This window comes from Pandoraea captiosa (assembly GCF_902459775.1).
Taxonomy (GTDB): domain Bacteria; phylum Pseudomonadota; class Gammaproteobacteria; order Burkholderiales; family Burkholderiaceae; genus Pandoraea; species Pandoraea captiosa.
Window position 1 is genome coordinate 1 of the sequence record NZ_CABPSQ010000016.1, and the last position, 57,671, is coordinate 57,671.

A 57,671-nucleotide genomic window follows, 5' to 3' on the forward strand; every position below is an offset into this window, starting at 1 on the left:
CACGGTGGTGCCGGAGCTGACGGGCGCGCTGTAAGCACGCGCCAGCCGTGTTTCGACGCGGCAACCAGGAAGTGAAGCAGTAGAGTGAAGTCGTGAGGCTGCGGGCGTCGCGCCCGCAGCCGATTCGCATGAGGAGGACGCTGGCGACGACGGACGTCCTCATGCGAATCGGACATTCTCGAATGGCAAACAGGGAAGAGCGATGGACAAAGTCGATTGCGCCGTCATCGGCGCGGGCGTGGTGGGACTGGCTGTGGCGCGCGCGATGGCGCTCGCCGGGCGCGAGGTGGTCGTTCTGGAGTCGGAGCGCGCTATCGGCACGGGGACCAGTTCGCGCAACAGCGAAGTCATCCACGGCGGCATCTACTATCCGCCCGGCTCGCTCAAGGCAAAGCTGTGCGTGGAGGGCAAACATCGGTTGTACGAGTTTTGCCAGACGCATGGCGTCGCGCATCGTCGGTGCGGCAAGCTCATCGTGGCGACCACCGATCATCAGGTCGCCGAACTCGAAGCCATTGCCGCCAATGCACATGCAAGCGGTGTCGACGATCTTCAGTGGCTGAGCGCTGGCGAGGTCGCACAACGTGAACCCGAATTGCACACCTTTGGTGCGCTGCTCTCACCGTCAACGGGCATCGTCGACAGCCACGGTCTGATGCTTGCGTTGCAGGGCGACGCCGAGAACGCGGGGGCGATGTTGGCGTTCGACGCACGTGTGACGGGCGCCCGTGTGGGCGGTGCCAGGGGCATCGAGCTGGATGTCGAGACCGAAGGCGTCACGTCGACCTTGCTCGCCGACACCGTCGTCAACAGCGCTGGACTTCACGCGGTCGATATCGCCCGCAAATTCGAGGGTCTGGCGCCCGAGTCCATTCCGCAGCGGTATTTCGCGAAGGGCAGTTACTTCTCGTGTGCGCAGCGTGCCCCCTTTACCCATCTGATATATCCGGTTCCGGAGCCGGGGGGATTGGGCGTGCATTTGACGCTCGATCTCGGCGGGCAGGCGCGATTCGGTCCCAACGTGCAGTGGGTCGAGGAGATCGACTACACAGTGAATCCTTCAGACGGCGACGGTTTTTATGCGGCGGTGCGACGCTATTGGCCGGCGCTGGCCGACGGCGCGTTGCAGCCTGGCTATGCGGGCATTCGGCCGAAGATCAGCGGGCCGGGCGAGCCGGCGGCGGATTTTCGCATCGACGGGCCTGCGGTGCATGGCGTGGCGGGACTCGTGAATCTGTTCGGCATCGAGTCGCCCGGCCTGACAGCGTCGCTGGCCATTGCGCAAGCGGTGAGCGCAGCGCTTTCCTGACGCGCCACATCGAGCGCGGCGCGAGGCATATGCAGCGATGGACCCGGGCTGCGTAGCGCGCAAGGAGGGCGAATCGCAAGCATCGTACGAATCCTACGAATGGGCGAGATGGACCGCCCGGTCACATCTCGCGTAGACGTGCTGCAAACTGCTATCTGGCTAACCCCGTGATGCCTTCCGGACGGTACCGCGAGCATTGCGCGGTATTCCTGTCGGAGGGAATCTTTGCGTCGGTGAAACCGCTTGAGCCGGTGTGCGGGTCAGCACACCCGACGCTTTAGCGCACAGCGACCGGCGGCTTCCACGACGCCGGATTCGTCCAGAACACACCGCGCAGGCGATCGGTGTCGCCACACGGCGTGCTGCGGGCCGGTTTGCTGATTTGACCTGCACAGGCGCTGATATCGCGGCCCGATTGTTGCAGGCGTTTCAGGATCGTATCGAGCATGCCCGATTCGCGCCATTCATTCAGTTTGCGACGGCAGGTCGGCACGGAGGGGTACTGCATGGGCAGCTTGGACCAGCTCTCGCCAGTGAACAGCACCCACAAGACAGCATTGGTCAGCGTGCGCTGCTCGACTTGAGGGCGGCCGCGTCGTTCCGTACGGACCGGACGGTCGCAAATCAGATCACGCAGGGCGTGCCATTCAACGTCGCTCAGTTCATTAAACATAACACCTCGACCCAAAACAAACGGAGGCGCCGCAGGGGGCGAGTCCGGGTTTCGCGATCGGGCACGTCCGGTGCAATCTGGTGCGTGCGTATCGTCAAAACTCGGCCAAGGCGGCGTCGATCCCCGATGCTGGAAATACAAGCAACAAGCATGCCAGGAGATCGGGTTCTCTTTTGAAGAACGCCGCGCTCGGGTCGAACCACACTGCGAAGGGAGCGTTTGACCAGCAAAAAAACGCCCACTTGGCAGGTGGGCGCAGCTCCTGAGTGGCAATTGGGATAGGCAATCGCAAAAGCGTCAGGAGAAAAGGAATACGTGCCTTTTGGTCTGTCCGGATCGTTTGTTGTTCTCGGCTCAGACCAGGGTGTCTCGCTCCACATGCGCCAGCTTGTCAAGCTTGCAGGCGCAATAATGACAAAAACCTCGGGTCGACGCGCTTCGGAATTACCCCCATTGCGGTGCATGCGCGGTGAGCGGAAATCGGGACGTGAGAATGCGCAAAAGGGCACAAAACGTCGCAAAATCAACGCCCGGCGGTGATGCGTCTGCCCAAGATGAGTGCCGGTCTGCGCCCCGATAGGGCACCAGGGCGCACGAACGGGCGCAACTTGTCGCAACCGCAGCGAGCGAAGCGGCGCAACCGGCTCTCGTCTGGTGAGAAAGTGGCCCGGTCGCCTCATGGTCTTCCGTCATGGTCGTGCGACGGGACCGTAGCCTATAATGTGCGCCTTCCATGAATATCGTCTATCGGCTGCGCGGCACCGCCGCACACCGGTCGGCGCCATTGTGCGCAAACGGCATGAGCAACGACAGCGATAACAAATACTCGGTACCGGGCCTTGAGCGCGGCCTGCGCATTCTCATGACGTTCTCGGCGCGCGAGCCAGTGCTTGCGGGCGCGGATCTGGCGCGACGTCTGGACATTCCCCGTTCGACGGTGTTTCGTCTGCTACAAACGCTGGAAGCCGAAGGGTTTATCGAAAAGGCCGGCGACGATCGTCACTACCGACTCGGTGTGGCAGTCCTGCGGCTCGGCTTCGAGTATCTGAACTCGCTCGAACTGACGGATCTGGGCACGCCGGTCATCGAAAAGCTGCGCGATGCGACCGGCTTTTCGAGCCACATCCTGATTCTCGATCAGCGCGATGCCGTGTTCGTAGCGAAGGCCGCGAGCCGCGAAATGGTGTTCGGAACCGTGCGCGTGGGAACGCGCTTGCCCGCCCACGCGACCGCTGTCGGTCACATTCTGCTAGGCGATTATTCGTTGCCTTCGCTCAAACAGCTCTACCCGGAGCGCAAGCTCGAAGCCTATACGACACATACGCCCACGACCGTCGAGGCGCTGTACCGCGTGGTGCAGGAAGACATCGCCCGTGGTTACAGCATGAGCCAGGCATTCTTCGAGCAGAACATTTCGACGATTGCGGCTCCCGTACGTAATCATCGTGGCCAGATCGTTGCTGTCATCAGCGTGACGATTCCGCAGGCGCGTGTTGAGGCCGATCTGCTCGAAAACGGTATCGTCGAGAAAGTCGTCTCCGCCGCCGATGAACTGTCCCACAAACTCAATTACCGGGCCGAACGGGTTGGGGTTTCGGGCTGATTTGGCGCTTATTTGACCGGACCCCCTCGGTCTTTTCGCCTCGCCGCCATCGCCACCCTCCGGGCAGCATCAACAGCCAGCCCCCTGACTCCGCTCCACTACCTTTAAGTCGCTACGTCAGGGGGCTGGCTGCTGACGCCACTCATATGCCCCCCGTGCTTCTCTTCCAGTGCAGAAGTCGTCGGCTGAAGGGGTACATTTTTCGGCTTACCCCCTCGGTCCTTTCGCCTCGCCGCCATCGCCAGCCTCCGGGCCGCATCAACAGCCAGCCCCCTGACTCCGCTCCACTACCTTTAAGTCGCTACGTCAGGGGGCTGGCTGTTGACGCCACTCATATGCCCTGTGATGCACCCTTATGCACCCTGAATTGGCCCGTGTTTTGCCTTGGTTTCTTCGAACCTTCCGTCAGATTTTTCTGCACACGCGCGTGAGCTTTCTCTTTAGCATCTGCGCAACATCAATAAACGCTGACTTTTTTTCTGCTTGTCTCGCTGAAACCACTTCGCCATAATTGTCTCACCTATTAACTATCGTTTCATAGGTAAGACAAAATCGATGCGACGATCGGCACGTCTTTGTGGGCATCGACGATGTCGACACAGGGTGTAGGACGGCCTTAAAGCATTGGGAAGCAAACAGGAGTGGATGGTGAAGAGACGTAGTATCGGCGCAGCCTGCCTTCTGGCATGCGCTGGCGCGGCACATGCCGCAGGCAATTCGTTGCAGATTTACGGCACGGTCGACGATGGCCTCACTTACGTGAGCAATCAGGGCGGCGGACGTTTGTTCAAGATGGACGCTGGTATCGGTCAGCCGGACCGCTTCGGTCTCAAGGGACGTGAAGACCTCGGTGGTGGTCTCGCCGCAGTGTTTCAACTGGAGCAGGGCTTTAACACCAGTTCCGGGGCGTTGATCAATAGCGGGGTGGAGTGGAACCGTCAGGCCTGGGTCGGGCTGGCGAGCGATCGGCTCGGTACGGTGTCGATCGGCCATCAGACGGACTTCATGCAGGACGTCTCGATTCGCTATTCGAACGGCTTCTGGCAGCACAATCTCTACGCCTATCACCCGGGCAACCTCGACAATCTTGCGAACTCTTCGCAGATCGACAACGCGGTGAAATGGAACAGCGCGAGCTTTCACGGACTGACCGGCGGCCTGATGTACGGCTTCGCAGGCGGCAACGCGCTCGGTCGCACGGTCGGCGGTTACCTGAAGTACGACAACGGACCGCTCTCGCTCGCAGCGACTTACGTAAGTATCAACAAGCGGACTTTCGACTTTTCGTCACGTCTGGGCATTTCGTCGATCTTCGGCCAGTCGGTGCTCTCCGCGACGAATCTGTTCAAGTCGGATGCCGTGAACAACACCGGCGTCGGCGCCTCCTATCGCATTTCGTCGCGCTGGAACGTACATGCGCTGTACACCCGCAGCGAAGTACGCGCGCCCGGTGGTTCGGGCAACATGTTCAACTATGACGTGGGGACGGAGTACCGGGTGACGCAGGCGAATGCGCTCACGCTGGGCTATTCGTATTCGTCGTTCAATCACACCCACTACAACCAGATCGAAGCGGGCGACCTTTACTCGTTCTCGAAGCGCACGCAATTGCAAGCGCAGGTGACGTACATCGGTGCGACCGGTAACAACCACGCCGCGTCGTATCCGATCGGGGCATCCAGCAATCACGATCAGATGCTGGTGCGCGTTGGGATGTATCACAGCTTCTGATGCGACGACGTCATCGGAGATGCCGTCGTGCCGCTCCGATGACGTTGGCGATCGATGGCAGGTTTTCGGGCGCGCGTGCCCGTGCACATTTCGAGATTCAATATGTCAGTTTCTCTGCCCCCGTCGTCCGTGCAGCGCCCGTCGAAGGTGCGCTACTGGATGCTCTTTCTGGTCTTCGTCGGCACGGTCATCAACTATGTGGATCGTGCCAATCTCTCAGTTGCGGCGCCCATGCTCAAGCAGGAGTTCGGACTCGGCCCCGTCGAGTTGGGCTTCATTTTCTCGGCCTATGCGTGGACCTACGTGATCGCCAATATTCCCGGTGGCTGGGTCATCGACCGCTTCGGCACGCGCGCGATCTATGGCGTGGCCATTCTGAGCTGGTCGGTGTTGACGTTCATGCAAGGGTTTACTTCGCGCTTTGCGACCTTGTTCGGCATGCGTCTCGGGGTCGGTGTCGCGGAAGCGCCGACGTTTCCGGTGAACAACCGCGTCGTGTCGATCTGGTTCGCGCAACGCGAACGAGGGGTGGCCACGAGCGTCTACCTCGTCGGGCAGTACATCGGCATGGCTGCGCTCACACCGGTGCTGTTCTGGATCGCCCACACGTGGGGATGGCGCGAGATTTTTTATGCCACAGGGCTGCTGGGCATCGTCTGGGCGGGCGTGTGGTTCGTCGGCTACCGCGATCCGGACAAGTGTTCGTGGGTAAACGCTGCGGAGCTTGAGCACATTCGCAGCGGCGGGGCACTCGTGGAGGTCAAGTCGGCGCAAAAGGCCGAGTCGCAGAAATTCCCGTGGCGCAAGCTGCTGGTGCTGTTTCGCAATCGCCAGATCATCGCGATCTGCGTGGGTAAGTTCGCGTCGCTCTCTTCCCTGTACTTCTTCCTGACGTGGTTTCCGACGTACCTGATCACCGAGCGCCATATGACGGTGCTCAAGGCGGGGGGCATGACGTCGGTGCCGTTCGTGGCGGCGTCGATCGGGGTGGTTTGCGGCGGTCTGCTCTCGGACTGGCTGCTGCGTCGCGGTGTCGCTGTCGGCACGGCGCGTAAAACGCCCATCGTCACGGGCCTGTTGCTGGTGCCGACGATGTCGCTCACCGTGCTCACGGACGCCAACTGGCTCGTGATCGCCATCATGTCGTTTGCCTTTTTCGCGCAAGGCGTGGCGTCGGCATCGTGGTCGCTGGTGGCGGACATCGCCCCCAAGGGCATGGTCGGCATTACCGGAGGCGCGGTGAACTTCGCGGGCAACCTCTCGGGCATCATCACTCCGATTGCGATTGGCTTCATCGTGAAAGCGACAGGCTCGTTCGGCTGGGCGCTCGGCCTGATCAGCCTCTTCGCGATCGCCGGCGTGCTGTGCTATTTGCTGCTGCTCGGCGAAGTGAAACGCATCGAACTCGACGATGATGCGGACGATGCGCAAGACGTGGACGGTGCGCCCGGTACGGTGACGCGCAAGGCACGGACGATTTAAGATCGTGCCAGGTGTCAGGCCTCCACGGCCTGACGCCGGTAGTCGCCCGGGCGCGCGCCTGTCCACTTGCGAAATGCCCGGAAGAAGGCGCTTGGGTCCGCAAATCCCAACGACAGCGCAATCTCCAGCATGGGTTTGGACGTGTGGCACAGGGCGTGAATCGCCAGATCGCGCCGCAACTGATCCTTGATCGACTGGTACGACTGCCCCTCTTCCTCAAGCCGCCGACGCAACGTCGAGGGCGTGGTGTGGAATTCACTCGCCAGCGTTTCGAAGGCAGGCCAACTGTCCGTCGGCAACGCCTTCAGTCGTCGCCGCACCCTGGCCACCATGCCCTTGGTGTTCTTGTATTTGAGGATGATGTTGCCCGGCGCAGCACGCAAAAATTCCTTTACGCTCACCTCGTTCTGCACGACCGGCAAGTCCAGACACGCGGCGTCGAACTCGATGGCTGTGTGCGCAGCGTTGAAGACCAGACGTGCCGAATACATCGTGCGGTATTCGTCGCTATAGACCGGCTCGTCGAACGCGAAGTAGGCCGTGCCGAGTGTGACGCGCCGTGCAATCAGCCAGCACGTCAACGCGTAGAAGAGGATCAGCAGCGTTTCGTGTCCGAATATCCGAGGGGCTCTCGCATCCGCCCGTTCGTGCACTTCCAGGCGGGCAAGCGCACCGTCGCGCACCAGATGCATCTCGAGATCGTCGAGCAACAAGCCGAAGAAACGTGTCGCACGCTGTAACGCCTGCTCCAACGTTCGGCAGGTCACGACGCTGTGACACAACATCGCGAAGCTGCCGACTTTCATGCGACGCGAATCCTGACCGAAGAATTCGTCGTCCAGCGCGAGACTGATCAATCGCCAGAGATGTGCATAGCGATCTGCCGACACACGGCCTTGCGCACGTGTGAGCAACGAGGGGGCGATATCGGCGGCGCGAAGCAATGCCGCCGGATCGCCCCCGAGTCGCTCGACGTGCGCCAATGCGTTGATGACGAAATGTATCGAAATGCTGCCTTTTTCCATGCGTCGCGAATCGGAACCGGCGGAATGCCATAGCGGGGGACGCAGGAATTCTAGCAGTGCGGCCCCTGATGGCGCTTCCGGCGCCGTCCGAAAAGAGGATCGGCGTATTCCGAATTCGCTGGCGAACCGGGGCGTGGCCTCGTTCGCGACGGGAGATGGCGATGCCGGGCAGGCTTACTTCGGTGCCATGCGAAGCGCGCCGTCGAGGCGAATCACTTCGCCGTTAATCATGGTGTTCTCGACGATGTGGCGCACCAGCGCGGCATATTCGGATGGGCGACCCAGGCGCGGTGGGAAGGGCACCGAGGCGCCCAGTGCCGCCTGCACTTCCGGGGTCATGCCTGCCATCATCGGCGTTTCGAAAATCCCCGGCGCGATCGTGACGACCCGCACCCCCACACGCGCGAGTTCGCGGGCTGCCGGCAGCGTCAGGGCGGCCACGCCCCCCTTCGACGCAGCGTAGGCGGCCTGACCGATCTGTCCGTCGAACGCGGCAACCGACGCCGTATTCACGACCACGCCGCGCTCGCCCTCGGCGTCGGCCTCTCCTTCGGCCATGGCCGATGCCGCAATACGCAACACGTTGAACGTGCCGATCAGGTTCACGTTCACGATGCGCGCAAAGCTGTCCAGTTGATGAGGACCTTGTTTGCCAAGAATGCGCTCGCCGATGACGAGTCCCGCGCAATTGACGACGCCGTTCAATGCACCGAAAGCGCTTTTGGCCGTATCGACCAGGCGCTGAACGTCCTCTTCCTTGGTAATGTCAGTGGCGACGAAGCGAGCGGCATCGCCCAGCGCTGCGGCTTGCTTTGCGCCGGCTTCGGCGTTGATGTCACCGAGCACAACCCTGGCGCCCGCGTCGACGAACATGCGGGCCGTTGCCGCACCGAGGCCGGACGATGCGCCGGTAACGAGAAAAATACGATCCTTGATTTGCATGAGATGCGGTTCCTGAGGAGGCAGAGTCGAAGGTGTTGGGCGCGTTGGGTGTGTTTGGTGCGTTCGGTGCGTTCGGCTACGTCGCAAACAGGGCGCTCAGGCGGCCGCGGCAGACGCCTGCGTGGCCTTCGCGATTTCCTGATTGCGCAGAATGAAGCGCTGGAGCTTGCCGCTCGGCGTCTTGGGCAATTCCGCGACGAATTCGATTTCACGCGGGTAGGCATGCGTTGACAAGCGGTGACGGACATGCTCCTGCAATTCACGGGCCAGCGCGTCGGTCGGGGCGAACTGTGCGTGCAGCACCACGAACGCCTTGACCAGTTCCGTGCGTTCCGGATCCGGCTTGCCTACCACCGCCGTTTCGACGACCGCCGGATGTTCGATGAGCGCGCTCTCCACGTCGAACGGGCCAATACGATAGCCCGACGAGGTGATCACGTCGTCGTTGCGACCGACGAAGCTGATGCTGCCGTCCGCATTGCGCTCGACCGTGTCGCCGGACAGGTAGTAGTCGCCCACGAACGCGGGCGTCTCGCGTTCCCAGTAGCCCGTGAACCACATCAGCGGCGATTGCCTGCGATCCAGCGCGAGGACGCCGGGCACGCCCACAGGGCACTCGCGTCCCTCGTCATCGAGCACCACGACGCGGTGCCCGGGCGATGCAAAGCCCGCTGCCCCGGATTGCACCGGATGGGCCAGTGCATGGTGATTGCACACGACCATGCCGAGCTCCGTCTGTCCGTAATGGTCGTGAATGGTCACGTCGAGGTGCTCCGCGAACCAGCGAATGACCTCGGGGTTGAGGGGCTCGCCTGCGCTGGACACTGCGCGCAGTTGGCCCTTGACCGGGGCAGCCGCTTTTTCGCCACCGGCGATCAGTAGTCGGAACGCCGTGGGAGAACCGGCAAGGTTGGTGATGCCGAGCTTGTTGACGATGCGATACGTGCTCTCGACGGTGAAAGGGCCGTCGTAGAACGTGGTGGGCGTACCTGTCGCGAGCGGGCCCGTGACGGCGTAGTAGAGCCCGTACGCCCAGCCGGGATCGGCGATGTTCCAGAAGGTATCGGTCGGGCGCAGATCGACGGCGTCGCGCATATAGCCCACGAACGCGAGAATGGCGCGCAGCGGCACCATGACCGGTTTGGCCGCGCCGGTGGTGCCCGAGGTAAACATCATCATGAAGGGGTCGTCGCCACGACGCATGACCGGCTCGAACGTGGCAGCGTGCTGCTCGACCTCATGCCAGAAGCTGAAGTCGCCGCGTTCCACGCCCTGACCGCGTGCACCGCTGACGGTGACCACCGGCGGGCAGTTCGCAACTTCATGCAGCTTGCTGCGATTCGCGGCGTCCGTGACGACCAGCTTGCTTTGCGCGCTATGCAGCCGGTGTTCGATGGCCTTGGGCCCGAACGCCGTGAAGAGCGGCTGATACACGGCGCCGGCGCGCCATGTGCCAAGAATCGTCACGAGAAGTTCGGGCGTGCGCGGCAACAGGCCGCTGACGCGGTCGCCCGGCTGCACACCCTGTTCGCGCAGGAAGTTGGCGAAGCGGGCGGAAAGCGTTTGCAGTTGCTTGAACGTCCACGTCTGGCTCGTGCCGTCCTTGCCTTCCCAGAAGAGCGCGATGCGCCCGGGAAGGGCGTGCCGGTCGCAACATTCGACGCAGGCGTTCATTGCGTCGAGATCGCCATCGAGCGTGGCGCGTACCGTGGCGTCGAGGTCGAACGCATCATAGGCCTGAGCGTAATCCGCAGTCATGGGTTGTCTCCTGTTGTCGGAAGCCGGCCGGCGGGGGGCGCCGAGGATGCAAGACCCCGGCGCGCATGACCGCCCGCCCGTGGCGCCGTCTCTGGACCGGAAATGGGCGCGACGCTCGTGGGCGTTGGTGAAGTCGATCCTAATGGGTTGCGCTCACGGCAGGCAATGGCTAAACGGGTCAGAGTGCGTGAGGGATTTATCCACTCCGCAATCAGGGGGATTGCGCGGCGCAGCAAAGATCGCGGGGCACGGCAGCGCACGACGCCTCGGCAGATGGCCACGCTGCAAGGGTTTTTCCTGATCGGAATACGGAAGATTCCGATGGCAATTCCGCTCAGCCAATTTGCCGTTTTTGGCTATGGTGCCAAGGCCGCGGGATGCCTACACTGGCTCCATCGACAAGGCGCAGGCGTCGACAATGGATTCGACGTGATGTCGATTACCTTCCGAACAGGCCGTGGCGCAGGAGACAGAACATGGATTTTTTCACTGAAGACCAACGCATGATTCGCGATATGGCGCGTGCGTTTTCCAGCGAGCAACTCGCACCGAACGCTGCACAGTGGGACAAGGACTGCGCGTTGCCTGACACGATGGTGGCGCAAATGGGAGAGCTGGGTTTGCTCGGCATGATGGTGCCCGAGCAATACGGCGGGTCATACACGGACTACACGGCGTATGCGCTGGCCATGGAGGAGATTGCGACCGGTTGTGCCTCGACCGCGACGATGATGTCCGTCCATAACTCGGTTGGCTGTGCGCCGATTCTGAAATTCGGCACCGACGCTCAGCGCGAGCGCTGGCTACCGGATCTGGCGGCCGGCAAGAAGATCGGTGCGTTCTGTCTGACGGAGCCTCAGGCCGGGTCCGAGGCCAACAACCTGCGAACGCGCGCCGAGCGTCGGGGCGACAAATGGGTGCTCAACGGCAGCAAGCAGTTCGTGACGAACGGCAAGCGTGCAGCAGTGGCGATCGTGTTCGCCGTCACGGACCCCGCGGCGGGCAAGCGTGGCATTTCGGCGTTCATCGTGCCAACGGACACGCCGGGGTTTGAAGTCGGTCATCCCGAGCACAAGCTGGGTATTCGCGCGTCCGATACGTGTCCGATCACGCTCGTGGACTGCGAAGTCGGCGATGACGCCATGCTCGGCGAGCCGGGGCAGGGGTTGAAGATCGCGCTGTCCAACCTGGAAGGTGGCCGCATCGGCATCGCTGCGCTGGCGCTCGGTATTGCGCGCGCGGCATTCGAAGCGGCGCTTCAATATGCGAACGAGCGTCAGCAGTTCGGCAAGCCGATTCGGGAGCATCAAAGTATCGCGAACATGCTGGCCGACATGACCACACGGATCAACGCGGCGCGCTTTCTGATTCTGCACGCGGCGGCGCTGCGCACGCAGGGGCTGCCGTGTCTGTCAGAGGCGTCGCAGGCAAAGCTCTTTGCCTCCGAACTTGCCGAGTGGGTATGCACCCATGCGATCCAGATTCACGGCGGCTACGGGTATCTCGAGGACTACCCGGTGGAGCGCTACTACCGCGACGCCCGCATCACGCAAATCTACGAGGGCACCAGCGAGATTCAGCGTCAGGTCATCGCCCGTGCGCTCGACTGAGGCGGCGCGGCATTGATTCCAGCATTGCGTTCCAGTATCGCGAGGAGAACGACGAGTGAGTTTGCACGATAGCGTCATCGAAACGCAGGACGAAGTTCTGTTCGACGTGATCAACGGATTCGGCGTGATCACGCTCAATCGGCCGAAGGCACTCAATGCCATTACGCATGGCATGGTGTGTGCCATGTGGGCGCAACTCAATGCGTGGAGCGATGACCCGTCGGTGCATGCCGTGTTGATCGAGGGGGCGGGGGAGAAAGCGTTCTGTGCCGGGGGCGATGTTCGCGCACTGTATGAAAGCCGGGTGAACAACGCCACCGACCATCAGGCATTCTTCGTCGACGAGTATCGCCTGGACTACCTGATCCACCGATATCCGAAGCCGTATATCGCACTGCTCGACGGTATCGTGATGGGCGGGGGCATGGGGGTGGCGCAGGGGGCGGCACTGCGCATCGTAACGGACCGCACGCGACTTGCCATGCCCGAGACCGGCATCGGGTTGTTCCCGGATGTGGGGGCCAGCTGGTTTCTCGGGCATCTCGCGCCGACGCTCGCACGCTACCTGGGACTGACCGGTGTCACGATCACTGCGGCCGATGCGCTTTACTGCGGTCTGGCCGATGTCTGGATCGAGGGGGACGCCAGTGCGCGATTGCGCGAAGTGGTGGAACGGTTCGACTGGGCGCGGCTAGCGGATGGGGCATCCGGCGCATCCGGTGTGCCCGGCGTATCGGGAGCGCCCGATGCCAGCGGCCTTCTCGACGCGCTTCTCGACGCACTGCGCGCCGCGATTCTGCCGCTGGGCCGGACATGGACGGATGCCGCCCCGCTTGCGGGCGTGAGAGGTGCGCTGGACAAACATTTCAGCGCCATCGACGTGCGGGGCGTCGTCGCGTCGCTGCGTGCGGACGTCGGCATCGCGGCCGACGCCTGGGCGAACGACACGCTGACAGCGCTGCAACAGCGCTCGCCGCTCAGTCTGTGCGTGACAGACCGGCAGTTGCAGAAGGGGCGCCGTCTGGACCTGGCCGACGCTTTCCGTATGGAGTTGGTGTTGGGTTATCACGCATTTGCGTCGGGCGATTTTGTCGAAGGCGTGCGTGCATTGCTCATCGATAAGGACAAGCAACCACGCTGGCGATATGCGACATTGGCCGACGTGCCGACCGAGGCGGTCGATGCGTTCTTCGTCTCGCCGTGGGCCGACGGTGAGCATCCGCTGGAGGCCCTCGGGCGTTGAGCATGCCGCCTCACAGCGCTGGGCAAAACCCTGCTACCCGGTTCGGCAACTCGGGCGCCGCGCCCTAGTGAGCGCTGCGCGCTCGACGCTCGACCAACGCGGCGCTTGAACTCGGCGAAACGCATGCGACAATGCCGGTTTTGCGGGGGACCGCACAACCCGTTGGAGTCCAGATGCTCGTCGAAATCGCCCGTCTGTTGCTAGACCTCGTCTTCTCGCTATTCGGCGCTTTGTTGCTATTACGTGTGTGGATGCAGGCAACACGACTGCCCCCGCGTAACCCGCTCTCACAAGGCGTATTTCAATTCACCAACTGGATTGTGTTGCCGCTGCGGCGCGTCGTGCCCGGCGTCGGTGGTATCGACTGGGCGTGCGTGATCGGCGCATGGCTGGCCGCCATTGCGTACCTTGTGCTGATCACTGCGGTGGTGGGGGTGTCGCCGGTCTCGGTGTTCCCGAGAGGCTTGCTCGTGGCGCTGGTGCTCGTCGCCAAGTGGGGGGCGAATCTGGTGATGTGGCTCACGCTGCTAATGGCCGTGCTGTCGTGGGTGAATCCCCGTGCGACTGCCATGCCGATTCTCCAGCACCTGCTCGACCCGCTGCTGCGTCCCATCCGTCGCGTCATCCCGACGGTCGGCGGCTTCGATCTGTCGCCGCTTGGGCTGTTCCTGCTCATGCAGATTCTGCTGATCGTGCTCGCACGTCTGAGCCTGTTCTTCGCCACCCTTTGATGATGCCTGGGCAGGTGGCGATGCTGCCTGCCAAACGCCAACGCGTTCTTTGACGCAATTCGGCGGCCCGCAAACGCCACCAAGGCCGCAATGGCCTCTCCGATTTCACGTCGCGCTCAAGTCGCGCTCACGTCGCGCTCAAGTCGGTCTCAGACCCTTCTCGCGTCAACGTGACGCTCTCGTCACCTCGACGTCACGTCCCCGCGCTCTTGGCGGGCGCCAGCGACAGACGTGGGGCTTCCGCAGGCTCGATGCCTGAGCGCGACAATCCCAACCGTTGCAAGACACGGTGACCGTCTTCGGTCACGCTCACTTTCGTTTGTCCTTCGGCCACGGCGACCTGCACCAGACGGGCCTGCTCCAGTGCAGCGAGATCGGGCGATTCGAGCGCATCGGCGTCGATCGGTCCAAGGGATGCGGCCGCCAGCAGCAGCGTGGCGATTTCATGCGGGCTCAGCATGGTCATGCTCCTTGAGGCGAATAGTGTTCACGGCGACATCGTCAGCGTAATGGGCAGATGTAAGCCCGTGACTACGCCATGTTTACTGCACGTTACGACTCGCCTCCGACCAAGCCTCCCCAGGCGGTCCTTCGACTGTCCTGTCTCTGTTGGCTGACATCAACATCCACCGGGCCGTGAAACCGTACTTCAGCGTCGGATCGCAAAGCGTCCGGCAAGTTCGTGCATTCGGGTTTCCCCTAGTATGCCCGCTTTTCGCGTATAGCGGTGACCTATCCCCCTTGTTTTGACAGGGTTTGCGGGGGTGTGGCGGGCATGTGGCGTCATCGAGTGGACCGTCTGTCGTCATTTGAACTATTTTTTTTCTTTTGACGGGGTGCTGATGAAAATATACTTTCCTTCACTCTGAAGGATCGCTGCTACTCATGATTGACGCCGACTCGTTGCCCGCCGACTTGCCGCTCACCGAGCGGATCGTGCGCGCCATGCCCGAACTGACGCCCGCGCAACAGCGCATGGCGGCGTTCGTGCTCGACAACACGTTCCGCGCGGCAACCATGCGAATCGACGAATTCGCCGATGCGGTCGGTGTCTCGCTCGCTACGGTGAATCGTTTTGCGCGAGCGCTTGGCTTCGACGGCTATCCGCAGTGTCGCGCCGCCATGGTGCGCGGCTATGAAGCGACACTCGCGCCGATCGAAAGCCTGCGCACGAGCAAGGCGCAGGCAAGCGCGAGTGCCGATGTGATGGCCGCGTCGCTCTCGCAGGCCATCGAGAACCTGGAATGGACGCGCCGCGCCCTTGACGCCGGCACCTGCGAGCGCGCCGTCGAATCGATCTTGCAGGCGCATCGCATTTACGTTCTGGGGCTCGGCGCAAGCGGCTACCTCGCGGGTCTGTTGCATCACGGTCTCGATCCGTATTGCGAGAACGTGCAATCGGTCGTCGGTGCAGGCGGATCGACGCACGCTGCACGTCAGCTTTTCAAATTGCGCGAGGGCGATCTGGTGATCGCGCTCGGTTTCCCGCGTTATGTCTCTGACACCGTGACGCTGTGCCGACGCCTGCGCGGGCGCGGCGTCTCGGTGATGGTGCTGACCGACAGCCCCACATCGCCGCTCGCGCCGTTGGGGGATATCGTGATTTTCGTGCGTAGCAAGCCGCGTTTGTCGAGCAACTCCGAAGCGAGTGTGCTGGCCATGATCGACGCGATTTGCGACGCCGTCGCGCAACGCGCCAAGCACGCGGTCGATCGCGCCACCGAATTGACGGACTTCCTGCTGCCGTGGCTCGATTCGGCATCGCTGAACGCCACGGGCACGCCGAACGCGCCGGCCAATGCGGTCGCGTCGGGGCGCGTCGGCACCTCACCACGCAGCGCCGCTTCGGCGGCGGCCAGTGCCACGGCAACGGCGCTCTCGAACGCGGCCGCCGCCGCGACGACCGTCACGCAAAGCCTCCCGAATCCGGCCCATCAGGCCACACCCCGTCATGCTTCCGGCGCGTCGTCAGGCGCGTCATCAGGCGCGACGGCCGGGGCGACGGCCCCGGACAGAAAGGACAACGCATCATGAGCCACGCCCAACGTGCGGTCATCGCCATTCACGGCGGTGCCGGAACGATCAGCCGCGACACGTCGCCCGAAGAACTCAAGGCGTATCACGAGGCATTGGCCGATGTGCTGCGCGCCGGTCAGGCCGTGCTGGCCGCCGGTGGTTCGGCGCTCGACGCCGTGACCGAAGCCGTGCGTCACCTCGAAGACTGCCCTCGCTTTAACGCGGGGCGCGGCGCCGTCTTCACGCATGAAGGCACGCATGAGCTCGATGCCGCCATCATGAACGGGAGCACGCTCGATGCGGGCGCGATCGCCTGTGTGCATCGTGTGCGCAATCCGATCCTGGCGGCCCGTCTGGTGCTCGAGCGCAGCCCGCACGTCTTGCTCGTCGGGGACGGCGCGGAAGCCTTCGCCGCCGAGAACGGTGCGGCGCTGGTCGATCCGGAATATTTTTTCACCGAAGCGCGTTATGCCCAGTTGCAGCGCGCGCTTGCGAGCGCGGCCGTCTCGCTCGATCACGATATGCCGCTCAGGAAGGAGCCGATCGATCCGGACACCAAGTTCGGCACGGTAGGCGCGGTTGCCTGCGACATGCAGGGTCACGTGGCCGCCGCGACGTCGACGGGCGGGATGACGAACAAGGCCGTCGGTCGCGTTGGCGACTCTCCTCTGATCGGCGCCGGTTGCTACGCAAACGATGCGACAGCGGCGGTCTCGGCCACAGGCACGGGCGAGGCGTTCATTCGTGCGGTCGCCTGCTACGAGGTCGGCGCACTCATGGCGTATGCCGGACTATCGCTCCATGACGCGGCCGAACGCGTAATTCGAGAGCGTCTGCCGCGCGTGAACGGCCGGGGCGGGCTGATCGCGGTCGACGCGCAGGGTAACGTGGCGCTCCCGTTCAATACCGAAGGGATGTATCGCGGCGTGGCCCGCGTGGGTGAAACGCCGGTGACGGCCATTCACGAATAATCGAGATGGAAAGCCCCGCTCGCTCCCGTATGGACGAGCCGGTGAGCAGGCGAGCAGGAAAGGCTGGGCGGCGTATGGCACCGATCACAAGGCCACCCGCCCGGTACCGGATTGAGCCAGTGAAGATAAGCGAGGACAGGCGTGGCTGAGCGTAAGACAACCCCAACGATTTCGTTGCCCGACGAGCGCGTGCTCGACGTGAGCGGCATTACCGTGCAGTTCGCGACGTCCGAGCGCGTGGTGACGGCCGTGCGCGACCTGTCCTTCCACGTCGACCGCGGCGAAACGCTCGCTATCGTGGGCGAATCGGGGTCGGGCAAGTCGGTGACGTCGCTCGCCGCCATGCGGCTTGTCGAGAATGGCGGTGGACGCATCACCCAGGGCTCGATGATCATGCGCCGCCGCAACGGCAAACTCGTCGACCTCACGCGCGCGAGCGGCAGCACCATGCGCAGCATTCGCGGCGCAGACATGGCCATGATCTTCCAGGAGCCCATGACCTCGCTGAACCCGGTGTTCCCGGTCGGCGAGCAGATCGCCGAATCCATTCGTCTGCACCAGGGCAAGGACACCGCCGCCGCACGCGCCGAAGCATTGCGCATGCTCGAACTTGTGCGTATTCCCGAAGCGCGTCGCGTGCTCGGGCGCTTCCCGCATCAACTCTCCGGCGGCATGCGCCAGCGCGTGATGATCGCGATGGCGCTCTCGTGCAAGCCGGGACTGCTGATCGCCGACGAACCGACGACGGCGCTCGACGTGACGATTCAGGCGCAGATTCTGCAATTGATCCGGGCGCTGCAAGACGAGATGCACATGGGCGTCGTGTTCATCACGCACGACATGGGCGTGGTGGCGGAAGTGGCCGACCGCGTGCTGGTCATGCACCGTGGCGACAAGGTGGAAGAGGGCCGTTCGGCGGAGATCTTCGCCGCGCCGCGCGAACGTTACACGCAGGCGCTGCTCTCGGCGGTGCCGCGTCTGGGATCGATGCAGGGCACCGATTTGCCGGCCCGCTTCCCGTTGCTGCGCTACGACGCGCCGGCCGACGCGAAACCCGCCGCCGAAACGCCGCAACCGACGGTTAGAACCGATGCCGGTCCGATTCTGCGCGTGAAGGATCTCGTGGCACGCTTCGACGTGCCCTCGGGCTTCTTCGGCCGAGTGAAACAACGCGTGCATGCCGTCGAGCGTGTGAGCTTCGACCTGTATCCGGGGGAGACGCTGGGCCTCGTGGGCGAATCGGGGTGCGGCAAGTCGACGACCGGTCGCGCATTGCTGCGCCTGGTCGCGAGTCAGGGCGGTTCCATCGAATTCGGCGGCAAGCCGATTCACGACCTCGCAGGCCGCGCCTTGCAAACGCTGCGCCGCGACATCCAATTCATTTTCCAGGACCCGTTCGCGTCGCTCGATCCGCGTTTGACGGTGGGCTTCTCGATCATGGAACCGTTGCTGGTGCACGGCGTTGCCAGCGGTGCCGAAGCCGAGAAACGCGTGGCCGAATTGCTCGAACGCGTGGGCTTGCCCGCCGAATATGCGCAACGTTACCCGCACGAGTTTTCGGGCGGTCAGCGTCAGCGCATTGCGATTGCCCGCGCGCTCGCGCTCAAGCCCAAGGTCGTGATCGCGGACGAATCCGTCTCGGCGCTGGACGTCTCCGTGCAGGCGCAGATCATCAACCTGATGCTCGATCTGCAAAAGGAATTCGGCATCGCGTTCCTGTTCATCTCGCACGACATGGCGGTCGTGGAGCGCATCAGCCACCGCGTGGCGGTGATGTTCCTGGGGCAGATCGTCGAGATCGGTCCGCGTCGCGCCATCTTCGAGAATCCGCAGCATCCGTACACGAAGAAACTCATGTCGGCGGTGCCGATTGCCGATCCGGCGCGTCGCCATGCCAAGCGCGAGTTGCTCACGGAAGAGATTCCGAGCCCGATCCGTCTGGTCGGCGACGAGCCACAGGTGCAGCCGCTGGTGGAAGTCGGCGCCGGGCACTTCGTGGCGCGTCACCGCGTGGCCGGGGCGTACTGATCGATCGCGGCACGCATGTCCCCGGGGGGACGCGTGCGCCGCGGGAGTGGGCGGTAGTTTTATGCAGTGTCAGGCAGTGACCGGAAGTTTTCAGCAGTTTTAGTCAGTTGCACGTCTTGTTGTCACCTTAATGCCCGCCAAGTGGCGCAGTCGAACGACTCGCCCGCGGCGACCCCGTCAGACCAGAAGGAGAAAGACAGATGTCGAAAAACGTTTTGTTGGGCGCTCGCTGGAAAACCGCGCTCGCGTCCGTCGCCGTGGCGTCCGCCGTGTTCGGTGCCGCCCCGGCGTTCGCCGCCAAGGATGTCGTGATGGCCGTGCAGTCGACCTTCACGACGATGGATCCGTACGACGCGAACGATACGCTGTCGCAAGCCGTCGCGAAGTCGTTCTACGAAGGCATGTTCGGTTTCGACAAGGACATGAAGCTCGTGAACGTGCTCGCCGAGAGCTACACGGTCTCGCCGGACGGCCTCGTCTACACGATCAAGCTCAAATCGGGCGTGAAGTTCCAGGACGGCACGACCTTCGACGCGGCTGCGGTGAAGGCGAACTTCGATCGCGTGACGAACCCGGAGAACAAGCTCAAGCGTTACAACCTGTACAAGGAAATCGCCAAGACTGAAGTGGTCGATCCGCACACGGTGAAGTTCACGCTGAAAGAACCGTTCTCGCCGTTCATCAACACGCTGGCACACCCGTCGGCCGTGATCATCTCGCCTGAAGCGCTCAAGAAGTACGGCAAGGACATCGCGTCGCACCCGGTCGGCACCGGCCCGTTCGAGTTCGTCGAATGGAACCGTACCGATTACGTGAAGGTGAAGAAGTTCGACGGCTATTGGAAGAAGGGCTACCCGAAGGTCGACACGATCACCTTCAAGCCGGTTGTCGACAACAACACGCGCGCGGCCGTCATGCAAACGGGCGAAGCCGGTTTCGCTTTCCCGGTGCCGTATGAGCAGGCCGACGGCCTGAAGGCCAGCGGAAAGGTCGACGTGATCGCCGGCCCCTCGATCATTCAGCGCTATGTGAGCTTCAACACGAAGCAAAAGCCGTTCGACGACGTGCGCGTGCGTCAGGCCATCAACTACGCGATCAACAAGGAAGCGCTGGTGAAGGTGGCCTTCGCGGGCTACGCCATGCCGGCCGAAGGCGTGGTGCCCAAGGGCGTCGACTACGCGGCCAAGACCGGCCCGTGGCCGTACAACCCGGCCAAGGCCAAGGAACTGCTCAAGGAAGCGGGTTACCCGAACGGTTTCGAGACGACGCTGTGGTCGGCTTACACGTACACGACGGCGCAGAAGGTGATCCAGTTCGTGCAGCAGCAACTGGCGCAGGTCGGCATCAAGGCGCAAGTGCGCGCCCTCGAAGCCGGTCAGCGCGTCGAACTGGTCGAGTCCGCACCGGACCCCGACAAGGCGCCGGTGCGCATGTACTACGTGGGCTGGTCGTCGTCGACGGGCGAAGCCGACTGGGCGCTGCGTCCGCTGCTGAGCTCGGAGTCGTTCCCGCCGAAGCTCTTCAACACCGCCTACTACAAGAACGAGGCGGTCGACGCCGACTTCACCAAGGCGCTGCAGACGACCGACCGCGCCGAGAAGACGAAGCTGTACACGGATGCACAACAGAAGATCTGGAACGATGCGCCGTGGGCCTTCCTCGTGACGGAAAAGCTGCTGTACGCCCGCAACAAGAATCTGTCGGGCGTGTACACCATGCCTGACGGTTCGTTCAACTTCACCGATATCTCGATGAAGTAATCGAAGCCATCACCGGTGAAGTCGGGCGCGATGCGCTCGCGTGATGTTCCCCGCGCCGCCGGCTACGGCTGGCGGCGCGGTCTACCGCAAGACATGGTTTTGGCAAGACGTTCGGCAAGATTGCGATGCTCAATTACTTTCTCAAACGCCTGCTCGGCCTGATCCCCACGCTGCTGATCGTGGCAGTGCTGGTGTTCGCGTTCGTGCACATGTTGCCGGGCGACCCGGCGCGTCTGGCCGCGGGTCCGCAGGCAGACGAGGCGACCGTGGCGCTGGTGCGCCAGGATCTCGGCCTCGACAAGCCGCTGCTCACACAGTTCACGAACTTCATCACGCACGCGGTGCGTGGGGACTTCGGGCTGTCCATGCGCAGCAAGCAACCCGTCTCGCAAGAGATCTCCAGCCGCTTCATGCCAACGCTGTGGCTTACGCTGGTGAGCATGATTTGGTCGGTGCTGATCGGCATGGGACTCGGCGTGGCGTCCGCCGTGTGGCGCAACCGCTGGCCGGACCGACTCGGCATGACGTTCGCCGTCTCGGGTATTTCGTTCCCGGCGTTCGCACTCGGCATGTTGCTGATGCAGATTTTCTCGGTGCAACTGGGCTGGCTGCCGACGATTGGCGCCGACTCGTGGAAGAGCTACATCCTGCCCTCGATCACACTGGGCGCGGCGGTGGCCGCCGTGATGGCGCGCTTTACCCGCTCCGCGTTCGTCGAAGTGCTGCACGAGGACTTTGTGCGCACCGCGCGGGCTAAGGGGCTCAACGAAATGCACGTGGTGTTCAAGCATGCGCTGCGCAACGCCATGATTCCCGTCGTTACCATGATGGGCCTGCAGTTCGGTTTTCTGCTCGGCGGCTCGATCGTCGTCGAGGTGGTGTTCAACTGGCCCGGACTCGGACGCCTGCTGATCGACTCCGTCGAGATGCGCGACTATCCGGTGATTCAGGCGCTGGTGCTTCTGTTCTCGCTTGAGTTCATTCTGATCAACCTCGTGGTCGACGTGCTGTACGCCGTCATCAACCCGACCATTCGTTACAAGTGAGGCAAGCAAGATGAGCGCAAGCCAACCGACAACTCAACCGGGTGCAGCGAACGCGGCCACCGCGAGCGGCAACCGCGTGCGCACGCCGTGGCGCGAATTCTGGCGCAAGTTCAGGAAGCAGCACATTGCGATGGTCGCCGGCGTGTTCGTGCTGCTGCTGGTCGTTCTCGCGATTCTCGCACCGCACCTCGTACCGTTCGATCCGGAGAACTTCTTCGACTATGACGCGCTCAATGCGGGTCCGTCCGCGAAGCACTGGTTCGGCGTGGACTCGCTCGGTCGCGACATCTTCAGCCGCGTGCTCGCGGGCACGCGCATCTCCCTGGCCGCCGGCTTCGGCTCGGTCGCGCTGGGCGCGGTGATCGGCACCGTGCTCGGCCTGCTCGCCGGATATTACGAGGGCTGGTGGGACCGCATCGTCATGCGTATTTCCGACGTGCTGTTCGCCTTCCCGGGGATTCTGCTCGCCATCGGCGTGGTGGCCGTGCTGGGTAACGGCATGATCAACGTGATCGTGGCCGTGGCCATTTTCTCGATCCCGGCGTTCGCGCGGCTCGTGCGCGGCAACACGCTGGTGCTCAAGCATCTGACGTACATCGAAGCGGCCCGCTCCATCGGCGCGTCGGACTGGACGATCATCATGCGGCACATCCTGCCGGGCACGGTGTCGTCGATCGTCGTATATTTCTCGATGCGCATCGGCACGTCGATCATCACGGCGGCGAGCCTGTCGTTCCTCGGGCTGGGCGCGCAGCCGCCTACCCCGGAGTGGGGCGCGATGCTCAACGAGGCGCGTGCCGATATGGTCAACGCGCCGCACATCGCCATTTTCCCGAGCGTGGCCATCTTCCTGACCGTGCTCGCCTTCAATCTGCTCGGCGACGGCCTGCGCGACGCGCTCGATCCCAAGCTCGACCGGCATTGATGCATTGCTGTTTTCACAGGAGCGCGAAATGATCCCCGTGTCAGACTTTCGCGAAGCGTTGTTCGGTGCACCCCACGTCGGCCTTTTGCCGGCCGGGCCGCGCGACGCGATCACCGATGTGCCGGGGGTCTTCGTCGGCCATGTCACGCTCGCCGACGGGCCGGTGCAAACGGGCGTGACGGTCGTCTGCCCGACGCCGGCCAGCCCGGCCGACGCCGGAGGGGCCAGTGCCGACGCCGTATCCCCGAGCGGGCAGTGGGATCCGTTTCGCACCAAGATTCCCGCCGGTGCGGCGATCATCAACGGCTTCGGCAAGAGTGTCGGCCTGATGCAGATCGACGAACTCGGCGTGGTGGAAGCGCCGCTCGCGCTGACCAACACGTTCTCCGTGAGTCACGTGGCCCTCGGTCAGTTGCGCGCGGCGATCGCCGCCAATCCCGAGATCGGCCGTGGCGGTCCATCGCTCAATCCGACGGTGTTCGAGTGCAACGACGGCTATCTCAACGACATGCAGGCGTTTGCCGTGACCGAGGCGCATTATGCGCAGGCGCTGGCGAACGCGTCGTCGGACTTCGCGCAAGGCGCGGTGGGTGCTGGGCGCGGCATGTCCAGCTTTGGCCTCAAGGGCGGTATCGGTTCGGCGTCGCGCGTCGTGGAGACGGCCGGGGCGTCGTTTACCGTGGGGGTGCTGGTGCTGTCGAACTTCGGCCGGCCGTCGCAACTGACGATTGCCGGACGCCACGTCGGCCCGGTCCTCGACGAGCGCCTCGCGCAGCCCGAGCAACGCACAGCGCCCGAGCGAGGCTCGATCATCATGCTGGTGGCGACCGATGCGCCGCTCGACGCACGGCAGTTGCGCCGCGTGGCGACGCGTACCGGCGCCGGGCTGGCGCGTACCGGTTCGGTCTACGGTCACGGCAGCGGCGATATCGCGCTGGCGCTCACGACGGGGTACACCATGCCGCACGACGCCATGGGGCGCGTTGCACCTGCGGCGCTGGTGCCCGATGCGCTTCTCGATCCTATTTTCCAGGCGACGGTCGACGCCACCGAACAGGCGATCCTGCACGCGCTCTTTGCTGCCGAGTCCGTACTCGGGCGCGACGCCCACGTGCGACGCGCGCTGGCGGACGTGCTGCCCGACTGGGCCACGCTCTAGGCCGGAAATCGATGCCGGGCCGCCGCCACTCATGAGATGACCGACACTATGCGAATCCTGATTTCCACCGATATCGAAGGGGTTGCGGGCGTTTTCCACGCCGAACAGACGCGCGCCGGTAATGGGGAGTACGAGCGAGCACGCCGCTGGATGACGCGCGAGGCCAACGCGGCCGTCGAAGGCGCTTTTGCCGGCGGCGCGACCGAAGTGATGGTCAACGACTCGCACGGCGGCTTTCGCAATCTGCTGCCCGACGAACTCGATCCGCGCGCGCGCCTGGTGCTGGGCAAGCCACGCTATCTGGGCATGGTCGCCGGCGTGGAAGCCGGTTGCGATGCACTCTTCATGATCGGCTATCACGGCAAGGCGCAAAGCGCCGGCATTCTGGCGCATACGATCAATAGCTTCGCGTTCGCGCGCGTCTGGTTGGGCGGCGTGGAGGCGAGCGAAGCGATGTTGTACGGCGCGCTGGCCGGCGAGCGGGGCGTGCCGATGGTCATGGCCAGCGGCGACGACGTGTTCTGCGAGGAAACGCGGCTCATCTTCCCGTCCGCCCAGTACGTGCAGACGAAGGCGGCGTGGGGGCAGGGCAGCGGCATGACGCTCAGCCCCTCGCAATCGTGCGATCTGATTCGCGAGGCCGCCAAGGTGTCGCTCGAAGACTCGCGCAAGTGGCATACCTACACCGTGCAAACGCCCGTCGAAGTGCGATTGCAGGCCCAGACGACGGCACTGGCCGATCTGTTCTGCCAGTGGCCGACACTCGAGCGCATCGACGGCGTCACCCTCCAGTTCGAAACGCCCAGCGTGGAAGCCGCGGTTCGCATGCTGAACTGCCTGTCTGCCATGTCGTTCATGCTGCGTTGAGCAGGATCTGACCGCCCATCGCCCATCGCCCGGCGAGCGAGGAAACAGGACGCGGAATTCGCCGCCTGGAATGCTGGTACCCCGTCCAAATGGGGCCTATCCTCCTGATTCGCAGGGGAATTGTGGAGTTTTGTCATCGGTTTTTCCCTGTCAACCGATCGGCCATTGCCTGCGCAGCCGCGCCAGTCATGGGGCAGCGTTTTTGCGTTGTTACAACGCCACCCGATTAGGGTTCACCGCGTCAGAACGTCAAGGGCGGACGTGCGATAATCCGTAATATTTTGTAACAGCTGCACCGGTTCGGGGCAGTCACGGTTTATTGAGCGTCGGCAAACGTCGACGGTGAATCATGGATATCAGAAACGCCCGACGCTGGGCGGAGCCCGGCGCGAAGCGCTACGTCGGCGCACTCATGGTGGTACTGGCTGCGTTTCTCATTCGCAGCCTCCTGCATCCGGTGCTCGATCACTCGATGCCCGGACTCTTTTTCGTTTGCGCAGCCATCATCGTCGAGTTCACCTGGGGGCTCGGGCCGGCCATCATGGCGATGGTCATCAGCATTCCGATTTTCGACTTCTTCTTCGTGCCGCCGTTTCGCGACATTGCCGAGCTGGATCGTCGCGACGTCATGATCGTGACGGGGTTCCTGCTCATCACCCCGCTTGCTGTCGCGCTTATCGAGCGCCTGCGCCGGGCGCAATATCGTGCCGAACTGATTGCCGAAGTCGCGCAGACGCGTTACGAAATGCTGCTGCGCGCCGAAAACGAGCGCATGGTGCTGTCCGACTCCGTGCAGTTGGGCAATGCGCTGATGACATACCTGACGAAGCATCTCGACTCCATCGTCTATCTGGCCAATCGCGCCACGCACTACGAATTCATCGACGAACATTTCCGCCGCGAGACAGGTGTCGCGCCCGAGGCCATCAAGCGTGACGGTTTGCGCGCGCTGCTGCATCCGGACGACGCACAGCGCATGGCGGGGCTTTTTTCGGCAGATGCCGAGCCGCCGCAACAGGGCGCGCACAATCTGCGAATTCGCCAGCGCGACGGCAGTTTCGAAGTGATGCATTGCGAGTTGCAGCACTTTCGCGCCCACGTCGGAACCTACGTGATTCTGCGTGTGCACACAGGGCCGGCCGTGCGTCCGGTGACACAGTTGCATACCGTTTCGGCGGTATCGGGCGCATCCAACACATCTTCCATGAGCAGTGCGCCGACCACGCGCGAAGTGCCACAGACGAGCGGCACGCCGGTCGTCACCGGCGGGGTATGACCATGTTTGACCAGAATATCTTCTACAAAGGCGGCGAACATGCCGTGCTGCTGTTGCCGGGGCTGTCGAGCACACCGCTCGAAATGCGTCCGGTGGCAAAGGCGTTGCACCGCGATGGCTACACCGTATCGGTGCCGCACATCGAGGGCTACGGTCTCGGGTCGCCGTGCACGCACTGGCGCGAATGGATTGTCGCCGCACGCGCGAAGTATCGCGAGCTGCGAGATTCGCACGAGACCGTATCGTTGTGCGGGTTGAGCATGGGCGCAACGCTGGCGCTGGCCGTTGCCGAAGAGGAGCCGGATGTCGCGGCGATCTCGGTGCTCGCCGTCACGCTCGTGTACGACGGCTGGACGATCCCGCTGGCGTATCCGTTGCTCGATCTGCTTTATCACCTGCCGTTCGGTCGTCGCTACCGTTATTACGAGAAGGCGCCCTTTGGACTGAAGAACGAAGCGTTGCGCGCCCGCGTCGAGAAGTCGATGTCGCTGCACGACGCCTCCGAAATCGGCTCGGCCTCGCTGCCGATCGCCCACCTCTACAACGCGCGCCGTCTCGCGTCTCATGTGCGCAACCGGCTCGATCGCGTGACGGCGGACTGCCTGATCGTGCATGCGGTAGACGACGATACGGCCAGCCCGCACAACGCCCGCATGGTCTACAACGGCGTGTCGTCGGAAGTGAAGCAGAAGTGTCTGCTCGGCGAGAGTTATCACATCCTCACGATGGATAACGAGCGCGAGACGGTCGCCGATGAGACGCGTCGCTTCTTCCGCGACGCCATCGCGCGCCGCACGGGCGCCGCCACCTCCGAGACCCGCATCATCTCCAAGGCGCTGTTGCGCGCCAAACGGCGTCAGGCGGCGGCCTGATTGCAGCCAGATTTGCACGACGCGTCATGTCACCGGCCGCCTGATATCCGACGGCCCTGCGAGCCGCGCCGGTGTTGATGCACACGATGTCATCAAACTGCCATCGTTGGCCGGTTAAGGTCGGGTTTTTCCGATCCGGTCGCCTGTGCGCGACGCCGCGCCAATCCAGCCATGTCATCGCTCGTCATCGAATCCGTCAGCAAGCAGTGGGGCGACACGCACGCACTTCATGAGGTGAGTTTTTCCGCCGACGCAGGCTCGCTCGTGGTGCTGCTGGGTCCGTCAGGTTGCGGCAAATCGACGCTGCTGCGCATGATCGCGGGCCTGGAGACGCCGACCCACGGTCGCATTCTGCTGGGCGGCGACGATGTGACGGCCTTGCCGCCGGCGCGTCGCAAGCTCTCGATGGTGTTTCAGTCATACGCGCTGTTCCCGCATCTGTCGGTGCGTGAGAACCTGCTGTTCGGCCTGCGCGTGCGCCGCGAGCCGACACGCGATTATCCGCAGCGCCTCGCGCGCGTGGCGTCGCTGCTGGGGCTCGAGCCCTATCTGGAGCGCAAGCCGTCGCAACTCTCGGGTGGCCAGCAACAGCGCGTAGCGCTGGGCCGCGCCGTCATTGCCGAGACGTCCGTCTGCCTGATGGACGAGCCGCTCTCGAATCTCGACGCGCAACTGCGTCAGGAAATGCGTCGCGAGATCCGCGCGCTGCAACAGCAGCTCGGCATGACGCTCATCTACGTCACCCACGACCAGACCGAAGCGATGAGCATGGCCGATCAGGTCGTGCTTCTGCGTGGCGGGCGCATCGAACAACACGGCGCACCGCACACGCTATATGCCACCCCGTCCACGCGTTTCGCTGCGAGCTTCATCGGCACGCCGCCGATGCATCTGCTTCGATTGGTGCGTCATGGTGACTCGCTGGTGCCCGCCGGACAGACCGGCCCGGCGCTTGCGCAAGCCGGTCGGCTCGACAGCGCGATGCTCGGGCTTCGCCCGGAACATGTGCGCGCCGTAGCGCCGACATCCATCGGTGCAGTGCTCGCCACGGTGAGTGCCGTCGAATATCTCGGCGCGGACACGCTCGTGGCTTGCACGCTGGGTGACGCGGGAGAGATCGCCACGCGTGTGCCGGGCCATCGGCCGTTCCTGCCGGGCGACGCGATCGGTCTGCAGTGGGACGTGGCCGATCAGCACCTGTTCGACGCCACATCGGGCGAGCGCATCGCGGATGCCGCCCTTGCGGTAGTGGCGCCCGGGCGTGCGTCGTTCACGGCAACGGAGGATGCGCTCTCCTGCGCGCCAGATGCCGCGGTTGCAAAGGTTGCAACGGCGGCGGCAGTGGCAAACGCCACCTCGGTCGCCGAACAACACGCCTGAACATGGGCTCGCCTGCGGGCGTCGCTCGATCGACGCCCGCAGGCGCCAGTCACGCCCGCCGTCGACCACCACACACATCACTACCACGCTCACATGGGGAACCCAGGGAAATGCGACGCAAGATTCTGAAAACGTTTGCGGCCGGTCTGGCTACGGTAGCCACACTCGGCGTCAGTAGCCTGAGCGGCACGGCCTTTGCCCAACAGAAACCGGTTGAACTCCAGTTCTATTACCCGGTCGCGATCGGCGGCCCGGTCACGAAGATCATCAACGATCTGGTGGCGGACTTCGAGAAGGACCACCCGAACATCAAGGTCAAACCGGTGTATGCCGGCTCGTATCAGGACTCGGTGGTCAAGGCCCTCACCGCTGCGAAGGCCGGCACGCCGCCGCAACTGGCCGTGCTCGCAGCGGCCGACGTCTTCACGCTGATCGACGAGGACGCCGTCGTGCCCATCGACAGCATTGCCAACACGGCTGCCGACAAGCAGTGGCTCGACGGCTTTTACCCGGCGCTGATGCTCAACTCGCGCATCAACGGCCATACGTGGGGGGTGCCCTTCCAGCGCTCGACCATCGTCATGTACTGGAACAAGGACGCCTTCCGTGAAGCCGGTCTCGATCCGGAACACGCCCCGGCGAACTGGGACGAACTCGTGAGCGCCGCGCAGAAGCTCACGAAGCGCGATGCGTCGGGCAATGTGACCCAGTGGGGCATCAAGGTGCCGTCGGTGGGCTTCGCCTACTGGCTGTTCCAGGCGTTCACCACGCCGGCCGGTATCGAACTGATGAACGCAGCGGGCACGAAGACGTTCCTCAACGCGCCGCAGGCGGTGCAGTCGTTGCAATACTGGGTCGACCTCACGACCAGGTACAAGGTCATGCCGACGGGGTCGATCGAGTGGGGCACCACGCCGAAGGACTTCCTCGAGAAGAAGGCCGCCATCATCTACACGACGACGGGCAACCTGACCAACATCCGCACCAATGCCACGTTCCCGTTCGGCGTGGGCAAAATGCCCGCCAAGGTGCGCGGTGGCAGCCCGACGGGCGGCGGTAACTTCTACGTTTTCAAGAAGTCGACGCCGGAAGAAAAGCAGGCCGCGATGACGTTCATCAAGTGGGCGACGACCCCCGAGCGTGCTGCGCAGTTCGGCATCGATACCGGCTATGTCGCGGTCACGCCGGCGGCGTGGGAAACCCCTGCCATGAAGCAGTACGTGCAGAAGGTGCCTGCTGCTGCGGTGGCGCGCGACCAGTTGGGCGTGAGCGTTGCCGAGTTCTCCACGCATGACAACCAACGCGTGACGAAGGCGCTCAACGATGCGATTCAGGCGGCCGTCACCGGCACCAAGTCGCCGAAGCAGGCGCTCGACGACGCACAGCGCGAAGCGGATCGCATTCTGCGTCCGTACGCGCGCTGAGCTGACCGTTGCGCGAAACCGTAACGCATTCGTCCCGTAGTCACCCGGCGGCGCGCAGCAGGATCGCGGCGCCGGGCGCAGAACCGATGGACTGACGATGAACCGTACTTCATCTTCCTGGGTGCCCTGGCTGCTGTTGTTGCCGGCGTTGCTGCTGCTCGTTGCCTTCACCCACTATCCGGCCGTCGCCACGCTGTGGCACAGCGCTTTCTCGACGGCCCGCGCCGGGGCTCCGTCGGTGTTCGTCGGCGCCGAGAACTATCAGTTGCTGGCCGACGACCCGGTGTTCTGGCAGGCGCTGCGCAACAACGTGTGGTTTGCCCTGGTCACCGTGCCGGTCGCCATCGCGCTGTCGATTGCGATGGCACTGTGGGTGCATCGGCAGGTGCCGGGGCGCGCCTTGCTGCGGCTGGCGTACTTCACGCCCGCCATTTTGCCGATGATCGCCGTGGCGAACATCTGGCTGTTCTTTTATACGCCGCAGTACGGTCTCATCGCGCAGATCTCGCAGGCGTTCGGCTGGGGTGACCATAACTGGCTCGGCCAGCCGGGCACGGCGTTGCCCGCGCTGATGGTCGTCACGATCTGGAAAGAGGCCGGGTTCTTCATGATCTTTTATCTGGCCGCCTTGCAGCAGATCTCCCCGACGCTGGCCGAAGCCGCAGCGCTCGAAGGTGCGTCGCGCTGGCAGTTCTTTCGTCGCGTGCAATGGCCGCTGCTCATGCCCACGACCGTGTTCGTGGTCATCAACGCGGTGATCAATGCGTTCCGTCTTGTCGATCACGTGGTGGTCATGACGCGTGGCGGACCCGATAACGCCACGCAGTTGCTGCTGTACTACGTCTATCAGGTGGCCTTCAGCTTCTGGGATACGTCGTACGCGGCGGCGCTCACGGTGGTGCTGCTCACGCTGCTCGCCGTCGTCGCTTTCGTGAAATTCCGTCTGCTCGACTCACGCACGCACTACCAATGACGACCTCCTCCAGCTCGACGCCACCTGCCGGGCGCCCCGCGACAACCAAGATCACCGGGATCACCGAGATCACTCCCGTGTCCTCAGGGGCGGGCAAGGCGCGCGCGTCGCTGCCCCCGTTTTCCTTGACGGGACATGCCAATCTCATCGACACCACGGGCGCGTGGTTGCTCGGTCTGTTGTGGTTGCTGCCGCTACTGTACGCGGTATGGAGCGCGTTTCATCCGTCGGCCTACGCCACGCGCTTCTCGCTGAGTGCGCCGCTCACGCTTGAGAACTTTGTCCAGGCATGGCAGGCGGCACCCTTCGGGCGATATCTCCTCAATACGTTTGTGCTGGTCACGTTGATTCTCGCCGCTCAACTGGTGCTCGCTACGCTCGCGGCCTACGCTTTCGCGCGCTTCACGTTTCGTGGCAGTGAACTCGCGTTCATGATCGTGCTGCTGCAACTGATGGTCATGCCCGACGTGCTGATCGTCGAGAACTACCGGACCATTGCGTGGATGGGCTTGCGCGACACGATTCTCGGCATTGCGCTGCCGTACTTCGCATCGGCGTTCGGCATCTTCCTGTTGCGCCAGGCATTCAAGACGGTGCCCAGAGAGCTTGACGACGCGGCGCGCGTCGAAGGGGCGAATGCCTGGCAGGTGCTTTGGCGCGTGTATGTGCCACTGGCGCGTCCCGTCTACGTGGCGTACGCGCTGGTGTCGATCAGTCACCACTGGAACAACTTCCTGTGGCCGCTGATCGTCACGAACTCCGTGCAAACGCGCCCGCTCACGGTCGGCCTGCAAGTTTTCGCCGCGACCGATCAGGGCATCGACTGGTCGTTGATTACGGCAGCAACGTTGATGACGGCCGCGCCGTTGTTCATTGCATTCCTGCTGTTTCAGCGTCAGTTCGTGCAGTCGTTCATGCGGGCGGGCATTCGCTGAATCCGGAGCCCCGGCCCGTGTGCTCGCACAAAAGCAAACGGCACGCGTTGCAGCGTGCCGTTTGGCGTTTCATCGTCGTCTGACGTAGCGCCCTTTGCGGGCGCCGGCGCGAGTCCGTGCGTCGGGACGAGGGAACGAAGGGCGTCGGAGTTACTTGTCGGCGGCCTTGACGAGCAGTACCGGCAGGGTCGTGATGCGCAGCAGCGTTTCTGCCACGCTGCCCAGCAGCAGGCGATTGATGCCACGACGCCCGTGGGTGCCGAGCACGATGACGTCTGCGTTCCACTCTTGCGCCTCGCGCAGCACGGCATCGGCGATTTCGTCGGTGCCGGTGTCGAGCGTGATCATCTTCGTCTCGGCATCCACGCCGCGCTTTTTGAGATCGGCCTGCGCATTGGCGAGAATTTCGTCCGTTTCCTTCTCGAACGACTCCTGGCTCTCGAGCGGTACGAAGCCACTGTAGGCGCCGGCGGCGTAGGCGTTGGCGAGCGACGGGACGACCGAAACCAGACGAATCTTGCCCTGGCTGAGTGCTACGAGCTTGACCGCTTCGTCGATGGCTCGGTTCGAAGGAGTACTGCCGTCGATCGAAACCAGAATGCGTTCATACATGATGGTGTCCTCTTGGGGCTGGAAAGTACGTCTTCATTCTCGCACTGCGTGCCCTGAAAGTCATCCCGCGCCACGGCGGGGATCGACCGGTATTTGATCGCACGCAATAACGCATCGTAATGCCAACTGCCCACGCGTGCACGTGAGGGGGCCACGGTGCCGGTGGATGCAACGGATCGGAATGGCCCCTAAGGGATCGGAAGGGCGTGGATTTTAAGCGGCTCAGCCGGGCTGGCAGGCGATCACGAGGTTGGCGACGTTACCGGTGACGTCGCGCGTGAGCACGTCGTAACCCTTTTGTGCGCATTGCGAGCGTGCGCGCTGTTCGCAGTCTCCTGCGCTGGCGGCGGAGCACTGGATTTGCTGCGTGGCACGACCGTCGGACGTGAACAGCGGGGCGGATGAACCGCAGGCCGACAGCGCAACAGTGAGAAGCCCCGAGGAAAGCAGAGTGGCGATCTTGGCGAGATTTTTCATAGTGGTCGTCTTACAAGCTTTCGCGAGTATAACGCGCCCGCGCGGACCGATACGCCACGTCTGCGACGGACTTGCCACCGCAGGCAAGCCGACTCAGGGGGCGGTGCCGCGGCCGCAGCCGCTACCGTTGCCGTTGCCGGCGCAGCGTGCGCAAGCTGTCGAACACGATGAGCGCGACACCGACCCAGATCGGCGCGTAGGTCCATAGCCCGCGCTCGGTGAACGGCTCGCCGAGCAAAACGATGGACACGGCAAACAGCAGCACAGGCTCGACATACCCCAGGATGCCGTACAGCCCGATGGGCAGCACGCGTGCCGCAGCGAAGGTGCTCGCGAGCGCGCTCGCACTGAGCAGACCCAGCGCCGGCAACCAGAACCAGATGCGCGCCTCGGCCAGCACCGGTGCATTCTGCGCCCATGCGTGCCACACGAGGAACACGGCCACCGGCGCCATGGCCAACATCTCGAGAATGAAGCCGCTCAGCGCGTCGAGATGCAGCCGGCGGCGCAGCAGGAAGTAGGGTGGGTAGCCGAACATGATGAGCGCGGTAACCCACGACAGCGCCCGCGTGACCCAGAGCTCGTGCGCCACGCCCACGGCAGCGAAGATGACGGCGGCCGTCTGCAGGGGGCTCAGGCGTTCCTTGTAGACGGTACGGCCGGCCAGCACCATCGTGAGGGGCAGGAGGAAGTAACCGAGAGAGACATCGAGCATGCGCTGTTGCAGCGGCGCCCACACGAAAAGCCAGAGTTGTACGCCGAGCATGGCCGCGCACAGCAGAACGGCGCCGAGCAGGGCAGGCCGGTGCAGGACATGCGAGAGCGTGCTGCCGAGCACGTTCCAGCGGCGCAGTGCGGTGACGATCACGAGCGTGCCCGGCAGCGTGAGCAGAATGCGCCATGCAAAGACGTCCAGCCCCGTCAGAGGAGAGAGTTGCGCGACCAGCGCGGGCATGATGGAAAACATGACCGACGCCGATACGGAAAGCATCACGCCGCGACCGGAAAGCATGGGGGACCTGTGGTTTGCTGTGACCCGAAGACTCGGGCAAGGCCGCGAGCATAGCAAATTTGCACCAGTTTTGGGCGTAACCCCGCCGCGTTCCAAGCCTTTCCTGATGGTCGCCTTCCCTCGATGGGAGGCATCGTATGTCGTCACATCGTCACCCGTGAGCGCGTATCATCGCGACTCATCGAGTGCTTTTCCCATTTGCCGCCGTGCGCGGCGCTTCCTTGCAGGAGATTCGTGGATGTCGTCTTCCCCCGCAGTCGTTGCTGTCGCCGAGTATGCCGCCTTCGCTGCGTCGCTTGCCGACGCCGTCAGGCCGCTGTCGTTGGGCTGGTTCCGCCGGCGTCTGGCCGTCGACGACAAGGCCGATGAGAGCCCGGTCACGATTGCGGACCGAGAAGTCGAGACCGCGTTGCGCGCGAAGATCGCCGAGCGCTACCCGTCGCACGGAATCTGGGGGGAGGAGTTCGGCAAGCAGGGGGTGGATGCCGAGTTCGTCTGGTCGGTCGATCCTATCGACGGCACGCGCAGTTTCATTACCGGGCATCCGCTGTGGGGCACGTTGCTCGCGCTGCTGCAAAACGGCCAGCCGGTCGTCGGCCTGATCGATATTCCCGCGACGGGAGAGCGTTGGGTCGGTGTCAACGACCCGGCCAATGGCGTGCGCGAAGCGCGCTTTGGCGCAGAGGTGTGCGCGACCAGTCCGGTGACGTCGCTGGCCGAAGCGACGGTCTACGCGACGTCCCCCGATATCTTCGATGCCGCCGAGTATGCCCGCTTCGAGCGCTTGACGAAGGCCGTGAGCCGTCGCCGTTTCGGCGGCGATTGCTACGCTTACGGATTGCTCGCAAGCGGTCACATCGAGCTGGTCATGGAGGCCGGGTTGCAGACGTACGACTATCTGGCGGTCGCGCCCGTCATCGAAGCGGCAGGTGGCATCATCACCGATTGGGAAGGCAAGCCGCTGACGCTGACTTCGCAGGGCCAGGTGCTGGCTGCCGCGAACGCCGAACTGCATGCGGCGGCGCTCGCCTGCATTCGCGGGAATTGATTGCGCTCACCCGATCTGGCGAGGCATGCCTCGCCAGATGCGCGGCAGCAATACGCCCAGCACGACGCCGCGCGTGGCGAGAAAGGCCATGAGCGCCACCCACAAGCCGTGATTGCCCCATGCCTCCAGCGTGAGCGGCATCACGGCGCCGAAGACCAGCAAACCGATCAGCGACGACGTGAGCAGTTCGCGTGTGCGTGTCGCACCGATGAACACGCCGTCGAGCTGGAAGCACCACACCGCCACGATCGGCGAAATGACGGCCCACGGCAGGAATTCCCGTGCGGTCTCGCGCAGTATCGGCTGGTCCGTCAGGGCATCGATGATCGACCCGCCCGCAGCGGCATAGACCAGCGCAAACGCCACGGCGCAACCGAGCGCCCATCCCAGCGACAAACGGATCGCGTGCAGCAACGCCTCACGTTGACGCGCGCCGACATGCGCACCCACGAGCGCTTCGGCAGCATGCGCGAAGCCGTCGAGACCGTAGGCCATGAAGGTCTGGAAGTTCAGGAGCAGGGCGTTGGCGGCGAGTGTCGTGTCGCCGAGCCGCGCGCCGACCCGCGCAAACCACGCGAAGGCGAGTTGCAGGAACAGGGTGCGCAGGAAGATGTCGAGATTGAGCCGCAGCAGACGCCACAGCGCACTGCGCTCGACCAGTGTGGCGAGCCGCAGCGGTGGCAGGCCGGGCGTGCGCGCGAGCCAGAGCAGCCATGCGCCCAGTGCAAAGCCCAGCATATCGGCCAGCGCCGTCGCCCATGCGATGCCCGCCACGCCCGCGTCGAAGCCGCGAACGAAGGCGAGCACGGCGACGATGTTTACCACGTTGATGACGACCTGCACCACAAGTCCTTGCCGCACCCGCTGACACGCCAGCAGATAGCCAAGCACCACGTAGTTCCCCAGCGCGAACGGCGCGGCAAGCATGCGGATGCTTGCGTATTCGCGCCCGAGCGCCTGCACCTGATCGCTGCCGCCGAGCCACGACACGCCAAGCGATACGAGCGGCGCGCGCAATATCAGCAGGCCCGCGCCAATGGCGAACGCCAGCGCCAGGGCGCGAGCCAGCGTGTCGCGCAGACGCTCGGCATCGCGCGCACCGAAGGCCTGCGCGGCGAGCCCGGTCGTGCCCATCCGGAGGAAGGAAAAGCCCCAGAAGACGAGATTGAGCAACAGCCCGCCGAGCGCGACGCCGCCCAGATACGCCGGGCCGGGCAAGTGTCCGGCCACGGCCGTGTCGACGGCCGAGAGCAGGGGCTGGGTGAGATTGGCGAGCACGATGGGCACCGCCAGACGGAGCAATTGCCGATGGCCGGTGGCCGCAGGGGCAGGGTTCATGAGCGAGTGTTGCGGCGGCCGTTCATGGCGGCACCGTCGGATTGCGCACGCACGCGGCGGCAGGTTGTGAGTGCGCCGATTATAAGGTGATGCGGCGATTCGCCATATGCCGGGGGGCGTCGGGATGCGACGCAATGCCGCCGATGCGATGCATCGTGCCCGTGCGCGACGTTTTGCGCCGTCTCCCTGGGGTGTCGTTGGCCGCTGGTGCGGGGTGGGGACGGTACAATGTGTCACTTCTCCGTATTCACTGAAAGTCTACGTATGCCGTCCCCGTCGCTTTCAAGGGTCTCGTCGCTGGTGACCTTTCTTTCCGCGCATCGCCGTCACGCCGTCGCGGCTCTCCTGTGTCTCGCAAGTCTGCCTGCACTGGCCGAGGTGACGTTGCAACGCGGCCCTCCGCCCCCGCGCTTCGAAGACCCGCATGCGGCGCCCAAGGGCGAGTTCTGGGTGCCGGGATACTGGCAGTGGAAAGACGGTCGTTACGACTGGGTCGACGGTCATATGGAAGCGAAGCGCCCCGGCATGCGCTACACACCGCCGCACTGGGAAGAAACCGGCGCGCACGAATGGACGTTGCGCGACGGCAAGTGGGATGCCACGGGCTGGGGGCCCGGCACCATTCACGAAATTCGCGCACCCGGCGCCCCGAATCCCGGCAAGTAATCTCAGCCCGCCGCGTCCGTTCTCTCCGGCGACCCGATACCGTCGCCGCTATCTTCGTCGCTATCTTCGCCGATACCTTCGCCGATACCTTCGCCATTTCCGTCATCAGCGCCATGTCAGCGACGACATCGACGCCGTCCTCAATGTCACGCCCCATGCCGTCACCGATGTCGCAATGCCGTCTCGAGGCTGCGACATTCGGTCGCGACGTTTGAATAATTTTCATCTCTGCCCGCTGAAATTTTGCGCACGCACTTGAGGGCGCGACTTCATGCAGCGACCTCGTGCACGGCGTGTCGCTGCGCTCGCGCTCGGACGACCGATGCGTTGCGAATTTTCATCAGTAGTCCAACCTAGTCGGTGAAATTGACAGCTTGACGCGCACAAGCTCGAGACCCTACGCGAAACCAGTTGACACGTCAGGAACGTTGAACAACACTATGCCCACGTCGCATCGCCATGGGGCGAAAAATCGTCGCAAATAGCGTAATTTTAATTACTTGTGCTACCGAAATGCACGACGTTCGCATGATGTTGCACGGGTAGTTCAGTGCGCCGTGTGCGCCTTTTCCACTCTAACGCCCGGCGGTATGCGCCTGGGTCCAAAACGTATGACCGAGGCACGGTCCTGCTGTCTTTCGATCTGCGTGGTCGTATTCGCGAAGATCAGTCGTTTCTGAAGTCTCGTATGCCGGACGTCGATCGCCTGAAGGGGCGATCAGCCCGTCGCCGAAGTGTGACATGTGGCAGGAGCCTGTATGCAGTGTTCAGTTCCTCTGTTCGATGCAGTGCCGTTGATCACCGTGTTCGTATGCGTCGTTCTGGGCCAGTTGCTCGGGCGCATCAGATTTGGACCGATTCAGCTCGGCGGCGTGTGCGGTGCGCTGCTCGTCGCGCTATTGGTCGGACAGACCGGCTGTATGGTCGAAGGCTCGCTCAAGGACTTCGCGTTCGCCCTGTTCATCTTTGCGATGGGCTTCTCGGCCGGGCCGCAATTCGTTGAAAACCTGAACCTGCGAGGCTTGCGCTTCGGCGTGCTGTCGATCATCGAAGTGGTCTTCGTGTTCGGCATCGTCATGCTCGCCGTGAATCTGCTCGGCCTCGATCCCGGCACGGCCGGCGGGCTCGCCGCCGGGGCGGCCACCGAATCCGCCATGGTGGGCACGGCCATCGAAGCGTTGAGCCGTCTGGGTCTCGACCCGGCGACGTTCAAGGCGCTGCAGGCCAACGTTGTCACCGCCTACACGCTGACTTATGTGTTCGGTCTGATCACCATCGTTCTGTTCACCAATCTTCTTGCGCCTCGCCTGCTGGGAATCGATCTCAAGGCGGACAGCGCGCGTCTGGCAAAGGAGATGGAGGACGAGAACGGTGAGGAGATCGGCGCACCTGCCGCGCCCGACCTGGTCGGTCGCAGCTATCGCGTGGCGCATCCGGGGCTCACGGTGGCGTCGCTCGAAGCCTCGCTGGACGCACGGGTTGCCATCGAGCGCGTGCGACGCGCCTCGGCAACCGTGCCTGTCGAGCAAGGCCTCGCGTTGCTGCCAAACGACGAAGTGCTGCTCGTCGGCCGACGCGATGCCATGCTCGATGCTCACGCGCTCGTCGGCCCGGAAGTCGCGGGCACCGAAACGGGCGACATCGTGCTCGTCGAGCGCGAATACATCCTGACGAATAAGGAAGCCGAAGGCCGTACCGTGAGCGATCTGCGACGCGAGGCGCCGGTCGAGCTGCGTCACGGCGTGTTCGTCAAATCCGTCAAACGCATGGGCATGCAGTTGCCATCGCTGAGCAAGATCGCACTGCAACGCGGTGACGTGATCACGCTGCAAGGTCTGCAGGGCGATGTCGAGCGGGCGGGTGCAGTCATGGGCAAGGCCGTGCCGCACGGCAACAAGACGAGCCTGATCTTCGTGGGCCTCGCGCTGATCGTCGGCCTGTGCATCGGGCATCTGTCCGTGCACGTCGGCGGCGCGCCCATGACGCTGGGCTCGGGCGGCGGTGCGCTGGTCTCGGGGCTCGCGAGCGGCTGGCTGCTCTCGCGCCGTCCGACGTGGGGCACGTTCCCGCCGGCGGCTTACGAACTGCTCAAGGACCTTGGACTTGCCGTCTTCGTCGTGTGCGTGGGCCTCTCCGCAGGCCCACAGGCAGCCGTGCTGCTGCGTGAGCATGGCATGGCGTTGCCGGTCGTGGGGATCTGTGTCTCGCTCGTCCCGGCGCTGGTATCGCTGTGGGTGGGTCATAAGTTACTGCGCATCGATGGCCCGATTCTGATCGGGGCGATCGCGGGTCAGCAGGCGAGCACGCCTGCGATCAGCGCAGTGGTGCAAACGGCGAACAGCGCATTGCCGGTCGTGGGGTACACGGTGACGTACGCCCTGTCGAACGTGCTCCTGCCGCTCATGGGACCGGCGGTCGTATTCGTCGCCCATCAGTTCTCGCGCTGATTTGCTTTTGAGTCGTCGCGTGCCGGCTCCCCCGCCGGTCGCTGCATTCTTCTTTTGACGGAGGTTCTGCCGTGGAACTGGTGCATACGATTCTCAACCATGTCCCGGAGGTCGCGATTTTTCTGTCGCTCGCTCTCGGATATGCCATCGGGGCGATCAAGTTCGGATCGTTCCAGTTAGGCGGTGTGGGCGGTTCGCTGCTCGTCGCCGTGGTCGTCTCGCAAATCGGTATTTCGGTCGATGCCGGTGTGAAGAGCATCATGTTCGCGCTGTTCATCTACGCAGTCGGCTACGAGAGCGGCCCGCAGTTCTTCAGCTCGCTCTCGCGCAAGACCCTGCGTGAAATCGGCATGGCGCTGTTTCTCGCGGCTTCCGGTCTCGTGACGGTGTTGGTCTGCGCGAAGATCTTCGGCTTCGACAAGGGGCTGGCAGCCGGTGTCGCCGGGGGCGGTCTCACGCAGTCGGCCATCATCGGTACCGCGGGTGACGCGATTTCCCGTCTGGGCCTGCCCGCAGACGAGGTCAAGCGTCTGCAATCCGAGGTGGCCATCGGCTACGCGGTGACGTACATCTTCGGCAGCCTCGGGGCGATCATCGTATGCGCGTCGCTCGTGCCCAAGCTCATGGGCCGCACGCTCAAGGACGACGCGAAGAAGGCCGAGCTCGAAATGGCCGGTGGCCGCGCGGTGCTCACGGCCGACCAGGTCGACTCGCTGCCCGCGCTCGTAGGCCGCGTTTATCGTGTGACGACCGGTGCAGGCAAGCGCGTGGTCGACATCGAGAAGCAACTGACCGATGGCGTGACCATCGAGCGTCTGCGTCGCAACGGCAAGATCATCATCGCCACGGACGATCTCGTGCTCGAAGCGGGCGACGACGTGATGCTCATCGGCCGCCGCGAAGCCGCGACCGAGGCGTGGCGCCTGCTTGGCGACGAACAGCGTCCGTCCGCCGACCTCGATATCGCGCTGCGCATGCAGGAAGTGGTTTTTGCCCGCAAAGGCGGCAACGGCAAGACGCTCGGCGAACTCAAGGCGGGTGTCACGCGCGACGTCAAGCACGGCGTGTACATCGCCAAGATCACGCGTATGGGTCAGCCGCTGCCGGTGCTCGACGACACCGTGGTGTATCACGGCGACGTCGTGACGCTGTACGGCGCGGACAGCGACGTGCAGCGGGCCGCGAAGGAAGCCGGTTACCCGGTGGCGTACTCGGTCAAGACCGACTACGTCTACATGGGCATCGGCATCGTGGTGGGTCTGCTGATCGGCTATATCGTGGTCAAGGTCGGCGGCATTCCGCTCACGCTGGGCAGCGGCGGCGGTGCGCTGCTCGCCGGTCTGGTCTTCGGATGGTTGCGCGGCAAGCATCCGACCTTCGGCGCGATGCCGCTCGCGGCAAGTTCGTTGCTCAAGGAACTGGGTCTTGCGACCTTCGTGACCTGCGTGGGGTTGTCCGCCGGCGCGCAGGCGTGGCAGACGCTCCAGCAAAGCGGCGTTTCGATCTTCGTGGCCGGCGTGATCGTCACCATCGTGCCGCTGCTGCTCACCTATCTCTTCGGGCGTTATGTGCTGCGTTACGACAACGTTGCCATTCTCGCCGGGGCCTTGTCCGGCTCGCGCAGCGCCAACCCGGCGTTCGGCGAAATTCTCGACAAGGCCGAGAGCAACGTGCCGACCGTGCCGTTCGCCATTACCTACGCCATTGCCAACGTGCTGCTCACGCTGCTCGGGCCGCTGGTGGTATCGCTCACATGAGCACGTCACCTGTCATGCAACGCATGTGAAGCATTCATTCCGATCCCCGTCATTGCCCCCGCAGGACGGCATCGACATTGGTTGTAAGTGGTTGTTCATGGAGAAATCGCTATGAAATCGAAGGAACTCGACGCACTCGCCAAACTCAGCCCGTTCGAATTCAAGGACACGCTGATCGAACTCGCTCAGGACAATGGCGCGCAGCGCTCGATGCTCAATGCCGGTCGGGGCAATCCGAACTTCCTCGCGCTCGAACCGCGTCACGGGTTCTTCCAGCTGGGCTTGTTCGCGTTGACCGAAGCCGAACGGCAGTTCACGTACATGCCGGAAGGGGTGGGCGGCATTCCGCCGGGCAAGGGCGTGGAAGCTCGCTGGCAGGACTACGCCCGTGAACATCACCACGAGCAGGGCGTGAAGTTCCTGGAAAAATCCATCTCGTACATTCGCGACCAGATGGGGCTGAATGTCGAGGACTTTCTCACGGAGATGGTGCACGGCATTCTCGGGTGTAACTACCCGGTGCCGGATCGCATGCTGCGTAACACGGAGAAGATCGCCGCCAAGTATCTTCGCCGCGAGATGGTCGGACGTCATCCGTTCGTGGGCAACTTCGACGTGTTTGCCGTCGAAGGCGGCACGGCGGCCATGACTTACCTGTTCAACACGCTCAAGACGAACCATCTGCTCCAAGCGGGGGATTCGATCGCGCTGGGCATGCCGATCTTCACGCCGTACATCGAGATTCCGGAGCTGGCCGACTATCAGCTTCACGAGGTGAATCTGAACGCGGATCCGGCGCTCGGGTGGCAGTACTCGAAGAAGGAGCTCGACAAACTGCTCGACCCGAAGATCAAGGCGTTCTTCCTCGTGAATCCGAGCAATCCGCCGTCGGTCAAGCTCGACGATGCATCGCTCGAACATCTTGCCGAGATCGCCAAGAAGCGCCCCGATCTGATCATTCTCACCGACGATGTCTACGGTACCTTCGCCGACGACTTCCGCTCGCTGTTCGCGATTGCGCCGTACAACACGATTCTCGTCTATTCGTATTCGAAGTACTTCGGTGCGACGGGCTGGCGTCTGGGCGCGATCGCCACGCATGAGAAGAACCTTTTCGACGACAAGATCGCCAAGCTTCCCAAGGCACAGCGCGAGGGGCTCAACGCGCGATATTCGTCGATTACGACGGAGCCGGAAAAGCTCAAGTTCATCGACCGTCTCGTGGCCGACAGCCGTGCCGTGGCGCTGAACCACACGGCGGGTCTGTCGACGCCGCAGCAGGTGCAGATGGCGCTCTTCTCGCTGTTCTGTCTCATGGACGAACCGGACGCCTACAAGCACGCCGTCAAGCGCATCATCCGCCGCCGCAAGGCCGCGATGTACCGTGCGGCAGGCATTTCGGAAGAGACCGGGCCGACCGCCGTCGATTACTACAACATCCTCGATCTCGAGGTGTTGGGCACGAAGATCTACGGCAAGGCGTTCGTGGACTGGTTCATGAAGACGATCGATCCGTCGGAGGTGCTGTTCCGTCTGGCCAAGGAAAGCGGCGTGGTGCTGCTGCCGGGCCGCGGCTTCGGTACCCTGCACCCGTCGGGTCGCGTCTCGCTGGCGAACCTCAACGAGCCGGATTACATCCAGATCGGCGACACCGTGCGCAAGCTCATGGACGAGTACAACGCCCGCTTCCTCGCCGGCGGCGGCAAGGGCGGGAAGAAGAAGTAAATGAGAAGAAGTAAATGAAGCGCTCAAGGAAGACATCGGGCGGGCAGGCGTGACGCGAACCAGGCGTCCGGCGTCGCCCGATGATCACGATGCGGCACGCCCGAAGACGGGCGTGGCGGCATCGGCAGGCCCCCCCTCGATCGCCCCTCCATGGCGGTCGAACATTGCCCGGGAATCCGCTTCCCGGGCTTTTTTTGTCTTGTGACTCCCAAAATAAAATGCCCGCACGCGGCGGGCAAAAATCACTACAGGGGAAGTCACGCGATATGAGTGGCAAACCGTCGAAAGAGTTCCCCATCTTTTTGCACGTTTCGTGACTGGCAGCGTGTCACCCGATGGACGTAAAATAGCCCCTTGTCGCTATAGCACCCCCTCATGTCGAAAGCGGCGCACGACGCCAGTGGACGGCAGCAGCGTGGGTGGGATTTTCGGGTGTCGAATGTCGGTAAAGCCGGTCGTGCGGAGTCGCCTCCTGCTGGCCGCGTGCCTGAGTGCCGGAATTCCGGTGGGCACGCACGCACAATCCTTGTTCGCGGATCCTAATCCGCCATGTTTCACTGAGCAGAACGCAGTGTCCTACGGGTTGTGGGACCGCGGGCTGGCACCTCAGTACTTTGAGCCGCCTCCACCTCCGCCTGCGCCCGCTGCATCGCAGGATCCGGACGCGTCGGCCGACCCCATCGCGCTGTTCGCCGGCAACGATCCGAATGCGGTCGCCGCAGCGGTCGATCGTGAGGCGGCGCAGCGGGCAGCGTTCCCCGATGCCGGTGCGGCGAATTCCGATGCCGCGCACGTCATGGCCGGTAGCGAAGCTGCGGCCGGCGCCACCGAGCTCGGCGTGGCTGCGCCCGACGGTCCGCCCCCACCGCCGACGTCGCCACCGCTGCCGGCGGCAGAGTTTGCCGTGGCGCCGGAACTGAGCGCCGACGGCACCGCCATATCCGCCGTCGATATCGACGCGCCAGCTTCCGCGGCCACGGCCTCGTCCGAACCGGCGCCCCCCGCCCCCGACATCGCCCCGCCCAATGCCTTCCTTGCGCGCGCGTCATGCTTGCGTGGCATGCCGCGTCGCGAGAGTCTGGCCGACCGCAATATCCGCATGCTGATGCGTCGTGGCCTGGCGGTGCGCGAGGAGCAGTTGCCGTTCGTCGCGACCCGGAGTCGCACGCCGGGCGAGGGGGCGATCGGCTTGCAGGTGCTCAACGAGCGCCCGTACCAGTTCAACGTCGGCATGAACAATAGCGGCATGACGACCACAGGCAAGATGCAGGGCACGGCCAACCTGCTGATGAACAATCCTCTCGGCATGTACGGCAAGTTCAATACGACGCTCAGTCAGGACCTTCAGAATGCACGCCGCGATGCGACCAACCGCGACCTCACGGCGAACTATTCGGTACCGCTCGACGCGGCATGGACCGTCGGCGTGACCGGCAAGACCAATGCCGCGACGGACCAGATCGCCGCCGGCACGACACAGACGCAGACGCTGCAGTGGCGCGTGCGTCGCGCGTTCGACGTGACGTCCAACGGCACCACGGGCGTGGAGCTGCGCTACAACCGCAGCCGTACCGAAGACCCGAATGCGCTGCACACCTACGACAGCTATGCCGAAGTCGGGTTGAGTCATACGCATTATCTGGGCACCTCGAAGCTCGACCTGTCGGTCATGCAGCGCCTGAACGCGCCATGGATGCCGGCGTCGAGCGGGCCGCCCGGATGGTCCTACCGCTTCCAGTCGATCGACGCGAAGCTCACCGTGCCGTTCTGACGGCATCCGTCACCTGACTGTGCAATCCCCCGGCGTGCGGACTCGCACGCCGATTGCGCACGCGCCGCGATCAGGACCCGACAGGCGAAAAAAAACCCGCCGGGTCGGCGGGTGAGGAAGCAGGCCTCCCACGGGGAAGTGAAAGCCTGGTCTCGCGAGGTGTTTGCGAGACCCGTGTAGTATCGTGATCCAAACGCCTGTTGGCTATGGGCCAAGTCCTAAAGTGCGTGTAAGACGCTTTCCAATTCCGTTTCCTAACCTTTCTGACGTTACCGGGACGATTGATGACCGAACCGACCGAAACCCCACCGGCGAGTGCCGCCCAGATTGCCGCCATGAAAGCGTTGCGCACGGCGCTTCTCGCCCAGCACAAGGTGTTGATCGACTATGACCGTCAGCAATACGAAGCGGTCTTCGGCCCGGTGCCGACGGGGCGTTTCGTGCAACTGATCACGGAAGACCCGTGGTTTCGCTGGCTCGATCCTGTATCGAGGCTGATCGTCGCGCTCGACGAGTGGCAGGAACAGTCGCCGCCGCTGGCCGACGCGGGGATCGCGCTTGCGGACGAAGCCGCGAAACTGTTCCGCCAGACGGCCGCGAGCGAAGGCGAGTTCCGTGAGCGATATTTGCTGGCGTTGCAGAAGTCGCCGGACGCCGGCTTCGGCCAGAGCCAGGTCATGGCGGCGCTGCGCGCGGTGCCCCAATCGCCCCCATCGCCACCCGACGACGCCTGAGCCTCCGGCGGCGTGAGAGGGCGCACGAAAGTCGCAAGGAGCCCGACGCGTCGGTAATCGACGCAGCGAGCCGTTGAGCAGGCAGGCGCCAGACCGTCAAGCCGAATATTTGTTCCGGCGCTGATCGTTTTTTGGGCAAGGCTCTTGACAGCCTGTGTTCACGGGGCGTTTGAGCGGGTGGCGTCAGGTTATCCAGTGGGTTATCCACAAAGGGTGTGGACAACTTTGGTCGGGATGGCGGGATTTCGATCATTCTGTCATCGTCGTCGGCGTTTCGTTGCCCGATGGAACGGGTCGCCCGTTTCGGCAGCAATACCGGAGCGCGAAGCGACGGCACGAGGTCACCGGGCGGGGGCTGGCTCGATGGAAATCGACCGGGGTGGCGCTATGGCGATGCGACCTGCGCTGCGACAATAGTGCGTTTCCCATTTTTCCTTTTTCCCCTTTTCCCTTCGTCGGACGCAGACTTTTGTCAGTCGTTTTCCGACACATCGTTGCCGCGTCCGATCGACATGACCACCACGCCCATCGTGCTGCTGGTGCTGATCTCAGCACTGATGCACGCCACCTGGAACGCATTCCTCCACGCAAGCCCCGATCGTCTCTGGCAAGTCGGCATGATGGCAGTGCCGCAGTTGCTCGCGGCGCTCGTCGGCATTGCATTGTTGCCTTTGCCACCCATGCCGGTGTGGCCGCTCATCCTGTTGTCTGCGTGCGCGCAGGTCGCCTACACGGCAGCGCTCATTCGTGCGTATCGCGTGGGGGAGTTCGGGCAGATCTATCCCATCGCCCGAGGTATCTCGCCGCTCCTCATCTCCGGGGCGGCGCTGCTCCTCGCGGGAGAGACGCCCCGGTGGATGGCAGTGCTGGGCATCGCCTGCATCTGTGCGGGCATTCTGTCGCTGGCGTTGCGCGGACGGCGCCTCTCGGGCGACAGCGTGCCGGCCGCGTTGCTGACCGGTGTGTTCATTGCGGCCTACACGATTGTCGACGGCTTTGGGGTGCGCATGTCGAACGGCAACGGTTTTGCCTACATTGCGTGGGCCTATCTGTTCGCGAGCGTGCCGCTCGTCGGCGCGGTGTGGCGGTGGCGCGGCGGGTGGCGTGGCATGTTTCTCGCGCCGCGTCGGCGGGTCGCCGAGGCGCTGGGCGCGGGTGTCGTTGCGCCGTGCGCTTACGGGATGGTGGTGTTCGCGCTGCAATACCTGCCGATGGGCGTGGTGTCGGCGCTGCGCGAATCGAGCGCAATTTTTGCAGTGCTGCTGGGCTGGATGTTCCTGAGGGAAAAACTCAACGCCCGCCGACTCATCGCATGCTGCCTGGTGGTCGGGGGCGCTGTGCTCATCAAACTAGGCGCGTAGCACCCGTGGGCTCACGCGCGAGGCCACAGTTCCGCGCGATGGGCGGTGATAGCCGCCACGACGATTTCACGCATGCCGTGCCCATCGGTGGTCTCGAGATGTTCGAGAATCGTCATGCGCATGCGCGGCGCCCAGAAGCGACGCAGGTGACCTGCGATGTTCTCGAGCGCTTCGCTGCGGTCGGGCATCGTCTCGAAGAAATCCCCGATCTGATTGGCCATCTTGACCAGATTGTCGGTGTCCATGATTTGTCTTGTCCCCTGTGATCCCTTGTTGATTCCCGTTGATCTCTGTTGATCCGGAACGATCGCTGCGAGGCCTGCGCCTCGCGCGTCGATTCCCTCAGACGAGCGCGACCTAACTCGCGCTCGCCTCCGTCGCATTGTGAGCGTGTCCGAGGAACGCCTCTTGCTGACGGTTGAAGTCCGAGTACTGCCGCTGCCACTCCGACGGTTGCGCCACCGGCGTGACCTGCACGGCCGTTACCTTGTATTCGGGACAGTTCGTGGCCCAGTCCGAATTGTCGGTCGTGATCACGTTCGCCCCCGATTCCGGGAAGTGGAACGTGGTGTACACCACGCCCGGCTGCATGCGGTCGCTGATGAGCGCGCGTAGCACGGTCTCGCCCGCGCGGCTCTGAATGCCGACCCAGTCGCCGTCCTTGATGCCACGTTCCTCGGCATCGTGCGCGTGGAGTTCGAGCCGGTCTTCGCTGTGCCAGTGGTTGTTGTCCGTGCGACGCGTCTGTGCCCCTACGTTGTACTGCGACAGAATCCGCCCGGTCGTGAGAATGAGCGGGAAGCGGCGCGTGACCTTTTCGTCCGTGGGGACGTATTGCGTGATGAGGAACTTGCCCTTGCCGCGCACGAATTCGTCGATGTGCATGACCGGGGTGCCTTCCGGTGCGTCATCGTTACACGGCCACTGCACGCTGCCCATGCGGTCCAGCTTCTCGTAGCTCACGCCCCTGAAAGTCGGCGTGAGGCGTGCGATCTCGTCCATGATTTCCGACGGGTGCGAGTAGTTCATCTCGTAGCCCAAACGCTTGGCGAGCTGGATCGTCACTTCCCAGTCGGCATAACCGGCGCGCGGCGGCATGACCTGACGCACGCGCGAGATACGACGCTCGGCGTTGGTAAAGGTGCCGTCCTTTTCGAGGAACGACGAACCCGGCAGCAGCACGTGCGCGTATTTCGCGGTTTCGTTCAGGAAGATGTCCTGCACCACGATGCACTCCATCTGCTCCAGCGCATGCGTGACGTGTTGCGTGTTCGGGTCGGACTGGACGATGTCTTCGCCCTGGCAGTACAGGCCCATGAAGGTGCCGGCAAGCGCCGCGTCGAACATGTTCGGAATGCGCAGGCCCGGTTCGGGTTGCAACTCGACGCCCCATTCGGCTTCGAACAGTGCGCGCGCACTGGCGTCCGACACGTGCCGATAACCCGGCAGTTCGTGCGGGAAGGCCCCCATGTCGCACGAACCCTGCACGTTGTTCTGACCGCGCAGCGGGTTCACGCCCACGCCTTCGCGGCCCACGTTGCCAGTGGCCATGGCGAGGTTGGCGATGCCGATCACCGTCGTCGAGCCCTGTGCGTGTTCCGTCACGCCCAGGCCGTAGTAGATCGCGGCGTTGCCGCCCGTGGCATACAGGCGCGCTGCGCCGCGCACGAGATGCGCCGGCACGCCGGTGTGCGCTTCGGTCGCTTCGGGCGAGTTCTCCGCACGCGCGATGAAGTCGCGCCATTGCTGGAAGGCACGGTCTTCGCAACGCTCGGCGATGAAATCGTCTGCCATCAGGCCTTCGGTGACGATCACATGCGCCAGCGCATTGATCATGGCAACGTTGGTGCCCGGGCGCAGTTGCAGGTGATAGTCGGCATGGATGTGCGGGCTCTTCACCAGATCGATGCGGCGCGGGTCGATCACGATGAGCTTGGCACCCTGACGCAGACGCTTCTTCATGCGCGAGCCGAATACCGGGTGACCGTCGGTCGGGTTCGCGCCCATCACGAGGATCACGTCCGACTGCTCGACCGACTTGAATGTCTGCGTGCCGGCCGATTCGCCGAGCGTCGCCTTCAGGCCGTAGCCGGTCGGCGAGTGGCACACGCGGGCGCAGGTGTCCACGTTGTTGTTGCCGAACGCCGCGCGCACCAGCTTTTGCACGAGGTAGTCTTCTTCGTTGGTGCAACGCGACGACACGAGGCCGCCGATGGAGTCACGTCCGTATTTGGCCTGAATGCGCTTGAATTCCGACGCGGCGTAATCGAGCGCTTCGTCCCACGACACTTCCTGCCACGGATCGGTGATCTTCTTGCGGATCTTCGGCGTGAGGATACGGTCCTTGTGCGTGGCGTATCCCCAGGCGAAGCGGCCCTTCACGCAGGCGTGGCCTTCGTTGGCCTGCCCGTCCTTGTGCGGGACCATGCGTACGACTTCGTTGCCCTTCATCTCCGCCTTGAAGGAGCAGCCCACGCCGCAATAGGCGCACGTGGTGATCTTGGCGTGCTCGGCCTGACCGAGATGGATCACCGACTTCTCTTGCAGCGTTGCGGTCGGGCAGGCGGCCACACAGGCGCCGCACGACACGCACTCCGAATCCATGAACGGCTGATCCTGGCCCGGCGAGACGCGGGCTTCGAAGCCGCGACCCGAGATCGTCAGCGCGAACGTGCCCTGCGTTTCCTCGCAGGCGCGCACGCACCGGTTGCAGACGATGCACTTCGAGGCGTCGTAGGTGAAGTACGGATTCGACTCGTCCTTCTCGCTGTCGAAGTGGTTCGCGCCATCGAAGCCGTAACGCACTTCGCGCAGGCCCGTGACACCGGCCATGTCCTGCAATTCGCAGTCGCCGTTCGCCGCGCACGTCAGGCAGTCCAGCGGGTGATCGGAGATGTACAGCTCCATCACGCCCTTGCGCAGTTCCTGCAGCTTCGGCGATTGCGTGCGGACCTTCATGCCGGGCTCGACCGGCGTGGTGCACGATGCCGGAAAGCCGCGACGGCCTTCGATTTCCACCAGACACAGGCGGCAAGAGCCGAACGGCTCCAGCGAGTCGGTCGCGCACAGCTTGGGCACGTTCACGCCGCCCTCGGAGGCCGCACGCATGATCGACGTGCCCGCAGGCACGGTGATCTGCTCGCCATCGATCTCCAGCGTGACTTCCTTGGTCGACTCGCGGCGCGGGGTGCCGTAGTCCTTTTCAAACATCGGGTCCATCATGATCGGGGCTCTCCTAGGCGGCCTTGGTCGGCAGATTCGACGGTTCGGCCGCGCCGAAGTCTTCGGGGAAATGATTCAGCGCAGACAGCACGGGGTAGGGCGTCATGCCGCCCATGGCGCACAGCGAGCCGTTGAGCATCGTGTCGCACAAGTCGCGCAGCAGTTTGATCTGCTTGGGACGGTCGCGGCCGTCGATGATCTTGTCCATGACCTCGACGCCGCGCGTCGAGCCGATGCGACACGGTGTGCACTTGCCGCACGATTCGATGGTGCAGAACTCCATCGCGTAGCGCGCAAGCCTGGCGAGATCGACGGTGTCGTCGTGCGCCACGATGCCGCCGTGGCCGAGCACGGCCCAGAGCGAGGCAAAGGCTTCGTAGTCGAGCGGCGTGTCCCACTGCGATTCGGGCAGGTACGACCCCAGCGGGCCGCCGACCTGCACGGCGCGCAGTGGGCGGCCGGTGATCGATCCGCCGCCGTAGTCGTACAGAATTTCGCGCAGCGTGACACCGAAGGCTTTCTCGATGAGGCCGCCGTGCTTGATGTTGCCCGCGAGCTGGATGGGCAGGGTGCCTCGCGAGCGCCCCATGCCGAAATTCTTGTAGAACTCGGCGCCGCGATCCATGATGATCGGCACCGAGGCGAGCGAGATCACGTTGTTGATGACCGTCGGCAGGCCAAAGAGACCTTCGATGGCGGGCAATGGCGGCTTGGCGCGCACCACGCCGCGCTTGCCTTCGAGGCTCTCGAGCAGTGCCGTTTCTTCGCCGCAGACGTAAGCACCCGCTGCCTTGCGCACTTCCAGGTGGAAGGTCTGACCCGAGCCGAGAATGTTCTCCCCCAGGTAGCCCGCCTTGTTGGCGTTCGCGATGGCCTCGTTCAGCACGTCAATGGAGTGCGGATATTCGCTGCGCACGTAGATGTAGCCGCGCGTCGCGCCCACGGCGATACCGGCAATCGTCATGCCTTCGACCAGCACGAGCGGGTCGCCTTCCATCAGCATGCGGTCCGCGAACGTGCCCGAATCGCCTTCGTCCGCGTTGCACACGATGTACTTTTGCGCGGCGGGCGTATTGAGCACTGTCTTCCATTTGATGCCGGTCGGGAATGCCGCACCGCCGCGACCGCGCAGGCCGGATTCCGTGACCTGCGCGACGATGGCTGCGCCGTCGAGCGCGAGCGCGTTGCGCAGGCCGCGATATCCCTCGTGCGCGACATAGTCGTCGACCGAGACGGGGTCGGTGACGCCTACACGGGCGAACGTCAGACGTTCCTGGTTCTTGAAGTATGGAATCTCTTCGGTCAGGCCGAGGGCCAGCGGGTGGTCGCCGCCACTCGTCACGTTCGCGTCGAACAGGCTTGCGACGTCGTCGACATCGACGGGGCCATAAGCGACGCGACCTGCGGGTGTCACGACTTCAAGCAACGGTTCGAGCCACAGCATGCCGCGCGTGCCGTTGCGGATCAGGTCGATATCGATGCCGCGCTCGGCGGCTTGCGCGACGATGGCTTGCGCGACCTCGTCGGCGCCCAGAGCGAGGGCGGCGGAGTCGCGGGGAAGGTAGAGGCGCACCTTGCTGGGCGTGGCGGACTGGCTCATACGGCATCCTTGGCGCGGGCGACCAGACGGTCGAATTTCTCGGGGGTGACGCGCGCGTGCAGCTTGTCGTCGATCGTGATGGCAGGCGAGGTGGCGCACTGACCGAGGCAATACACCGGTTCGAGTGCGACATCGCCGCTATGACCGTGCATCGCGCAACCCAACACACGTTCTGCGTGCGCGACGAGTGCATCGGCGCCCATGCTCTGGCACGCCTCTGCGCGACAGATCTGAACGACGTGTCGCGGCGGCGGGCTGGTGCGGAAGTGGTGATAGAACGTGATCACGCCATGGACTTCGGCGCGAGACAGATTGAGGGCGTTGGCGATGACGGATACGGCGTCCGGGGGAACGTAGCCGAAAGCGTCCTGGACGTCATGGAGGATCGGCAGAAGGGGGCCTTCCTGAGCGGCATGAGTATCCAGAATCGCTTGCACCGTCGCGATGGAAAAAGCCTCGCGCATGGCTGATGTCTCCTGAGCGGCCCGCCGTGGGGAACGGCATGCCTGAGGGTGGTGATATGTTTTTTTCCTGCCCCGGGGCGAGAGACCCATTGGTCACATACGGAGACGCTGCTCGGGTCTAGCGATCAGCGCGGCACCGTATGAACGTGCGACACATAGCCCCCACCATATGCCGCACGGGGTCGGTCTCTCGCCCGTTGCTGACTTCGTCAACCTTCGGTCAGTATGTGAAACACGATATATCATATACGGTATACGTGCAATAGCATGGCAAGCGCTTTCGCGGGATCGTTTACCCCAATTCGGAACGCCGGTGCCGATGAGGTGTGCAAGGGAAGCTGCGTGAGGTGCGACGGGCAGGGGCCGCGCAAAGTGGGAGAGCTAGCAGAGGCGGGAGAGCCGGATGGTCTGGAAGGGCTGGAAGAGCCGGGACGATCGGCAGGACCGGAGGGACCGAAAGGACTGGAAGGGCCGACGGGCGGAGGGGCGGAGGGGCGGGAGCGGCAAGGGCGAGCTGCAACGAGCGGCGCGACGGGGCAAGAAAAAAGCCAGTGGCATTTCCATGTCACTGGCGCTTTCGCAGACGCGTGGCGCACGCGTCGTGCAGACATCGATCGTTCAGGCCGATCGATTATTCGAGGAAGTCGCAGTGTTCTTCGACGAAGGCAGCCAAACCCAGCGTGTGGTCGCGCGCCAGTTTTTCGGCGAGTTCCGTGTCGCGCTTCTCCAATGCGGTAATGATCTTCAGATGGTCGACGATCGAGCGCGCTGCCCGGTCGTTCTGAGCGATCGTCACCTTGCGAATCGCACGAACGTGAATGAACAGGTTCTTGATCGTATTGGCAATCGCCTGCGAGCCGCCGAGATTGATCAATGCCTGATGGAAATCGATGTTCGCGTCGGAATACTCTTCAATATGATCCGTCGGCGGGGCATTGACGAACTCATCGAACAAGTGACGTAGCTTGGCAATCTCTTCGTCGCTCGCATTTTGCGTCGCCAGACGCGCGGACATGCCCTCCAGGGCGGCCCACATCTGAATCATTTCGACGATTTCACGCTTGGTCTTGCGGATGATGAAGATGCCGCGGCGCGGCACGGTACGCAAGAAGCCTTCCTGTTCCAGCAAGGTCATGGCCTCGCGAATCGGCGTGCGCGAAACGCCAAGCACCTGGATGAGCTGACGCTCGTCCAGGCGAATCTCTTCCTTCTGGTTATAGATATCGGCATCGGCGATGGCTTTTTTCAGCAGCGCATACGCCTGATTACGAAAACTCGTAGTGGTGTCGATCGGCTCCAGTGCGAGTGGCGTCACGCGCACCGGAGTTGGGGTGATCAGGGACATGCAATAGTCTCCTAGGTATTACGGCCCCTTCAGAGGCGCAATGCTTGCTGCCCCACGAGAGTTGCCGGCTTCGAGACGAGTTTACCCGATTCATTTGCCTGCGTGGTTTCCGCCAGATAAGCGAAACGGCCATTCGATTCGGCCTTTTCGAGCATTTTGGCGGGCAGGGCGACGAACAGGTGAACCATCGCAACACCGGCGGCGAGGGCGGAAGCCAGGGCAAGCAGAGTAAGGGCAGCGACTAACATGGTGACACTCCAGATAAAAGTTGACGGGTCGTGTTGTGGGGGAGAACTTGCTTTGCATTGTATGTCGCGCCGCAACAAGTCTCAAGATATACCACATACCGAATATCAAAATTTATCGTTTTTCGGGACGTTCTTCAGGTCACACTGCCCTTACCCGGCTCGGATTTGTCTCTTTTTCCGATACTGTTCATGACGTCGATAATGGCGATGCACCTCCTCGGATGTCCGTGCAGCTTGCAATGGTGCGGATTTCGGGACGCGGACGACGCGCGCGATTTTCATTCATTCAGGTAAAGCGTTCGGGTGGGGCAAATGCAGTTTATTGCGTTGCCGCGAAACCACATCCGGTTCTGCCGACGTTCGTTCGGAACGCGCAGGGATCCGACAAAAAATCGGCCGCGACCGGAAGGCCGGTGGCGGCACGACAAGCCGATTCGGGAGCAGACGCTGACGCTATCGACACGGCCTTTTCGACCTCGCTGCGTCGCCCTCTATATATAGATAGACAGCGTGGCTTTCACCGAGGCGCGATGATCTGCGCCGCGGGTATACCTCGTGTTCGTGCTGTCTCCGGGATACAACGCCGGCGTCGGCCCTTGCCGGACAGTCCGATGACGCAGCGCAGTCACGCACGCCAGGCGGGACACGCAGATCAGGCGGCCTTCGCCAGACGTTCCTGTGCGGCGGCAACGGCGTCGGGGCGAGTCATGAATTCGCGCTGTTTGATGAGCGCAAGCACAACGTCGAGCGTCGGCGTCGGCACATTGGCCAGACGTCCCATCTCCTGCACGACAGAGACCAGCGGGTCGATTTCCATCGCGCGATCGCGCTCCAGATCCTGAAGCATCGAGGTCTTGTGCGCGCCGACCGCGCCCGCGCCGTTGATGCGACGCTCCACGTCCACGCGGAAGTGCACGCCGAACTTGTCGCCAATCGCTTTGGCTTCGAGCATCATGGCGCGCGCCACGGCCCGGGTGCCCGGGTCGCTCGCGATGATGTCGAGCGTGGCATGCGTGAGCGCGGAGATCGGGTTGAAGCACAGGTTGCCCCAGAGCTTGAGCCAGATCTCGTCGCGAATGTTTTCGCGAATCGGTGCGTCGAGCCCGCCGGCGATCATCATTTGCGAGAGCTTTTCCACCCGCTCGGTACGCTCGCCGCTGGCTTCGCCGAGCGGGAACTTGTTGCCGTAGACGTGCTGGATCACACCCGGTGCGACGACTTCCGTGGCCGGATAGACCACGCAGCCGATGGCGCGCTCGGGGCCGAGCTCGCGCCACTGGCGACCGCCCGGGTCGATGCTCTCGAGCGTGGTGCCTTCGAGCGCGCCGCCGTGTTTGTAGAAGTACCAGTAGGGAATACCGTTCACGGCCGTGACCACGGCCGTATTCGGGCCGATCAGCGGCTGCATCGCATCGAGTACCGACGGTACCGAGTGTGCCTTGAGGGCGATGATCACGTAGTCCTGATGCCCGAGTTCGCGCGCATCGTCGGTGCAGCGCAGATGGGCGACACGTTCTTCGCCATCGATGAGCAACTTGAGTCCGTTCTCGCGCATGGCCGCCAAGTGCGGTCCACGTGCCACCAGGCTGACATCGGCTCCGGCGCGCGCGAGTTGCACGCCGAGATAACCGCCGATGGCGCCGGCGCCATAGATGCAAATCTTCATGAAGTCTCTCCCTCCAAAGGTCAATCGAAACCCGGGCCTGGTATTGGGCCGCTTTATTCTTATGATTCTTCTAATACCAAATGTTGTATATCGTATATCACAAGGAGAATAGCGCCAAGCCTTCGTGGGGCATTTGCTCTCATGGTTTCCCCGCAGACGCGAGAAAAAGGGCGTTTTGGAGCCCATGGGATGTGTGAGCGGGGCGGGCATGAATTGCACTTGTGAAATGCCCTGGCGGTCGCGTCAACTGAATTATTACGGCGTGTTACAGCGGGTGAGCGAATGCGGGGATGATGTTTTCTTGTGAGTGAAATTCACAGAAATATCACTTTGTGCTCGTTTTAAAAATTCGCAAGGAGCCCGATATAAAAGGCCTGAGCGCCTTGTCGGACAAGCTTCTCGGATCAGGTTAACTCCTTAGTGTTTTCGCATTGCGTTGTTGCGGCGCTCCGTCCTACAGTTGCGTTACTGTATCTAGCCGCCACTTAGGACAGTGCCTCGCGTGCCGTGGTTGTTTTCGCTGCAATGGACGAAAACGACTTCGGCACGCGAGGAGGAAAACGAGGACAGCAATAAATTAGTGTTGACTTATATCTGATATATCGTATATTTCGTTCGGTATATTTGCGGGAGATGCAATGGACTCCCACAGGCATCAGAGACAAGTCGACGAGGCTAAGACCTCGTAAAGCATACCCAGGGGGCGTAGACCCCATCCGGAAGGTGTTGTTGTTGTGAAGCTGCCAAACAACTGAAAACCGATGGAGGAGGTACAAGTGGAGACGACAAAGCAACACGGTAAGCAGTCACCGTTCGCGAGCCCGTGGGTCCAGCTCGTGTTCGGCGTGATCTGCATGGCGATGATCGCCAACTTGCAATATGGGTGGACGCTGTTCGTCAACCCGATCGACGAGAAGTATGGTTGGGGCCGTACGGCCATTCAGGTGGCGTTCACGATTTTCGTCGTGACGGAAACCTGGCTGGTGCCGATCGAAGGGTATCTGGTCGACAAGTTCGGCCCGCGCCCGGTGGTCGTCGGCGGCGGTCTGTTGTGCGGTATCGCATGGGTGCTCAACGCCTATGCATCGTCGCTGCCGATGCTTTATTTCGCAGCGGCGGTCGGCGGTGTGGGCGCCGGTGCGGTGTATGGCACCTGCGTGGGCAACGCGCTGAAGTGGTTCCCGGATCGCCGCGGCCTGGCTGCGGGCCTGACGGCTGCCGGTTTCGGCGCCGGTTCGGCACTGACCGTGGTGCCGATCGCCAACATGATCAAGTCGAGCGGATATGAGAACACGTTCCTGACCTTCGGTCTGGGGCAGGGGATCATCGTGCTGTTGCTGGGTCTGGCGCTTGCCAATCCGCCGGCATCGATCGAAGCGCTCAAGAAGCTGGCGCCGGGCGCAATGCGCTACAACGCCAAGCCGACGGAAGTCATGCGCTCCCCGGTGTTCTGGCTGATGTATCTGATGTTCGTACTGATGGCCGCAGGCGGCCTGATGGCCACGGCTCAGCTCGGCCCGATCGCCAAGGACTACGGCCTCGATCAGGCGCCGGTCTCGATTCTCGGTCTTACGCTGCCCGCACTCACCTTCGCACTGGCCATCGACCGTGTGCTCAACGGGGTGACGCGTCCGGTGTTCGGCTGGATCTCGGACAAGATCGGACGGGAAAACACGATGTTCATCGCGTTTGCGATGGAAGCGGCGGGGATTTACGCGCTGGCGAAGTTCGGCCAGCACCCGGTTGCCTTCGTGATCCTGACCGGTCTGGTGTTCTTCGCCTGGGGTGAGATCTACAGCCTGTTCCCGGCGACGTGCGCCGATACGTATGGGTCGAAGTACGCCGCTACCAACGCGGGCATGCTGTACACCGCGAAGGGAACCGCTGCGTTGCTGGTGCCGTTCTCGAGCATCATCACCGTGTCGACCGGTAGCTGGCAGGCCGTGTTCATGATTGCTTGCGCGATGAACGCCTTCGCAGCCTTCCTTGCCTTGTTCGTGCTCAAGCCGATGCGTGCCCGTCTGGCACAGCGTTACGCGACCGACTACAAGGCGGAATCGAGCGAGCCGGTCGTGAAAGCCGCGGATCTGAGCCGCAGCACCACGTAAAGCGAACGGGATACGTCACCTTGACGTTAAGTAGTACTAAGTAGAAAGCAGACTGGCTGGCTTGATTAGCGACATGTTTGACCGGCGTGCAACGTGAACCGTCACTGGTTCGGTTGCACGACCGGGGGAGCAAGTAGAGAAGCAGTAAAGGAATACCCACTAATCGTCAGACAAGACGACGCAACACTGAAACCGGAAAAATTGGAGGAGAGAATTATGTCCATTGCGATGACCGTGCCAGTCGGCAAGGCGGAAAACGATACGCTCGAAGACAACAGCCGACACGCGAACATCGTGTCCGAGGCAGCAACGACCGATGGCTTCCATCTGG

Annotated in this window: 48 protein-coding genes (1 of these 48 running past the window's edge); 32 read left to right on the forward strand and 16 right to left on the reverse strand. The window is 63.3% G+C overall.

What is annotated here, in order from left to right:
- Nucleotides 1-202: 202 nt before the first annotated feature.
- Complete coding sequence (locus tag PCA31118_RS24635) at nucleotides 203-1,309, forward strand: NAD(P)/FAD-dependent oxidoreductase (RefSeq protein ID WP_150627597.1); 1,107 nt, start codon at nucleotides 203-205, stop codon at nucleotides 1,307-1,309.
- A gap of 277 nt (nucleotides 1,310-1,586) precedes the next feature.
- On the opposite strand, the gene PCA31118_RS24640 is transcribed toward PCA31118_RS24635, so the two are convergent.
- Nucleotides 1,587-1,982: a transposase gene (locus PCA31118_RS24640; protein WP_039399697.1), complete on the reverse strand. Its 396-nt coding sequence runs from the start codon at nucleotides 1,980-1,982 to the stop codon at nucleotides 1,587-1,589.
- 799 nt (nucleotides 1,983-2,781) lie between these two features.
- Here PCA31118_RS24640 and PCA31118_RS24645 point away from each other — a divergent pair.
- The 3 genes from PCA31118_RS24645 to PCA31118_RS24655 all read left to right on the forward strand — a co-directional run bounded on the left by PCA31118_RS24645 (nucleotide 2,782) and on the right by PCA31118_RS24655 (nucleotide 6,798).
- A complete protein-coding gene (locus tag PCA31118_RS24645) occupies nucleotides 2,782-3,585 on the forward strand; it encodes an IclR family transcriptional regulator (RefSeq protein ID WP_150627639.1) in 804 nt (267 codons plus the stop codon).
- A 645-nt stretch (nucleotides 3,586-4,230) separates the two neighbouring features.
- Nucleotides 4,231-5,316: a porin gene (locus PCA31118_RS24650; protein WP_150627598.1), complete on the forward strand. Its 1,086-nt coding sequence runs from the start codon at nucleotides 4,231-4,233 to the stop codon at nucleotides 5,314-5,316.
- Between the two features lie 102 nt (nucleotides 5,317-5,418).
- Nucleotides 5,419-6,798: an MFS transporter gene (locus tag PCA31118_RS24655; protein WP_246190423.1), complete on the forward strand. Its 1,380-nt coding sequence runs from the start codon at nucleotides 5,419-5,421 to the stop codon at nucleotides 6,796-6,798.
- A 14-nt stretch (nucleotides 6,799-6,812) separates the two neighbouring features.
- Here PCA31118_RS24655 and PCA31118_RS24660 read toward each other — a convergent pair whose 3' ends face one another.
- The 3 genes from PCA31118_RS24660 to PCA31118_RS24670 all read right to left on the reverse strand — a co-directional run bounded on the left by PCA31118_RS24660 (nucleotide 6,813) and on the right by PCA31118_RS24670 (nucleotide 10,523).
- Entirely contained in the window at nucleotides 6,813-7,823 is a 1,011-nt protein-coding gene (locus PCA31118_RS24660) for an AraC family transcriptional regulator (RefSeq protein ID WP_150627599.1), read from the reverse strand.
- A 174-nt stretch (nucleotides 7,824-7,997) separates the two neighbouring features.
- On the reverse strand, nucleotides 7,998-8,765 hold the full coding sequence (locus PCA31118_RS24665; protein ID WP_150627600.1) for an SDR family NAD(P)-dependent oxidoreductase: 768 nt from the start codon (nucleotides 8,763-8,765) through the stop codon (nucleotides 7,998-8,000).
- Nucleotides 8,766-8,861: 96 nt separating this feature from the next.
- A complete protein-coding gene (locus PCA31118_RS24670) occupies nucleotides 8,862-10,523 on the reverse strand; it encodes an AMP-binding protein (protein WP_150627601.1) in 1,662 nt (553 codons plus the stop codon).
- A gap of 102 nt (nucleotides 10,524-10,625) precedes the next feature.
- Between PCA31118_RS24670 and PCA31118_RS24675 the strand changes: the two genes are divergently transcribed.
- From PCA31118_RS24675 to PCA31118_RS24690, 4 genes are all read left to right on the forward strand, one after another.
- Nucleotides 10,626-11,030, forward strand: a complete 405-nt coding sequence (locus tag PCA31118_RS24675) for a hypothetical protein (RefSeq protein WP_150627602.1) — start codon at nucleotides 10,626-10,628, stop codon at nucleotides 11,028-11,030.
- Nucleotides 11,000-12,133, forward strand: a complete 1,134-nt coding sequence (locus tag PCA31118_RS24680) for an acyl-CoA dehydrogenase (RefSeq protein WP_150627603.1) — start codon at nucleotides 11,000-11,002, stop codon at nucleotides 12,131-12,133. The genes PCA31118_RS24675 and PCA31118_RS24680 overlap by 31 nt, the downstream gene beginning before the upstream one ends.
- Nucleotides 12,134-12,188: 55 nt before the next feature.
- On the forward strand, nucleotides 12,189-13,376 hold the full coding sequence (locus tag PCA31118_RS24685) for an enoyl-CoA hydratase/isomerase family protein (RefSeq protein ID WP_150627604.1): 1,188 nt from the start codon (nucleotides 12,189-12,191) through the stop codon (nucleotides 13,374-13,376).
- A 173-nt stretch (nucleotides 13,377-13,549) separates the two neighbouring features.
- Nucleotides 13,550-14,107 carry a YggT family protein gene (locus PCA31118_RS24690; protein ID WP_044455050.1) on the forward strand — a complete coding sequence of 186 codons (558 nt, stop codon included), beginning with the start codon at nucleotides 13,550-13,552 and terminating at the stop codon, nucleotides 14,105-14,107.
- Between the two features lie 193 nt (nucleotides 14,108-14,300).
- Here the strand turns inward: PCA31118_RS24690 and PCA31118_RS24695 are convergent, their stop codons facing one another.
- Nucleotides 14,301-14,567 (reverse strand): hypothetical protein, encoded by a 267-nt coding sequence (locus PCA31118_RS24695; RefSeq protein ID WP_174990595.1) that lies wholly within the window; start codon nucleotides 14,565-14,567, stop codon nucleotides 14,301-14,303.
- 425 nt (nucleotides 14,568-14,992) lie between these two features.
- Here PCA31118_RS24695 and PCA31118_RS24700 point away from each other — a divergent pair, with 425 nt between their 5' ends.
- From PCA31118_RS24700 to PCA31118_RS24765, 14 genes are all read left to right on the forward strand, one after another.
- Nucleotides 14,993-16,141, forward strand: coding sequence for a MurR/RpiR family transcriptional regulator (locus tag PCA31118_RS24700; protein WP_150627605.1), 1,149 nt, complete (start codon nucleotides 14,993-14,995; stop codon nucleotides 16,139-16,141).
- On the forward strand, nucleotides 16,138-17,094 hold the full coding sequence (locus tag PCA31118_RS24705; RefSeq protein ID WP_150627606.1) for an isoaspartyl peptidase/L-asparaginase family protein: 957 nt from the start codon (nucleotides 16,138-16,140) through the stop codon (nucleotides 17,092-17,094). The genes PCA31118_RS24700 and PCA31118_RS24705 overlap by 4 nt, the downstream gene beginning before the upstream one ends.
- Nucleotides 17,095-17,235: 141 nt before the next feature.
- Nucleotides 17,236-19,122, forward strand: a complete 1,887-nt coding sequence (locus tag PCA31118_RS24710) for a dipeptide ABC transporter ATP-binding protein (protein ID WP_044455055.1) — start codon at nucleotides 17,236-17,238, stop codon at nucleotides 19,120-19,122.
- Nucleotides 19,123-19,322: 200 nt separating this feature from the next.
- Nucleotides 19,323-20,882, forward strand: a complete 1,560-nt coding sequence (gsiB, locus tag PCA31118_RS24715) for a glutathione ABC transporter substrate-binding protein GsiB (RefSeq protein WP_150627607.1) — start codon at nucleotides 19,323-19,325, stop codon at nucleotides 20,880-20,882.
- A 125-nt stretch (nucleotides 20,883-21,007) separates the two neighbouring features.
- On the forward strand, nucleotides 21,008-21,928 hold the full coding sequence (gsiC, locus tag PCA31118_RS24720) for a glutathione ABC transporter permease GsiC (RefSeq protein WP_150627608.1): 921 nt from the start codon (nucleotides 21,008-21,010) through the stop codon (nucleotides 21,926-21,928).
- Between the two features lie 10 nt (nucleotides 21,929-21,938).
- The gene (gene gsiD / locus PCA31118_RS24725; protein ID WP_150627609.1) at nucleotides 21,939-22,853 is read left to right on the forward strand and encodes a glutathione ABC transporter permease GsiD; all 915 of its coding nucleotides are present in this window, start codon (nucleotides 21,939-21,941) and stop codon (nucleotides 22,851-22,853) included.
- Nucleotides 22,854-22,881: 28 nt separating this feature from the next.
- Complete coding sequence (locus tag PCA31118_RS24730) at nucleotides 22,882-24,012, forward strand: DmpA family aminopeptidase (RefSeq protein WP_150627610.1); 1,131 nt, start codon at nucleotides 22,882-22,884, stop codon at nucleotides 24,010-24,012.
- Nucleotides 24,013-24,060: 48 nt separating this feature from the next.
- Nucleotides 24,061-24,879: a M55 family metallopeptidase gene (locus PCA31118_RS24735; RefSeq protein ID WP_150627611.1), complete on the forward strand. Its 819-nt coding sequence runs from the start codon at nucleotides 24,061-24,063 to the stop codon at nucleotides 24,877-24,879.
- Between the two features lie 349 nt (nucleotides 24,880-25,228).
- Complete coding sequence (locus PCA31118_RS24740) at nucleotides 25,229-26,155, forward strand: DUF4118 domain-containing protein (RefSeq protein WP_150627612.1); 927 nt, start codon at nucleotides 25,229-25,231, stop codon at nucleotides 26,153-26,155.
- A gap of 2 nt (nucleotides 26,156-26,157) precedes the next feature.
- A complete protein-coding gene (locus tag PCA31118_RS24745) occupies nucleotides 26,158-27,027 on the forward strand; it encodes an alpha/beta hydrolase (protein ID WP_174990596.1) in 870 nt (289 codons plus the stop codon).
- Nucleotides 27,028-27,198: 171 nt separating this feature from the next.
- A complete protein-coding gene (locus tag PCA31118_RS24750) occupies nucleotides 27,199-28,407 on the forward strand; it encodes an ABC transporter ATP-binding protein (RefSeq protein ID WP_150627614.1) in 1,209 nt (402 codons plus the stop codon).
- 110 nt (nucleotides 28,408-28,517) lie between these two features.
- Nucleotides 28,518-29,831: an ABC transporter substrate-binding protein gene (locus tag PCA31118_RS24755; protein ID WP_150627615.1), complete on the forward strand. Its 1,314-nt coding sequence runs from the start codon at nucleotides 28,518-28,520 to the stop codon at nucleotides 29,829-29,831.
- A 97-nt stretch (nucleotides 29,832-29,928) separates the two neighbouring features.
- Nucleotides 29,929-30,804 (forward strand): carbohydrate ABC transporter permease, encoded by an 876-nt coding sequence (locus tag PCA31118_RS24760; protein ID WP_150627616.1) that lies wholly within the window; start codon nucleotides 29,929-29,931, stop codon nucleotides 30,802-30,804.
- Between the two features lie 68 nt (nucleotides 30,805-30,872).
- Nucleotides 30,873-31,739 (forward strand): carbohydrate ABC transporter permease, encoded by an 867-nt coding sequence (locus tag PCA31118_RS24765; RefSeq protein ID WP_425495401.1) that lies wholly within the window; start codon nucleotides 30,873-30,875, stop codon nucleotides 31,737-31,739.
- Between the two features lie 150 nt (nucleotides 31,740-31,889).
- Here PCA31118_RS24765 and PCA31118_RS24770 read toward each other — a convergent pair whose 3' ends face one another.
- From PCA31118_RS24770 to rarD, 3 genes are all read right to left on the reverse strand, one after another.
- Nucleotides 31,890-32,351 (reverse strand): universal stress protein, encoded by a 462-nt coding sequence (locus PCA31118_RS24770; RefSeq protein ID WP_150627617.1) that lies wholly within the window; start codon nucleotides 32,349-32,351, stop codon nucleotides 31,890-31,892.
- Nucleotides 32,352-32,573: 222 nt separating this feature from the next.
- Entirely contained in the window at nucleotides 32,574-32,828 is a 255-nt protein-coding gene (locus PCA31118_RS24775) for a hypothetical protein (protein WP_150627618.1), read from the reverse strand.
- A 121-nt stretch (nucleotides 32,829-32,949) separates the two neighbouring features.
- Complete coding sequence (gene rarD, locus PCA31118_RS24780; RefSeq protein ID WP_150627619.1) at nucleotides 32,950-33,840, reverse strand: EamA family transporter RarD; 891 nt, start codon at nucleotides 33,838-33,840, stop codon at nucleotides 32,950-32,952.
- Nucleotides 33,841-34,078: 238 nt separating this feature from the next.
- Here rarD and hisN point away from each other — a divergent pair, with 238 nt between their 5' ends.
- The gene (hisN, locus tag PCA31118_RS24785) at nucleotides 34,079-34,888 is read left to right on the forward strand and encodes a histidinol-phosphatase (RefSeq protein WP_150627620.1); all 810 of its coding nucleotides are present in this window, start codon (nucleotides 34,079-34,081) and stop codon (nucleotides 34,886-34,888) included.
- 6 nt (nucleotides 34,889-34,894) lie between these two features.
- Here hisN and PCA31118_RS24790 read toward each other — a convergent pair whose 3' ends face one another.
- Nucleotides 34,895-36,226 (reverse strand): MATE family efflux transporter, encoded by a 1,332-nt coding sequence (locus PCA31118_RS24790; RefSeq protein ID WP_150627621.1) that lies wholly within the window; start codon nucleotides 36,224-36,226, stop codon nucleotides 34,895-34,897.
- Between the two features lie 264 nt (nucleotides 36,227-36,490).
- Between PCA31118_RS24790 and PCA31118_RS24795 the strand changes: the two genes are divergently transcribed.
- The 7 genes from PCA31118_RS24795 to PCA31118_RS24825 all read left to right on the forward strand — a co-directional run bounded on the left by PCA31118_RS24795 (nucleotide 36,491) and on the right by PCA31118_RS24825 (nucleotide 46,687).
- Nucleotides 36,491-36,892, forward strand: a complete 402-nt coding sequence (locus PCA31118_RS24795) for a YXWGXW repeat-containing protein (RefSeq protein ID WP_174990597.1) — start codon at nucleotides 36,491-36,493, stop codon at nucleotides 36,890-36,892.
- A gap of 758 nt (nucleotides 36,893-37,650) precedes the next feature.
- Nucleotides 37,651-39,339: an aspartate-alanine antiporter gene (aspT, locus tag PCA31118_RS24800; RefSeq protein ID WP_150627623.1), complete on the forward strand. Its 1,689-nt coding sequence runs from the start codon at nucleotides 37,651-37,653 to the stop codon at nucleotides 39,337-39,339.
- A gap of 71 nt (nucleotides 39,340-39,410) precedes the next feature.
- Nucleotides 39,411-41,096, forward strand: a complete 1,686-nt coding sequence (aspT, locus tag PCA31118_RS24805; protein ID WP_150627624.1) for an aspartate-alanine antiporter — start codon at nucleotides 39,411-39,413, stop codon at nucleotides 41,094-41,096.
- A gap of 111 nt (nucleotides 41,097-41,207) precedes the next feature.
- Nucleotides 41,208-42,821 carry a bifunctional aspartate transaminase/aspartate 4-decarboxylase gene (locus PCA31118_RS24810; protein ID WP_150627625.1) on the forward strand — a complete coding sequence of 538 codons (1,614 nt, stop codon included), beginning with the start codon at nucleotides 41,208-41,210 and terminating at the stop codon, nucleotides 42,819-42,821.
- A gap of 571 nt (nucleotides 42,822-43,392) precedes the next feature.
- Complete coding sequence (locus PCA31118_RS24815; protein ID WP_150627626.1) at nucleotides 43,393-44,592, forward strand: ShlB/FhaC/HecB family hemolysin secretion/activation protein; 1,200 nt, start codon at nucleotides 43,393-43,395, stop codon at nucleotides 44,590-44,592.
- 284 nt (nucleotides 44,593-44,876) lie between these two features.
- Complete coding sequence (locus PCA31118_RS24820) at nucleotides 44,877-45,326, forward strand: hypothetical protein (RefSeq protein ID WP_150627627.1); 450 nt, start codon at nucleotides 44,877-44,879, stop codon at nucleotides 45,324-45,326.
- 512 nt (nucleotides 45,327-45,838) lie between these two features.
- Complete coding sequence (locus PCA31118_RS24825; protein ID WP_150627628.1) at nucleotides 45,839-46,687, forward strand: EamA family transporter; 849 nt, start codon at nucleotides 45,839-45,841, stop codon at nucleotides 46,685-46,687.
- 11 nt (nucleotides 46,688-46,698) lie between these two features.
- On the opposite strand, the gene PCA31118_RS24830 is transcribed toward PCA31118_RS24825, so the two are convergent.
- From PCA31118_RS24830 to PCA31118_RS24860, 7 genes are all read right to left on the reverse strand, one after another.
- A complete protein-coding gene (locus PCA31118_RS24830; protein ID WP_044455077.1) occupies nucleotides 46,699-46,932 on the reverse strand; it encodes a formate dehydrogenase subunit delta in 234 nt (77 codons plus the stop codon).
- A gap of 112 nt (nucleotides 46,933-47,044) precedes the next feature.
- The gene (gene fdhF, locus PCA31118_RS24835; RefSeq protein WP_150627629.1) at nucleotides 47,045-49,909 is read right to left on the reverse strand and encodes a formate dehydrogenase subunit alpha; all 2,865 of its coding nucleotides are present in this window, start codon (nucleotides 49,907-49,909) and stop codon (nucleotides 47,045-47,047) included.
- A 13-nt stretch (nucleotides 49,910-49,922) separates the two neighbouring features.
- Entirely contained in the window at nucleotides 49,923-51,509 is a 1,587-nt protein-coding gene (locus PCA31118_RS24840) for a formate dehydrogenase beta subunit (RefSeq protein ID WP_150627630.1), read from the reverse strand.
- Nucleotides 51,506-51,973, reverse strand: a complete 468-nt coding sequence (locus PCA31118_RS24845) for a formate dehydrogenase subunit gamma (protein WP_150627631.1) — start codon at nucleotides 51,971-51,973, stop codon at nucleotides 51,506-51,508. The genes PCA31118_RS24840 and PCA31118_RS24845 overlap by 4 nt, the downstream gene beginning before the upstream one ends.
- A 631-nt stretch (nucleotides 51,974-52,604) precedes the next feature.
- Nucleotides 52,605-53,318: a GntR family transcriptional regulator gene (locus PCA31118_RS24850; protein WP_044455081.1), complete on the reverse strand. Its 714-nt coding sequence runs from the start codon at nucleotides 53,316-53,318 to the stop codon at nucleotides 52,605-52,607.
- A gap of 29 nt (nucleotides 53,319-53,347) precedes the next feature.
- Nucleotides 53,348-53,566 carry a hypothetical protein gene (locus PCA31118_RS24855; RefSeq protein ID WP_044455082.1) on the reverse strand — a complete coding sequence of 73 codons (219 nt, stop codon included), beginning with the start codon at nucleotides 53,564-53,566 and terminating at the stop codon, nucleotides 53,348-53,350.
- A gap of 652 nt (nucleotides 53,567-54,218) precedes the next feature.
- Entirely contained in the window at nucleotides 54,219-55,232 is a 1,014-nt protein-coding gene (locus tag PCA31118_RS24860) for a 2-dehydropantoate 2-reductase (RefSeq protein ID WP_150627632.1), read from the reverse strand.
- Between the two features lie 761 nt (nucleotides 55,233-55,993).
- Here PCA31118_RS24860 and oxlT point away from each other — a divergent pair.
- On the forward strand, nucleotides 55,994-57,340 hold the full coding sequence (gene oxlT, locus PCA31118_RS24865) for an oxalate/formate MFS antiporter (protein WP_150627633.1): 1,347 nt from the start codon (nucleotides 55,994-55,996) through the stop codon (nucleotides 57,338-57,340).
- A gap of 216 nt (nucleotides 57,341-57,556) precedes the next feature.
- Nucleotides 57,557-57,671 carry the start of an oxalyl-CoA decarboxylase gene (gene oxc, locus PCA31118_RS24870; RefSeq protein WP_237165269.1) on the forward strand. Its footprint extends 1,664 nt past the window's final position, so 115 of the gene's 1,779 nt are visible here — the first part of the coding sequence; its start codon is at nucleotides 57,557-57,559; its stop codon lies beyond the right edge, outside the window.

What these genes read in the sequence shown, in the direction of transcription:
- PCA31118_RS24635 (WP_150627597.1), top strand. Translation starts at nt 203, where the DNA reads ATGGACAAAGTCGATTGCGCCGTCATCGGCGCGGGCGTGGTGGGACTG.
- PCA31118_RS24640 (WP_039399697.1), bottom strand. Translation starts at nt 1,982, where the DNA reads ATGTTTAATGAACTGAGCGACGTTGAATGGCACGCCCTGCGTGATCTG.
- PCA31118_RS24645 (WP_150627639.1), top strand. Translation starts at nt 2,782, where the DNA reads ATGAGCAACGACAGCGATAACAAATACTCGGTACCGGGCCTTGAGCGC.
- PCA31118_RS24650 (WP_150627598.1), top strand. Translation starts at nt 4,231, where the DNA reads ATGGTGAAGAGACGTAGTATCGGCGCAGCCTGCCTTCTGGCATGCGCT.
- PCA31118_RS24655 (WP_246190423.1), top strand. Translation starts at nt 5,419, where the DNA reads ATGTCAGTTTCTCTGCCCCCGTCGTCCGTGCAGCGCCCGTCGAAGGTG.
- PCA31118_RS24660 (WP_150627599.1), bottom strand. Translation starts at nt 7,823, where the DNA reads ATGGAAAAAGGCAGCATTTCGATACATTTCGTCATCAACGCATTGGCG.
- PCA31118_RS24665 (WP_150627600.1), bottom strand. Translation starts at nt 8,765, where the DNA reads ATGCAAATCAAGGATCGTATTTTTCTCGTTACCGGCGCATCGTCCGGC.
- PCA31118_RS24670 (WP_150627601.1), bottom strand. Translation starts at nt 10,523, where the DNA reads ATGACTGCGGATTACGCTCAGGCCTATGATGCGTTCGACCTCGACGCC.
- PCA31118_RS24675 (WP_150627602.1), top strand. Translation starts at nt 10,626, where the DNA reads ATGGGCGCGACGCTCGTGGGCGTTGGTGAAGTCGATCCTAATGGGTTG.
- PCA31118_RS24680 (WP_150627603.1), top strand. Translation starts at nt 11,000, where the DNA reads ATGGATTTTTTCACTGAAGACCAACGCATGATTCGCGATATGGCGCGT.
- PCA31118_RS24690 (WP_044455050.1), top strand. Translation starts at nt 13,550, where the DNA reads ATGCTCGTCGAAATCGCCCGTCTGTTGCTAGACCTCGTCTTCTCGCTA.
- PCA31118_RS24695 (WP_174990595.1), bottom strand. Translation starts at nt 14,567, where the DNA reads ATGCTGAGCCCGCATGAAATCGCCACGCTGCTGCTGGCGGCCGCATCC.
- PCA31118_RS24700 (WP_150627605.1), top strand. Translation starts at nt 14,993, where the DNA reads ATGATTGACGCCGACTCGTTGCCCGCCGACTTGCCGCTCACCGAGCGG.
- PCA31118_RS24705 (WP_150627606.1), top strand. Translation starts at nt 16,138, where the DNA reads ATGAGCCACGCCCAACGTGCGGTCATCGCCATTCACGGCGGTGCCGGA.
- gsiB (WP_150627607.1), top strand. Translation starts at nt 19,323, where the DNA reads ATGTCGAAAAACGTTTTGTTGGGCGCTCGCTGGAAAACCGCGCTCGCG.
- gsiC (WP_150627608.1), top strand. Translation starts at nt 21,008, where the DNA reads ATGCTCAATTACTTTCTCAAACGCCTGCTCGGCCTGATCCCCACGCTG.
- gsiD (WP_150627609.1), top strand. Translation starts at nt 21,939, where the DNA reads ATGAGCGCAAGCCAACCGACAACTCAACCGGGTGCAGCGAACGCGGCC.
- PCA31118_RS24730 (WP_150627610.1), top strand. Translation starts at nt 22,882, where the DNA reads ATGATCCCCGTGTCAGACTTTCGCGAAGCGTTGTTCGGTGCACCCCAC.
- PCA31118_RS24735 (WP_150627611.1), top strand. Translation starts at nt 24,061, where the DNA reads ATGCGAATCCTGATTTCCACCGATATCGAAGGGGTTGCGGGCGTTTTC.
- PCA31118_RS24740 (WP_150627612.1), top strand. Translation starts at nt 25,229, where the DNA reads ATGGATATCAGAAACGCCCGACGCTGGGCGGAGCCCGGCGCGAAGCGC.
- PCA31118_RS24745 (WP_174990596.1), top strand. Translation starts at nt 26,158, where the DNA reads ATGTTTGACCAGAATATCTTCTACAAAGGCGGCGAACATGCCGTGCTG.
- PCA31118_RS24750 (WP_150627614.1), top strand. Translation starts at nt 27,199, where the DNA reads ATGTCATCGCTCGTCATCGAATCCGTCAGCAAGCAGTGGGGCGACACG.
- PCA31118_RS24755 (WP_150627615.1), top strand. Translation starts at nt 28,518, where the DNA reads ATGCGACGCAAGATTCTGAAAACGTTTGCGGCCGGTCTGGCTACGGTA.
- PCA31118_RS24760 (WP_150627616.1), top strand. Translation starts at nt 29,929, where the DNA reads ATGAACCGTACTTCATCTTCCTGGGTGCCCTGGCTGCTGTTGTTGCCG.
- PCA31118_RS24770 (WP_150627617.1), bottom strand. Translation starts at nt 32,351, where the DNA reads ATGTATGAACGCATTCTGGTTTCGATCGACGGCAGTACTCCTTCGAAC.
- PCA31118_RS24775 (WP_150627618.1), bottom strand. Translation starts at nt 32,828, where the DNA reads ATGAAAAATCTCGCCAAGATCGCCACTCTGCTTTCCTCGGGGCTTCTC.
- rarD (WP_150627619.1), bottom strand. Translation starts at nt 33,840, where the DNA reads ATGCTTTCCGGTCGCGGCGTGATGCTTTCCGTATCGGCGTCGGTCATG.
- hisN (WP_150627620.1), top strand. Translation starts at nt 34,079, where the DNA reads ATGTCGTCTTCCCCCGCAGTCGTTGCTGTCGCCGAGTATGCCGCCTTC.
- PCA31118_RS24790 (WP_150627621.1), bottom strand. Translation starts at nt 36,226, where the DNA reads ATGAACCCTGCCCCTGCGGCCACCGGCCATCGGCAATTGCTCCGTCTG.
- PCA31118_RS24795 (WP_174990597.1), top strand. Translation starts at nt 36,491, where the DNA reads ATGCCGTCCCCGTCGCTTTCAAGGGTCTCGTCGCTGGTGACCTTTCTT.
- aspT (WP_150627623.1), top strand. Translation starts at nt 37,651, where the DNA reads ATGCAGTGTTCAGTTCCTCTGTTCGATGCAGTGCCGTTGATCACCGTG.
- PCA31118_RS24810 (WP_150627625.1), top strand. Translation starts at nt 41,208, where the DNA reads ATGAAATCGAAGGAACTCGACGCACTCGCCAAACTCAGCCCGTTCGAA.
- PCA31118_RS24820 (WP_150627627.1), top strand. Translation starts at nt 44,877, where the DNA reads ATGACCGAACCGACCGAAACCCCACCGGCGAGTGCCGCCCAGATTGCC.
- PCA31118_RS24825 (WP_150627628.1), top strand. Translation starts at nt 45,839, where the DNA reads ATGACCACCACGCCCATCGTGCTGCTGGTGCTGATCTCAGCACTGATG.
- PCA31118_RS24830 (WP_044455077.1), bottom strand. Translation starts at nt 46,932, where the DNA reads ATGGACACCGACAATCTGGTCAAGATGGCCAATCAGATCGGGGATTTC.
- fdhF (WP_150627629.1), bottom strand. Translation starts at nt 49,909, where the DNA reads ATGATGGACCCGATGTTTGAAAAGGACTACGGCACCCCGCGCCGCGAG.
- PCA31118_RS24840 (WP_150627630.1), bottom strand. Translation starts at nt 51,509, where the DNA reads ATGAGCCAGTCCGCCACGCCCAGCAAGGTGCGCCTCTACCTTCCCCGC.
- PCA31118_RS24845 (WP_150627631.1), bottom strand. Translation starts at nt 51,973, where the DNA reads ATGCGCGAGGCTTTTTCCATCGCGACGGTGCAAGCGATTCTGGATACT.
- PCA31118_RS24850 (WP_044455081.1), bottom strand. Translation starts at nt 53,318, where the DNA reads ATGTCCCTGATCACCCCAACTCCGGTGCGCGTGACGCCACTCGCACTG.
- PCA31118_RS24855 (WP_044455082.1), bottom strand. Translation starts at nt 53,566, where the DNA reads ATGTTAGTCGCTGCCCTTACTCTGCTTGCCCTGGCTTCCGCCCTCGCC.
- PCA31118_RS24860 (WP_150627632.1), bottom strand. Translation starts at nt 55,232, where the DNA reads ATGAAGATTTGCATCTATGGCGCCGGCGCCATCGGCGGTTATCTCGGC.
- oxlT (WP_150627633.1), top strand. Translation starts at nt 55,994, where the DNA reads ATGGAGGAGGTACAAGTGGAGACGACAAAGCAACACGGTAAGCAGTCA.